The 57671-nt window shown below is 70.1% G+C and carries 38 protein-coding genes and 1 pseudogene (1 of these 39 running past the window's edge); 25 read left to right on the top strand and 14 right to left on the bottom strand.

Translation table 11 applies throughout. From position 1 onward, the window contains the following. On the top strand, nt 1-355 hold the 3' portion of the coding sequence (locus tag ACT3T5_RS16010; protein WP_444594876.1) for a hemolysin family protein. 968 nt of this gene lie to the left of the window's left edge; only the last 355 of its 1323 coding nucleotides appear in the window; the start codon falls outside the window, past its left edge; its stop codon occupies nt 353-355. A 56-nt stretch (nt 356-411) separates the two neighbouring features. Here the strand turns inward: ACT3T5_RS16010 and ACT3T5_RS16005 are convergent, their stop codons facing one another. Further along, a complete protein-coding gene (locus ACT3T5_RS16005) occupies nt 412-4248 on the bottom strand; it encodes an endo-alpha-N-acetylgalactosaminidase family protein (protein ID WP_444594875.1) in 3837 nt (1278 codons plus the stop codon). A 399-nt stretch (nt 4249-4647) separates the two neighbouring features. On the opposite strand from ACT3T5_RS16005, the gene ACT3T5_RS16000 reads away from it, so the two are divergent. The 4 genes from ACT3T5_RS16000 (at nt 4648) to manA (ending at nt 9435) form a co-directional block, all read left to right on the top strand. Continuing rightward, nucleotides 4648-5109, top strand: a complete 462-nt coding sequence (locus tag ACT3T5_RS16000; RefSeq protein WP_444578864.1) for a glutaredoxin family protein — start codon at nt 4648-4650, stop codon at nt 5107-5109. Nucleotides 5110-5218: 109 nt separating this feature from the next. After that, the gene (locus ACT3T5_RS15995; protein ID WP_444594874.1) at nt 5219-6970 is read left to right on the top strand and encodes a pyruvate dehydrogenase; all 1752 of its coding nucleotides are present in this window, start codon (nt 5219-5221) and stop codon (nt 6968-6970) included. Between the two features lie 76 nt (nt 6971-7046). Beyond that, a complete protein-coding gene (locus tag ACT3T5_RS15990) occupies nt 7047-8108 on the top strand; it encodes a hypothetical protein (protein ID WP_444594873.1) in 1062 nt (353 codons plus the stop codon). A gap of 22 nt (nt 8109-8130) precedes the next feature. Then, complete coding sequence (manA, locus tag ACT3T5_RS15985; protein ID WP_444578895.1) at nt 8131-9435, top strand: mannose-6-phosphate isomerase, class I; 1305 nt, start codon at nt 8131-8133, stop codon at nt 9433-9435. A 9-nt stretch (nt 9436-9444) separates the two neighbouring features. On the opposite strand, the gene ACT3T5_RS15980 is transcribed toward manA, so the two are convergent. Then, entirely contained in the window at nt 9445-10572 is a 1128-nt protein-coding gene (locus ACT3T5_RS15980; RefSeq protein WP_444578867.1) for a MauE/DoxX family redox-associated membrane protein, read from the bottom strand. A 151-nt stretch (nt 10573-10723) separates the two neighbouring features. Here ACT3T5_RS15980 and ACT3T5_RS15975 point away from each other — a divergent pair, with 151 nt between their 5' ends. From ACT3T5_RS15975 to ACT3T5_RS15960, 4 genes are all read left to right on the top strand, one after another. Continuing rightward, nucleotides 10724-12199, top strand: a complete 1476-nt coding sequence (locus tag ACT3T5_RS15975) for an aldehyde dehydrogenase family protein (RefSeq protein ID WP_444578868.1) — start codon at nt 10724-10726, stop codon at nt 12197-12199. 242 nt (nt 12200-12441) lie between these two features. Continuing rightward, nucleotides 12442-13749 (top strand): M48 family metallopeptidase, encoded by a 1308-nt coding sequence (locus ACT3T5_RS15970; RefSeq protein ID WP_444578869.1) that lies wholly within the window; start codon nt 12442-12444, stop codon nt 13747-13749. A 116-nt stretch (nt 13750-13865) separates the two neighbouring features. Beyond that, nucleotides 13866-15296, top strand: a complete 1431-nt coding sequence (locus tag ACT3T5_RS15965) for an MFS transporter (RefSeq protein WP_444578870.1) — start codon at nt 13866-13868, stop codon at nt 15294-15296. Nucleotides 15297-15678: 382 nt separating this feature from the next. Further along, a complete protein-coding gene (locus ACT3T5_RS15960; protein ID WP_444594872.1) occupies nt 15679-16848 on the top strand; it encodes a hypothetical protein in 1170 nt (389 codons plus the stop codon). Between the two features lie 45 nt (nt 16849-16893). On the opposite strand, the gene ACT3T5_RS15955 is transcribed toward ACT3T5_RS15960, so the two are convergent. From ACT3T5_RS15955 to ACT3T5_RS15935, 5 genes are all read right to left on the bottom strand, one after another. Further along, on the bottom strand, nt 16894-18564 hold the full coding sequence (locus ACT3T5_RS15955; RefSeq protein WP_444594871.1) for an MDR family MFS transporter: 1671 nt from the start codon (nt 18562-18564) through the stop codon (nt 16894-16896). A 40-nt stretch (nt 18565-18604) separates the two neighbouring features. After that, nucleotides 18605-19396, bottom strand: a complete 792-nt coding sequence (locus ACT3T5_RS15950) for an SGNH/GDSL hydrolase family protein (RefSeq protein ID WP_444578873.1) — start codon at nt 19394-19396, stop codon at nt 18605-18607. Nucleotides 19397-19459: 63 nt separating this feature from the next. Continuing rightward, the gene (locus ACT3T5_RS15945; protein ID WP_444594870.1) at nt 19460-20410 is read right to left on the bottom strand and encodes a hypothetical protein; all 951 of its coding nucleotides are present in this window, start codon (nt 20408-20410) and stop codon (nt 19460-19462) included. After that, nucleotides 20407-20859, bottom strand: a complete 453-nt coding sequence (locus tag ACT3T5_RS15940; RefSeq protein WP_444578875.1) for a hypothetical protein — start codon at nt 20857-20859, stop codon at nt 20407-20409. Before ACT3T5_RS15940 ends, ACT3T5_RS15945 begins: the two co-directional genes overlap by 4 nt. 10 nt (nt 20860-20869) lie before the next feature. Next, the gene (locus ACT3T5_RS15935) at nt 20870-22297 is read right to left on the bottom strand and encodes an alpha/beta hydrolase (RefSeq protein ID WP_444594869.1); all 1428 of its coding nucleotides are present in this window, start codon (nt 22295-22297) and stop codon (nt 20870-20872) included. A 163-nt stretch (nt 22298-22460) separates the two neighbouring features. Between ACT3T5_RS15935 and ACT3T5_RS15930 the strand changes: the two genes are divergently transcribed. The 3 genes from ACT3T5_RS15930 (at nt 22461) to ACT3T5_RS15920 (ending at nt 26416) form a co-directional block, all read left to right on the top strand. Beyond that, nucleotides 22461-23204: a GolD/DthD family dehydrogenase gene (locus ACT3T5_RS15930; protein ID WP_444594868.1), complete on the top strand. Its 744-nt coding sequence runs from the start codon at nt 22461-22463 to the stop codon at nt 23202-23204. Nucleotides 23205-23512: 308 nt separating this feature from the next. After that, nucleotides 23513-24595, top strand: a complete 1083-nt coding sequence (locus ACT3T5_RS15925; RefSeq protein WP_444594867.1) for a transglycosylase family protein — start codon at nt 23513-23515, stop codon at nt 24593-24595. Between the two features lie 276 nt (nt 24596-24871). Beyond that, a complete protein-coding gene (locus ACT3T5_RS15920; protein ID WP_444578879.1) occupies nt 24872-26416 on the top strand; it encodes a sugar transferase in 1545 nt (514 codons plus the stop codon). Nucleotides 26417-26704: 288 nt separating this feature from the next. On the opposite strand, the gene ACT3T5_RS15915 is transcribed toward ACT3T5_RS15920, so the two are convergent. Both ACT3T5_RS15915 and ACT3T5_RS15910 read right to left on the bottom strand, forming a co-directional pair. After that, complete coding sequence (locus tag ACT3T5_RS15915) at nt 26705-27190, bottom strand: adenylyltransferase/cytidyltransferase family protein (protein ID WP_444578880.1); 486 nt, start codon at nt 27188-27190, stop codon at nt 26705-26707. Nucleotides 27191-27356: 166 nt separating this feature from the next. Beyond that, the gene (locus ACT3T5_RS15910; protein WP_444594866.1) at nt 27357-27896 is read right to left on the bottom strand and encodes a TetR/AcrR family transcriptional regulator; all 540 of its coding nucleotides are present in this window, start codon (nt 27894-27896) and stop codon (nt 27357-27359) included. Between the two features lie 154 nt (nt 27897-28050). On the opposite strand from ACT3T5_RS15910, the gene ACT3T5_RS15905 reads away from it, so the two are divergent. The 5 genes from ACT3T5_RS15905 to ACT3T5_RS15885 all read left to right on the top strand — a co-directional run bounded on the left by ACT3T5_RS15905 (nt 28051) and on the right by ACT3T5_RS15885 (nt 35499). Then, a complete protein-coding gene (locus tag ACT3T5_RS15905; RefSeq protein ID WP_444594865.1) occupies nt 28051-29568 on the top strand; it encodes an MFS transporter in 1518 nt (505 codons plus the stop codon). 191 nt (nt 29569-29759) lie between these two features. Then, nucleotides 29760-30701, top strand: coding sequence for a methylenetetrahydrofolate reductase (locus ACT3T5_RS15900; protein WP_444578883.1), 942 nt, complete (start codon nt 29760-29762; stop codon nt 30699-30701). Further along, entirely contained in the window at nt 30698-33031 is a 2334-nt protein-coding gene (gene metE / locus ACT3T5_RS15895) for a 5-methyltetrahydropteroyltriglutamate--homocysteine S-methyltransferase (protein ID WP_444594864.1), read from the top strand. The genes ACT3T5_RS15900 and metE overlap by 4 nt, the downstream gene beginning before the upstream one ends. Nucleotides 33032-33445: 414 nt before the next feature. Then, nucleotides 33446-34297 carry a PHP domain-containing protein gene (locus ACT3T5_RS15890; protein WP_444578885.1) on the top strand — a complete coding sequence of 284 codons (852 nt, stop codon included), beginning with the start codon at nt 33446-33448 and terminating at the stop codon, nt 34295-34297. 107 nt (nt 34298-34404) lie between these two features. Beyond that, the gene (locus ACT3T5_RS15885) at nt 34405-35499 is read left to right on the top strand and encodes a hypothetical protein (RefSeq protein ID WP_444594863.1); all 1095 of its coding nucleotides are present in this window, start codon (nt 34405-34407) and stop codon (nt 35497-35499) included. A gap of 55 nt (nt 35500-35554) precedes the next feature. Here ACT3T5_RS15885 and ACT3T5_RS15880 read toward each other — a convergent pair whose 3' ends face one another. Then, nucleotides 35555-36859, bottom strand: coding sequence for an MATE family efflux transporter (locus ACT3T5_RS15880; RefSeq protein ID WP_444578896.1), 1305 nt, complete (start codon nt 36857-36859; stop codon nt 35555-35557). Between the two features lie 335 nt (nt 36860-37194). On the opposite strand from ACT3T5_RS15880, the gene ACT3T5_RS15875 reads away from it, so the two are divergent. Together ACT3T5_RS15875 and ACT3T5_RS15870 are read left to right on the top strand one after the other, a co-directional pair. After that, a complete protein-coding gene (locus ACT3T5_RS15875) occupies nt 37195-40632 on the top strand; it encodes an efflux RND transporter permease subunit (protein WP_444594862.1) in 3438 nt (1145 codons plus the stop codon). Nucleotides 40633-40844: 212 nt separating this feature from the next. Then, entirely contained in the window at nt 40845-41819 is a 975-nt protein-coding gene (locus ACT3T5_RS15870) for a glycosyltransferase family 2 protein (protein ID WP_444594861.1), read from the top strand. A 61-nt stretch (nt 41820-41880) separates the two neighbouring features. On the opposite strand, the gene ACT3T5_RS15865 is transcribed toward ACT3T5_RS15870, so the two are convergent. Together ACT3T5_RS15865 and ACT3T5_RS15860 are read right to left on the bottom strand one after the other, a co-directional pair. Then, the gene (locus tag ACT3T5_RS15865) at nt 41881-43212 is read right to left on the bottom strand and encodes a phenylacetate--CoA ligase family protein (RefSeq protein ID WP_444578889.1); all 1332 of its coding nucleotides are present in this window, start codon (nt 43210-43212) and stop codon (nt 41881-41883) included. A gap of 75 nt (nt 43213-43287) precedes the next feature. Beyond that, the gene (locus tag ACT3T5_RS15860; RefSeq protein WP_444594860.1) at nt 43288-45174 is read right to left on the bottom strand and encodes a glycosyltransferase family 2 protein; all 1887 of its coding nucleotides are present in this window, start codon (nt 45172-45174) and stop codon (nt 43288-43290) included. A 203-nt stretch (nt 45175-45377) separates the two neighbouring features. Here ACT3T5_RS15860 and ACT3T5_RS15855 point away from each other — a divergent pair, with 203 nt between their 5' ends. The 6 genes from ACT3T5_RS15855 to ACT3T5_RS15830 all read left to right on the top strand — a co-directional run bounded on the left by ACT3T5_RS15855 (nt 45378) and on the right by ACT3T5_RS15830 (nt 56269). After that, the gene (locus ACT3T5_RS15855; protein WP_444594859.1) at nt 45378-46100 is read left to right on the top strand and encodes a CDP-alcohol phosphatidyltransferase family protein; all 723 of its coding nucleotides are present in this window, start codon (nt 45378-45380) and stop codon (nt 46098-46100) included. Next, on the top strand, nt 46061-46735 hold the full coding sequence (locus ACT3T5_RS15850) for an arsenate reductase/protein-tyrosine-phosphatase family protein (protein ID WP_444578892.1): 675 nt from the start codon (nt 46061-46063) through the stop codon (nt 46733-46735). The genes ACT3T5_RS15855 and ACT3T5_RS15850 overlap by 40 nt, the downstream gene beginning before the upstream one ends. A gap of 275 nt (nt 46736-47010) precedes the next feature. Continuing rightward, entirely contained in the window at nt 47011-47634 is a 624-nt protein-coding gene (locus tag ACT3T5_RS15845) for a hypothetical protein (RefSeq protein ID WP_444578893.1), read from the top strand. 47 nt (nt 47635-47681) lie between these two features. Next, complete coding sequence (locus ACT3T5_RS15840; protein WP_444594858.1) at nt 47682-53570, top strand: PKD domain-containing protein; 5889 nt, start codon at nt 47682-47684, stop codon at nt 53568-53570. Between the two features lie 11 nt (nt 53571-53581). Next, entirely contained in the window at nt 53582-54871 is a 1290-nt protein-coding gene (locus ACT3T5_RS15835) for a hypothetical protein (protein WP_444594857.1), read from the top strand. 42 nt (nt 54872-54913) lie between these two features. Further along, complete coding sequence (locus ACT3T5_RS15830) at nt 54914-56269, top strand: polysaccharide biosynthesis tyrosine autokinase (RefSeq protein ID WP_444579716.1); 1356 nt, start codon at nt 54914-54916, stop codon at nt 56267-56269. Here the strand turns inward: ACT3T5_RS15830 and ACT3T5_RS15825 are convergent. Together ACT3T5_RS15825 and ACT3T5_RS15820 are read right to left on the bottom strand one after the other, a co-directional pair. After that, nucleotides 56254-57273: an acyltransferase family protein gene (locus ACT3T5_RS15825; RefSeq protein WP_444579714.1), complete on the bottom strand. Its 1020-nt coding sequence runs from the start codon at nt 57271-57273 to the stop codon at nt 56254-56256. The genes ACT3T5_RS15830 and ACT3T5_RS15825 overlap by 16 nt on opposite strands. Before the next feature lie 66 nt (nt 57274-57339). Then, nucleotides 57340-57671 (bottom strand): annotated as a pseudogene (locus ACT3T5_RS15820) (lipopolysaccharide biosynthesis protein); the annotation flags it as partial.

The raw sequence follows: 57671 nt of genomic DNA, 5'->3' as shown, positions 1-57671 counted from the left end.
CCTCGAGGACCTGCTGGAGGAGCTGGTCGGCGAGATCTACGACGAGTTCGACCTCGAGTCGTGGCCCGAACCCGGCGGTCTCGACCGGATCGTCGAGGGCGACGGCACGCTCGACGGCGGGCTGATCCTGCAGGAGTTCGAGGCGGCCACCGAGATCGAGCTGCCGGACACCGGCGGCTACGAGACCGTCGGCGGATTCATCATGGCGAGCCTGGGCAGGATCCCCGTGGCCGGGGACGTGGTGCACGTCGACGGCGGCCGCCTCGACGTGGTGGAGGTCGACGAGCGCCGCGTGCAGCGGGTGCGCCTGGTGCGCGACGCCCCGCCGACGGAGGCACCTGCCGAGACGGCCTGATCGACCGGGGCGCCCACTGCCGTGCTGGCGGTGGGCGCCCCGTCCCGGACCGTTGGTCAGCCCGCCGGCGTCTCCTCCAGCTCGGTGCACTCGGGGGCGGCGGCCGCGCCGTCGGCCGTCCCGAGATCCTCGACGCGGAGGTTGTCGAGCACCAGATCGTTCTGCGGGCCGCTGCCCGTGTTCTCGATCCCGATCCAGGTCGCATCACACGCCCCGGCCGTGAACTCGTGCTCGAAGCGGGCGTCGGTCCCGCGTGCCTCGGGGATCGCCTCCCGGTCGAGCACGGTGGTGCCCGGCTCCTCCCCGTCGGCCGCGAGCGAGTCGCCGCCCACGATCAGGCTGTACGAGTCCTCGAAGCCGGTCTGGTGATCGAAGGAGACCCGGTAGCGGTGCCCGGCCTCCAGCGGCAGCGATCCCGTGGTGGTGCGCAGGATCAGGCCCTCGTTCTCCTCGTGGGCCATGAGCGACCAGTCGCCGTCGAGCACGTTGTCCAGGAGCTTGCCGCCCTCGACCACGTCCCCGTCGGTGTTCGGGCCGTACCAGCCGGCCTGCGAGTACGGGGCGTGCAGCTCGGCGAGCTGGGTGCGGGCGTCGCCGCCCAGCTCGGCGGAGCCGGTCACGAACGGCCAGTAACCGGTGTCCACGTGCTCGAAGTCCTCGAACAGCACGGTCTGCTCCGTGGCGTCCGGATCCTCCGGGGCCACGAAGGGCACCACACGGGCATCGTCCACCCGCACCGGGGTCTCGCCGTCTCCGGCGGTGACCGCCAGCGTCACGGGGGAGCCATCGGTGGTGAAGGTGACGCGCACGCGCTGGAAGTACTGCTCGTGCTTGTCGTCGGACGCCGTGGCGTTGACCGCCATCGAGGAGTCGACGACGGTGGTCGCCATCCCGTCCGCGCCGGCCTGGTGGGCGGTGGGGACGACCCCGTCACCGGTGGCCGCGACCGTCACGTCGCGGGTGTCGGTGGGATCGATCTGCACCGAGGCCCAGGCGCTGTAGGTCCCGGCGGGAAGGTCCCTGGTGGGATCGGCCGGGTCGTGGAGCTGCTGCGAGATGCCCGCCGCGCCCGCGCCGACGACGGCCTGGAGGTTGCGGTTGCCGTCGGTCTCGATCTCGACCGCGCCCTCGGGCGACCAGGCGCCGAGGCGACCGGAGAAGAACCCGGGATCGGTGACCGGGCTGCCCTCGCCCCACTGCGGATCGGCCTTCTCGGGCATGTCCGAGGTCGGGTAGAGCACGTAGGCCGTGCCCGCCTCCGCCTCGAGGGTGACCTGCCCCTTCCGGACCGGCACGGTGATGCGGCCGCCGCGGCCGGTGTCCGTGAGCGGGTACATGACCAGGGAGCCCTGGTCGGCCCACTCGGGCGTCAGGGTCCAGGTGGTCCTCCCGCCCTCGGGGCTGTAGTGGTAGAGCCGGTCCCCGGTCCCGCCGGTGCCCGTCGCCGCGGCGGGCTCGGAGGAGCCGCCGTCGGCGACCGCGGCGTCTGCCCCGTCGGACCAGGGCAGCAGGTAACCGCCGTCCTCGTAGACGGTCGCGCCGCCGTGGGTGATGGTGCGATCGGTGGGGATCTCGGTGCCGCCGACGGAGTCGACGTCCGACGTGGCGACGGTGCCGTTGCCGAGCACCACCTCGCCGTCGCCCCACTGCATGATCGGCGCCTGCTGCATGTACTTGGTGGGCAGGTTCCGCTGCCACACCGTGTCGAAGAGGGCGTTCGCGTCGTGGTGCCCGGTCCAGCCCTCGAACTCCTGCACGTTCGCGTTGGACAGCAGCGGGTCCGGGTTCCAGATGTCCTTCTCGTCGTTGTCCAGGAAGCGGATCACCTGGGAGTTGATGCCCTTGTTGGTGGAGCCGCCGTAGTTCTCGTCGTTCGCCCAGTGCGACCAGGTCGAGGCGCGCGGCATCTTGTCGGCCCACTCGGTGGAGACCGACCAGCCCTGCTCCTGCAGCTCCTGCGCGAGGCGCTGCCCCTCCCAGCCGTTGGGGTAGTACACGTCCATGTACAGGAAGGACAGGTTCTCGGGCGCCTCGTCGCGGAGGTCCTGGAAACGGTCCAGCACGTTCGTGGTGCCGAGGTCCTTGGGGCCGTCGATCGCATAGGACTGGTTCATCCAGCCCCAGCCCATCTTGAGCGGCTGCTGGAGCAGGTCGTCGGAGAAGGCGTAGGCCTCGGAGTAGGACTCGGTGGCGTTGACGTGCACGCCGAAGGTCGCGTTCCAGTCCTCGCCGGCCGCGGCCAGGGTCTCGAGATCCTCGAGGCCGCCGGCGCGCTCGTTGTAGTGGCCGGCGTAGTCGGGATGGGCGGAGTCGTGGCCCTCGGCCTGGTAGCCCTTGAGCATGACCGACTGGCCCAGGCCGTCGGTGGCCAGCGCCACCCGCTTGGTGTCGTCCAGCGTGCGCAGGAACGGGTGCGTGGCCTGGGAGACGATGTTGAACGGGATCCGCTTGATGACCTCGTTCTTCACGGCGTCCCCGCCCACGACCTCCTCCTGCACGCCGCGGGCGGCGATCGCGGCGTCCTGCCAGTCCAGCGCGCCGTCCTCGTTCGCGTCGGCCGTGATCGCCACGCGCACGAACGGGTCCGCGTCGGCGCCGAGGCCGAGATCCGCGGTGGAGCCGCGCACCACGAAGGTGCCCGGCGAGACGGTGCCGTAGGAGGCGCCGTCGCCCTGGGCGAGCGCGACGATGTAGCGGGAGTTGTCGGTCTGCACGCGGCCCGCGGTCGCGCCGCCTGCCGTGTTGTCCTCGACCGCGTTGGTCTCGAACCCGGCCGCGAGCTGGTCGCCCGCGATCAGCGCCACGTGCGAGGGGTCCTCGAGCGCGGTGCCCTCGTCGAGGGAGGCGAGATCGTAGACGTGGTCGCCGCTGCGGTCGCGGTCCGCGGAGAGATCCGCGCCCACCACCTGGGCGCCGGCTTCGGTGCCGTTGGCGGAGGCGAGGTCCAGGCGCGGGATGGAGAGGCGGTGGATCGCGCCGGCGGGATCCTCGAAGTTCGTGAGCGTCCAGGTCATGGTGCTGCCCTCGACGGAGATCACCGCGTCGAAGCTCGTGCCCTCGAGCGCGGGGACCGTGAGGTGGTAGGCGGCGCTGAGGCCGTCCTCGGAGACCTCGGGAGCGGTGACCTCGACGTCATAGGGGACGTCGTCGATCACCACGGAGGCGGGGGCCTCGCCGTAGCGGCCGGCGAGGCTGCCCTCGCCGAGCGTGTAGTCCACGACCTGCGGGAAGTCGGGGTGGAGGCGCACTGTCAGGTCCGCGTCCGAGATCTCGACGGTGCCCTCCGGCGGGTCCACGACGATCGGATCCGGATCGGCCTCCTCCCCGATCACGTCGACGTTCAGCTCGGCGAGCGAGGCGACCTTCTCCGGCGGGGACGTCTCGGGATCCGATGCCTTGCCGCCCCAGGAGCTGAGCCACACCACCTTCACGCAGCTCGCCTCGACGGGCGAGTCCAGGGTGACCGTGCGCTCCGTGGCGGCGTCGGTCAGGGAACCGTCGAATCCGCCCTCGGCGACCTGGGTGTAGGCGGTGTCCGCGCAGTCGGGATCGGTCGAGGTGTAGATCTCGTAGTCGCCGATGTGGCCGGAGCCGTTGGAGTCCTGGCGGGGCTGCAGGCGCACGCGCGCCACCTCGACCGGTGATTCGGAGACCTGCACCGAGAGGTGGTGGGGGAGGTCGTCGACCCCGTCGCTCCAGGCGGTGTGCCACATGGTCGACGGATCTCCGTCCAGCACGTTCGCGGCGGGTGATCCCTCCTCGACGGAGTCCGCGTCCATCACGCTCATCGCGCTCTGCGGGAGGGCCACATAGGTGGGGTCCGCGCTCGCCGGGGCGGCGAGGGAGAACGGGGCGAGCAGCGTGACGGCGGCGCCGAGGACGAGCGTTCGCACGGGCCGACGGGGACCGCTCGGGTGCGCGGTCCGACGGGAGGGGGAGGGCAGAGAAGGGGAGGAAGAGGAGTAGGGGCGATCCTGCTGGGGACCGGGGGAGGGGGACGATCGGCGCGTCATCGGAGCCTTTCGAGGCGGTGCGGGCGAGGGCCGGACTGCTTCGACGACTCCGGGAGGTGAGCGACTCTGAGCGTTTCCGGGTGCTTCCAGTCACCACTATGCATGCTGCATCGCGCCCGCGGGCCGCTTCGCGCACCTTGAGATAAACGTTTTGCATCGGAGGTCGGCACCGCGCTGTCCGGACGGCCTGTCCGACGGTGCTCGAGGGCCGGTCCGGCAGCGGCCGGGACACCGCAGGGCAGCCCGCCTGGCCCGGCAGGCCCGGCGTATCGTGAACCCATGGACCGGCGCACACTCAGCAGCCTCGCAGTGGGATCGCTCGGCGTCGTCGTGGTCGCCGTGATGCTCGGGGTCGAGGACCTGCGGACGGGAGTGCTGACCGGGGTGGCCGGGATGGCCGCCGTCCTCGCCCTGACCTTCTGGTCCGGTCGGCGCGGTCGCCACACGCCGTGGCCCCGGGCGGCGGATCTCCTCGCGTCCGGCCAGGCGGTGGTGCTGTGGAAGCCGGGGTGCGTCTACTGCGAGCGTCTGCTGCTGCAGATCCGCTCAGACCCTCGCGTGACCTGGGTGAACGTATGGCGGGACGAGAGCGCGAACGCCCGGGTGCGGGCCGTGAACGGCGGCGACGAGCTCACGCCCACCGTGCTGCTCGGCGAGGACGTGCTGCGCAATCCCTCCGCTCGCGAGCTGCGCGCAGCCCTGAATGCGGCCGCGATCGTGGAGCGCCCCGGGCGGCGGTGACAAGGCTCCTGCCTCGAAGCCCGTCGTCGTGCCCACCTGCAGGGCTACGCTCGAGGGGACTAGCCCGTGCCGGGTGCCGCCCGGCTGACCTATCTCCAGGAGGTACCCGATGCCCCGCATGTCCTTCGCCCAGCTCCTCGTCACCCAGCTCCGTGACCTCGGTGTCGAGCGCATCTACGGGGTGGTCGGCGATTCCCTGAACCCCGTCGTCGACGCCGTGCGCACCACCGAGGGCATCGACTGGGTGCATGTGCGCAACGAGGAGGCCGGCGCCTTCGCCGCCGGCGCCGAGGCCCGGCTGACCGGGAAGCTCGCCGTGTGCGCGGGCTCGTGCGGCCCCGGCAACACCCACATGATCCAGGGCCTGTACGACGCGCATCGCGACGGCGCTCCGGTGCTCGCCATCGCCTCCCACATCCCGTCGGCCAAGATCGGCACCGGCTTCTTCCAGGAGACCCATCCCGAGATCCTGTTCCAGGAGTGCTCCCACTTCTGCGAGATGGTCAACTCCGGCACCCACGGCACCACCATGCTCCACATCGCCGTGCAGACCGCGATCGCCAAGAGCGGCGTCTCCGTGCTCGTGCTGCCCGGCGACGTCGCCGACGAGGAGGTCGACGGCGCGCTCACGAAGGACCTGGCCACCGACCTCGGCCGCGTCCAGCCCGCAGCGGCTCCCGTCGGCCGGCTCGCCGAGCTGATCGACGCCGCCGACTCCGTCACCCTGTTCACCGGGGCCGGGGTGCGCGACGCCCGCGAGGAGGTGCTCGAGCTCGCCGAGCGGGTCAAGTCACCGATCGGTCACGCCTTCGGCGGCAAGGAGTTCATGCAGTACGACAACCCGTACGACGTGGGCATGAGCGGCCTGCTCGGCTATGGCGCCTGCTACGACGCGATGCACGAGGCGGATCTGGTGATCCTGCTGGGCACCGACTTCCCCTACAGCGAGTTCCTGCCCGGGCCCGACGGGAAGAACCCCCCGAAGGTCGTGCAGATCGACGCCGAGGCCTCCCGGCTGGGCCGACGGGTGCCGCTGGACCTCGCGATCCACGGCGACGTGGCGCTCACCCTGCAGGCGGTGCTGCCGCTGCTGACCAGCACCAAGAGCCACCGTTTCCTGCACCGGATGCTCAAGGCCCACCACAAGGCCCTCACCGGCGTGGTCTCCGCGTACACGAAGAACGTGGAGCGCATGAAGCCGATCCACCCCGAGTTCGTCGCCGCGACGCTGGACTCCCTCGCCGACGACGACGCCGTGTTCACCGTGGACACCGGAATGTGCAACGTGTGGGGCGCCCGCTACATCACCCCCAACGGGAAGCGCCGCCTGTTCGGCTCCTGGCACCACGGCACCATGGCCAATGCGCTCCCGCAGGCCATCGGCGCCTCGAAGGCGTTCCCCGAGCGCCAGGTCATCTCGATGAGCGGCGACGGAGGGCTCGGCATGCTGATGGGTGAGCTGCTCACCGTGAAGCTGCACGACCTCAACATGAAGATCGTCGTGTTCAACAACTCCAGCCTCGGCATGGTCAAGCTCGAGATGCTCGTGGAGGGCCTGCCGGACTACGGCACCGATCACGAGCACGTGGACTTCGCGGCGATCGCGAAGGGCGTGGGCATCGGCTCGGTGCGCATCACCGACCCCAAGAAGCTCACGAAGCAGCTGGCCGACGCGCTCGCCACCCCGGGCCCGATGCTGATCGACGTGGTCACCGACCCCGACGCCCTGTCGATGCCGCCCAAGATCTCCGCGCAGCAGATCCGTGGTTTCGCGACGGCCTCGACGAAGATCGTGCTCGGTGGCGGCGTGGGCAAGATGCTGGACATGGCGGCGACGAACCTCCGCAACATGCCCCGGTGAGGCTGCCCCGATTGCGGGCTCGTCCTGTGGAATGCTGGGCGCTCGGGGTCGTTCGTCCACGGAAGGGTGCCGCACCATGGCTTTGATCCATCCGCGCAGCCTGGAGCGCTGGCAGGAGTGGAGGTCCACCCGGCGGCGTGCCCCGGGCGTCCATGAGGAAGGTCGCAGGGCTCTGCGGCCGCTGCGCCCGCGGACCGTCCCCAGCGGGTACGTGCTGCACACCCGGGACGGCGAGGCGGGCGCGACCGGCCGCGTGCTGCTCGGCGTCGACCTCCCCGTGGGCACCACCCCGGAGGGCCTGCTCGCCGCCCTGCCGTACATGCACGGTCCGGCCATGGTGCTGACCAGGGCCGGGACCGACCTGGACGAGGTCGCCGGACCCGAGTGGCGGCACGAGTCCGTCCTGGATCCGACCTCGGCGTTCGAGGGCGCCGGCATCACCTCCGTGATCACGCTCGGCTGGCACCTCGGCGTGGGCCATCTGGTCCATGAGTGGGCCCTGGAGGCAGGCGTCCCGGCGGCGGTCGTCCAGGACGACGTGCTCACCCCCTATGCCGCCCCACTGCCCCCGGAGACCACCGTGCTGGCCTGGTCCGAGGAGGACGGCGACTTCCATCGTGCGCAGCGAGACGACATCGACGTGCGGGTCGTGGGCTCGCAGCGCCTGTGGCAGGCCGCCCATGAGAGCGCCGTCGACCTCGACGGGCTCGAGGACCGGCCGGTGTTCCTGGGCCAGCTCGGCGCGATCGAGCTGCCCCGCCGCCTCCCGCTGGCCACCGCGGACTCGTACTGCCGCTCGGCCGGCGCGCTCTATCAGCCGGGTCTCCTGGAGACCGACCGGATCGCGCGCGGCGCCCATGCGCTCCTGCGCCGGCGAGGCATCGAGTTCCAGCCCGGCGGCATCGCGGTCAAGGATCAGAACCGGCCCCTCGTCTCGATGCTCTCCGCCGACGTCCTCGAGGCCGCCGTGCGCGGACTGCCCGCGTGGGTGCACGGCCCGAAGCTGCCAGCCTGGGTGCATGAGCACTGGGAGCGGTACGGCATGCGGCCCACCGGCGGCGACCCGACCCCCGCTCCGCCTCTGGCCGCGGACGAGCCCGCCCGGCTGATCGCCCAGATCCTCGAGGGCACTGCGTGAGCGTGGAGGGCGCTGCGTGAGCATGCTGGACCTGGAGAGTCATCTGCAGCATTACGCCTGGGGCTCGGAGACGGAGATCCCCGCGCTCCTGCGGAAGGCGCCCGACGGGAGACCGTGGGCAGAGGCCTGGTTCGGCGCGCACCCGATGGCTCCGTCGAGCATCACGGGAGGGCCGAGCACTGCGGGAGGTGGAAGCACCGCGGGGGGTGAGAGCCTCGATGCGCTGATCGCCGCCGATCCGGTGCGCATGCTGGGTGCCGACGTCGGCCGGGCGTTCCAGGGCCGTCTCCCGTACCTGCTGAAGATCATCGCCGCCGAGCGCCCGCTCTCCCTGCAGGTCCACCCCACGCGCGCCCACGCCGAGGAGTCCTTCGCGGCGGAGAACGCCGCCGGGCTTGCGCTGGACTCTCCGCGGCGCACCTACCGCGATGCGAACCACAAGCCGGAGATGCTGATCGCTCTGACGCCGTTCACCGCGCTGTGCGGGTTCCGGACCCCGCGCCGGGCCGCCGTGATCCTGGAGGGCCTGGGCACGGCGCTCACCGACCGCCTGCACAGCCTGCTGGTCGCGAACCCCACCGCGCACGGCATGCGCGCCGCCTTCCGCACCCTGGTCTCCGCCTCGATGCGGCCCTCTCCCGAGGCCGTGCACGAGGTCGTCGACGCCTGCCGGGCCCGGGCGGAGGCGAATGCCTCGCCGTCCCCGCGCATCGATCGCTTCGTCGCCCTGCTGGCCGCCCACCATCCCGGGGACCCGGGCGTGGTCGCCGCGCTGCTGCTGAATCCGGTGACCCTGCAGCCGGGGGAGGCGATGTACGTCCCGCCCGGCGCGCTGCACGCCTACCTCCATGGCACCGGTCTGGAGGTGATGGCCACGAGTGACAACGTGCTGCGGGCTGGCCTGACCCCGAAGAAGGTCGACGCCGACGAGGTGCTCCAGTGCGTCAGCGTCACCGCCGCGCCGCCGCTGCGGGTCGCGCCCGAACGGCAGAACCCGACCTCCGTCGCCTACTACGCACCGGTCGACGACTTCGAGCTGGCGATCACGCAGCTCCCGCCGGCGGACGGCGCGGGTGCAGGGCAGAGCGGTGCTGGGCAGAGCGGTGCAGGGCTGAGCGGTGCGGGGACGACCGGCGCAGGGGCGGGCGGTCACCCGATCCCGGGGACGGGGCCCCGCATCGTGCTCGCGCTCGAGGGGGAGATGACCCTGAACACGGCGTCCGGGACCCACGCGCTCCCCGCCGGGAAGGCGGTCTTCATCCCGGCGGCCGACGGACCGCTCACCGCCCACGGTGCAGGACGGTTCGCCCAGGCCAGCGTGCCCTGACCCGGAGTGTCAGCCTTCGGGGATCGGGAGCTCCCCGTCGGCCTGCGCGCTCTGCAGCTGCTCCTGGATCTCCTGGACGAACGCGATGACGTCGCTGCCGCCGGTCACCGGTCCGCCGGCGAGCATGCCGTCGGCCCCGAGGAGCACCGCGCTGGGGGCGCCGCGGCTCCCGAGCGCCTCCCGGGCGCTGAACACCGGATCGTGCAGGGCGTGATCGCCCACCCGGGCGAGAGTGCGCTCGCGCAGCTTCTCCAGGGGCCGGGAGAACACCGTCTTCACCTGCATGAACGGGGAGAGCGTGGTGATCCATCCCGGGACCTCGTCGAGCACCCGCTCGCAGGGGCCGCAGCCCTCGCTCACGAACACCAGCAGGGCGGCCTGCTGCGCGCTCAGAACGCGCAGGGTGACCAGGGAGCCGTCGGGCCGCTGCAGCACGCCGGCGGGGACGGCGTCGCGCTCGTAGTCGAGCAGCTCGCCCTCGTCGTCGATCTCGGACTCGTCATGGACGGGAGTGCCCACGCCTGCACGTGCGCTGGCACTGGCGCCGGCACCGGCGGCGGGGGCCCGCTCGCCGGCAGGACCACGGGCGCCGGCGGCCGGGGAACCCTCCTCGGCCTCGGGCGTCGTCCCCCCGAGCGACAGCACGGTCAGCACCACGGCCAGCAGGAGCACGACGCCGAGGTTCACGAGCGAGAGCGGCTGCTGCACGAGCACCGCGGTCATGGACCCGGAGGCCGCGGAAAGGATCGTCAGCAGTGCGAGCGCCGAGAGCAGCACGTTGCGGCCCAGCGTGACGCGGGAGACGGTCGGGGAGGCGAGCGTGCCGAAGCAGGAGCACTCCACGGTCTCGTCCCAGGTCAGCGCCCGCGCGATGATCACCAGATAGGTGAGCATCAGCGCGGCGACCAGGAGCGAGACCATCACCTGCAGAGGGACCGCGGGCACCCAGAGGATCAGGGCCAGCACGATCTCCGCGACGGGCAGCACCGAGGCGATCGACCCGTGGAACGGGCGCAGCGGGATCCGCAGCGACGTCATCGCGTCCTCGGTGCCCTGACGTGCCCCGAGCTTCGCCAACCCGGAGATCAGTAGCGTCAGGGAGAGCAGGATCGGTGCCGCGATCAGCACAGTCGTCATCGATGTCCTCCTTCGTCGGCCCGCGCGTCGGCCCGAGGTCCACCTCCAGTATCGGGCATCGCGCCGCATCGTCCGGGACCCGGATTCCGCGCGGAGCGGACGCAGGGACCGCTCACGGCCGGCGCCCGGGCGAGGGTTCTACGCTGGGACCATGGCGACCGACGCGCACCCCTCGACCTCCGACGCTCCCCATGCCGGCTCCACGGACTCCACGGAGTCCGCAGACCCGGCATCCGCTGTTCGGTGCGAACGGATCCTCGAGGACGTCGCAGCCCTGCGAACCTCGTTCGACGCCGGCAGCACGCGCAGCATCCGGGCGCGCCTGAACCAGCTCGCGGCGCTGCAGAAGGGTCTGCGCGCCGAGCGGGGCCGGCTCACCAAGGCGCTCGCGCAGGATCTGGGTAAGTCCCGCCTGGAGAGCGCGATCACCGAGCTGGGTGTGGTCAGCGAGGAGATCTCGTACGTCTCCAAGCACCTCAGGAGCTGGCTGCGGCCCGAGAAGTTCTCGATGGGTCTGCTGCTCGCCCCCGCCTCCGGGGAGCTGCACCGCGAACCGCTGGGCACCACCTTGATCATCGCCCCGTGGAACTACCCGGTGAACCTCACCCTCGCGCCCGTCGTCGCGGCGATCGCCGGCGGGAACACGGTGCTGCTGAAGCCCAGCGAGGTGGCCCCGGCGACCTCCTCCGCGATCGCGTACCTGGTCGCGGCCCACCTCGATCCGGACTGGGTGCGGGTGGTCGAGGGCGGTGTGGAGGAGACCACGCTCCTCCTCGAGCAGCGCTTCGACCTGATCTTCTACACCGGCAACGCCACCGTGGGCCGCATCGTGGCCCGAGCCGCCGCCGAGCACCTCACGCCCACCGTGCTCGAGCTGGGCGGGAAGTCCCCGGTGTTCGTGGACGACGGGGCGGACCTCGCCGTCGCGGCGCGACGCATCGTGTGGGGCAAGTTCACCAACGCCGGCCAGACCTGCATCGCCCCGGACTATCTGATGGCCACCCCGCGCACCATCGAGCGCCTCGTGCCGCAGCTGCGCAAGGCGGTGCGGGCGATGTACGGAACCCGTCCGGAGCGGGCCCGCGACTACGGCCGCATGGTCAACCGCAAACACTTCGACCGGGTGCACGCCCTCATCGACGACGACCGGGCGATCATCGGCGGCACCGGCACGGCGGACCGCCGCAACCGCTACCTGCCGCCCACGATCCTCACCGGCGTGGACTGGGACGATCCGGTGATGGACGAGGAGATCTTCGGCCCCGTGCTGCCGATCCTCGCCGTCTCCGGGGCCGACGAGGCGATCGCCCGGATCCGCGAGCGCGAGAAGCCGCTGACCGCCTACGTCTTCACCTCCCGCCGGACGACCGAGGAGCGCTTCGCGACCGAGACGTCCTCGGGATCCCTCGCGATCGGCCTGACCCTCGCCCACATCGGCACCCCGACCCTGCCCTTCGGCGGCGTGGGGGAGTCCGGCATGGGCGCCTACCACGGGCGAGCGGGGCTGGAGACGTTCACCCACGCCAAGCCGGTCGCCCGCAAGCCGCTCACCCCGGACACCCTGAAGCTCGTCTACCCGCCGTACAAGGGCGCGAAGAAGGCCCTGCTGGGCCGGCTGTTCCGCTGAGCCGACCGGGTCGCGAAGCGGCCTGTTCCACTCGGCTCAGGGGATCCAGGGCGCAGGGATCCGCCGCACGGTGGAGCAGGGTCCGCCCTGCGGTGGACCCACCCCCGCCCTTCGGCTCGATCTGCTCGGCCCTGCGGCCATGATCAGCCCGAACGGGGGCCACGAGCTGGCGCCGCCCAGGCTCGAGTTCTACCGTCGGTCGCAGCGACCCACCACGGGCCGGCCGACGGAAGGACCCCACCATGACGATCCCGCCCCCAGGAGCTCCGCAGCACCCCGGTGCCGAGGAGCACGGTGCGCCCCGCAGCGAGGCGCCCGACCCGTTCCACCCGGGCGATCCCACCCTCGTCAACGGCTCCACCATCCACGGGTTCCGCGGACAGAGAGCGATCCGCCACCCCTGGGAGATGCGTCTGCTGGTGCTCGGCGTGGTGCTGACGATCCTCGGGTATCTCCTGTGGGCCGCACTGCTGGTCACCACCGGCTACCTGTACTTCGCCGAGGGCCAGCGGACGGTCAACGAGCTCTGGAAGTACGTCAACATCGTGCCGTTCATCGCGCAGCTCGTGGCGATCCTTCCCCTTGCGCCGCTGATCTTCTGGTGGGTGCGCGCCACGATGTACGCGCAGCTGCGCACGAACGCGGTGCGGATGAGCCCCACCCAGTTCCCCGAGGGCTACCGCATGGTGGTCGAGGCCGCCCAGCAGTACGGGATGCGCCGCGTTCCCGACGCCTACGTGCAGCTGGGCAACGGCACGATCAACGCCTTCGCCTCCGGTCACGGCTTCCGTCGCTTCGTGGTGGTCTACTCCGACCTGTTCGAGATCGGGGGGAGCGTGCGCGACCCCGAGGCGCTGCGCTTCGTGATCGGCCACGAGGTGGGCCATCTCGCGGCCGGTCATGTCTCCTACTTCCGCCTGGTGTTCACCACGATCATCAACATGATCCCGATCCTGGGCCCCGCGCTCTCCCGCTCCCAGGAGTACACGGCGGACAACTTCGGCTACTCCTACGCCCCGGCCGGCTCTCCCGGCGTGGTGGCCGTGCTCTCCGGCGGCAAGTACTTGAACGCCGAGGTCAACGTCCACGAGCTCGCCGATCGAGCCGCCACCGACCCCAGCTTCTTCGTGCACTGGGTGAACCTGCTGTCCTCCCACCCCGTGACGACCTGGCGCGCCCACTCCCTGCGCGACCGCTCCAAGCCCGGCTCGCTGTGGATCCGTCCCTCCGGCACCGCGTTCCAGTCCCCGCTGCCCCCGGGGCACGTGTGGTCCTCGCGCTTCCCGACCCCGGGCGACGCCCTCGCGATGCTGGACGACGCCGATCGCCGCCGCCCCGCCGGCAGCGCCGGCCAGTTCGGCCGCTTCCCGGGGGCCGACTACTCGGCGCGCCCCGCCGCCCGTGACCTTCAGCTGGCCGCGCCCCAGCTCTCCGGTCGCACCGGCTACGTGATCCCGGCCGGGCCGTACCGCGACGATGCCCGTGAGGTGCCACGCCCGGCAGCGGCGGATTCCCAGGACTGGATGGGCGGGCAGCCGCCGCAGGACTGATCCGCCCGCCGCAGCCGCCCACGTGCCGGGTCCCCGAGCCCAGCCCGTGGGCGGCGCGCTGTCCCTCTGCTCACCTCGGCCTCCTCAAATCTGCAGTGGATGCATAAGGTGGCCAGGTGATCCCTGACCCCAGTGCGCCGACTCCTCCGGTGCGCCGCAAACCCCTGCTCGCCGTCCTCCTCGCTCCTCTGTTCATGGCGCTGATCGCCGTGAGCGTCATCAACGTCGCACTCACCGCCATCGGCGAGGGTCTCGACGCCGATTCCGGCGGGCTGCAGTGGGTGATCTCCGGCTACGCGCTCGCCTTCGGCATGCTGCTGGTGCCCGCCGGTCGTGCGGGAGACGCCACCGGCCGGCGCCGCATGTTCATCATCGGCGTCGGGATCTTCACGCTCGGCTCCCTGCTCAGCGGTCTCGCCCCGAACGTCGAGATGCTCAACCTCGCCCGCATCCTGCAGGGCATCGGCTCGGGCCTGCTGAACCCGCAGACCGTCGCCCTGATCCAGCAGCACTTCCGCGGTCAGGACCGTGCCCGCGCCTTCGCGCTGCTGGCCACCACCGTCGCCGTCGCGACGGCGATCGGTCCTGTGATCGGCGGTCTGCTGATCCAGATTCTCGGCCCCGAGCAGGGCTGGCGCTGGATGTTCCTCATGAACATCCCGATCGGTCTGGTCGCGATCCTGGGCGCCTTCAGATACATCCCCGACGACAAGGCACGCGGTCGCAGCCGGCCCGACCTCGACCCCATCGGCACGGTCCTGCTGTGCCTGGCGATCCTGGGCGTGATGCTGCCCTTCCTCGAGCGCGGGGCGGGCGCTCTGGTGTGGCTGTCGTTCCCGGTGGGGCTGCTGATGCTGGGGCTGTGGTGGTTCTGGGAGCAGCGCTACAAGCGCGCGGGCAAGCCCCCGATGGTGGACACCGCGATCTTCTCCAACCAGGCGTTCCGCAACGGCATCCTCGTGGTCTCGGTGTACTTCCTCGGTGCCACCAGCGTGTGGATCATCGTGCCGCTCTACCTGCAGATGCACCTGGGGCACACCGCGTTCGAAGCCTCGCTGATGGGCCTGCCCTCCTCGATCGCGGCGGCGATCTCCTCGCAGATCGCCGGGCGCTATGTGCTCACCTTCGGCCGACGGATGGTCATCGTGGGCTTCGCCGTCGCCTTCTGCGGCCTGCTCGGCACCGGCCTGCTGGCCGGGTTCGTGGAGAACGGGGTCGTGCCCTTCTGGTGGCTCGCCGCACCGCTGACGCTCATGGGTCTCAGCCAGGGCATGACCATCTCCCCGAACCAGACCCTCACCCTGAACTCCGTGGACCCGAGGTTCGGCGGGGTCGCCGGCGGTATCCTGCAGCTGGGTCAGCGCATCGGTGCCGCCATCGGCACCGCGATGATCCCGGGCATCATCTTCTCCCTCACCGAGGGCGGGCACGACTGGTTCGAGGCCTTCATCATCGCGATCGCGATCATCATGGCGCTCACGCTGGCCGCGATGGCCGTGAGCTTCGCGGACCGGGCGCGCGAGAAGGCGAATCCCGGAGCGCTGTAGATCTGGGGCGCGGCCAGCCAGGAGTGCTGCCGGCCCGGGACGTAGTACCAGGGATCCGACGGGGGAGAGCACTATGGGGCCGCGACGACGCGACCGCACGCCGGGCGGCAGCCAGAGCACTGGCCGCCGTCGAGGCCGGGATCGAGGTCAGGGACATTCGCTGGAGCTCGGCTGGGGCGAGGACACCGACCCCTCGGCGCCGCCGACCACCGCGAAGACTGCTCCTGCCACGGCACCGCGAACCGCCGCCGCACCGCACACCACAGCGGGGCAGAGCGGCGAGATGCGGCAGGAGGAGCGAGGGGACGGTGGGCCGCACCGGGCCTCCGCCTGGAGCCGGCTGTCCAGGCGCAGGCGCGGTCTGATCGCTGGAGCATCCGTCGTGCTGCTCCTCGCAGCGCTGGTCGTCGGCCTGCCGCGCCTGCTCACCGCGACCGTCGACCCGGAGTCCGTGGCGACGGACTTCCTGCAGGCGATCGTCGACGGTGACCTCGAGGAGGTGCGCGAGCACGTCGAGCACGCGCCCGACGCGAGCGGCGCGGCCCTCACCGCGGAGATCCTCGGCGCCGCGACGGATCGCCTGGACTCCTTCACCATCGACAAGGTGGACGTGGGCGCCGGGACTGCGACCGTGACCGCGACGCTGGCCAGCGGCTCCGAGCACACCACCACGCGGCTCACCCTCACCTCGCACGCGGACAGCGCCTTCGCCCCGGTCGGCTGGGAGCTGGCGCCGGTGCACCTGCCGGAGTTCCTGATCGACATCCCGCTGGGCGCGCAGGAGATCCGGATCAACGGCGTGGCACTGCCGCTCGAGGACCTGATGCTCGAGGAGGGGAACCACTTCGACCCGAAGATCGCCGTGCAGCTGCTGCCCGGCACCTACGAGATCACGCTCGCCGCGCCGGGGCCCTGGCAGGACGACCCGGCGGTGACCCTCGAGGCGCCGCCCGTGCTGGGAACCTGGCGCAAGCCGGTCGGCGAGCTGCAGCCCGTTCTCAACGAGGCGGGGCACCAGGAGGTGCGGAAGCGGGTCGATGAGCTGCCTCAGGAATGCCCGGGCACCGCATCTGACGTCGCCGAGGACTGCCCGTTCACCGTGTCGGACGGACTGGCGTCCGACGCTGCGGAGTCCAGCGATGCGGAGTCCGGCACGTCGGAGGCTGACCCCGCTGGACCTGGCGACAAGATCTCGGAGGCTCCGGGCATCTGGGTGCTGGACGAGCCGATGCAGATCGACGTCAGCAGCCCAGGCGGCTTCCTATGGTCCGTGACTGCGACCGGGACGGCGACGTTCTCGCCTGACGGCGCCGCCCGGAGCCGAGGTGACGACGCGCCTGGCATCCAGGAGCCGGTCCAGTTCAGCGGCATGGCGTACTCCCGACCCTCCGGAGAGCTGCGGCTGGCGCCGGACTCCCCGAACGGATTCTCCTATACCTACTGTGACGATCCGGAGTCCGGGGACGTCGTCGGGATCGTGCTCCTGGACGGAGAGGTCACCTCACGCGACCTCGTGGAGCTCTGCGAGCCGGGCATCGTCGCCGGGGTGTGATGCCGCTGAGTTCTCGCTGGGCGAGCGGCTCGCGGGGCACGAGCCTCAGTCGACGACAGAACGGTCCGTGATGTCGTGATCCTCCGGACCCGGCATCCCGCTCACCGACCTCGTCCCGCCCTCAGGAGCGACGTCGTCCGGGCCGGAGGATGCGCCGCCCGCCACGACTGGTGCGTCGCCGGCGTCAGCCGGGTTCCGTCGGATGAACAGGGCGATCGCCACGGTCACGAGGCCCAGCACCGCGGAGATCGTGAACGCCACGGAGGTGCCGTCGGCGATCCCCTCGAGATGGTCGCCGCCTGCCGCGACGGTGCCGCTGGAGATGCGCGCCATGATCGAGACCATCAGGGCGGCGCCCGCGGCCCCGGCCACCTGCTGCACGGTGCCCACGATCGCCGAGCCGTGCGGGTACAGCCGCCGTGGCAACGAGCCCATCGCCGTGGTCATGAGCGGGGTGAACACGAACGCGAGCCCGAAGGACATGATCACGTGGCCCACCACGATCAGCCAGGCCTGATCGGGCACGCGGGACATGATCCCGATGCCGATCACGACGGACACCAGGCCCGGCACCAGCAGCGGCCGCGGCCCGACCTTGTCGAAGAGGCGGCCGACGAACGGCGCGAGCAGACCCATCGCGAGCCCGCCCGGAAGCATCATCAGGCCCACCTGGAGGGTGGTCAGCTCCAGCACGCGCTGCAGGAAGATCGGCAGCAGCACCACGACCCCGAACATCGAGCCCATCATCACGATCATCAGCGCGACGGCGACGCTGAAGTTGCGGGTTGCGAAGGTGCGCAGGTCCAGCAGGGCCCGCTCCACCCGCTGCAGCAGCACCTGCCGCCACCCGAACAGCGCCAGCGAGACCACGCCGACCACGAGGCAGACGATCGCCGCGGTGGGTGCCCCGCCGGAGGCGGCGTCGGCCGCACCGGAGCCGCCGTGCCCGCCGCCGGAGATGCCGGTCAGGCCGTACACGAGGGTGCCGAAGCCGACGCCGGACAGCAGCACGGAGAGCAGGTCCACCCTCTGCGAGGTCGCCTCGTTGACGTTCTCGATGCGGCGCAGCCCGAACCCGAGCGCGATCAGCGCGAACGGCAGCACCAGCAGGAACAGCGCGCGCCACGGCGCGAAGGACAGGATGAGGCCCGAGATCGTGGGACCGAGCGCCGGGGCGACGGAGATGACGATCGAGATGTTGCCCATGACCATGCCGTGCTTCGAGGGCGGCACCAGGTTCATCACCGTGGTCATCAGCAGCGGCATCATGATCGCGGTGCCCGAGGCCTGCACGATGCGGCCCAGCAGCAGCGGCAGGAACGCCGGCGAGACGGCGCAGATCAGCGTGCCGATCGTGAACGTGGTCATCGCGATCCCGAACACCTGGCGGGTGGAGAACCGCCCCATCAGGTAGCCGGTCGTGGGGATGACCACGGCCATCGTGAGCATGAACCCGGTGGTCAGCCACTGCGCGGTGGTCTCGGCCAGGTCCAGGTCATCCATGATCGGCGGCAGCGCCACGGACAGGATCGTCTCGTTGAGGATCACCACGAACGCGCTGATCAGCAGCAGGATGATGACGCTGCGGTTGCGGGGGTCGATGGCGTCCGACGCGGCGGGGCGGGTGGGCGCGGGGCCGACGGGAGAGCCGGTCGACGAGGAGTTCTCGGGGGCGGACGATCCGGTGTGCTCGGACGCGTCGTCGAAGGTGTGCACTGGAGAAGAGTAGGCGCCGGGTACGACAGGAGACCAGGGGTTAATCGGCGCGCAGCAGCTCCTCGAGGGCACGCGCGATCGCCGTCATGCCGGCTCGATCGGGGTGGAACGAGGCGCCGGTCCTCAGCGGGTCCGTGTGGAAGGGCTGCACCCACGGTTCGCTCGCGCCGAGAGCGTGGCCGGTGCTCAGCGCGGAGGCGCGGAGGAGGTCGGCGCCCGTGGACTCGGCGGCGTCCGCGAACGCCCGTGCGATGGCTCCCTGGATCGCGAGCAGATCGGTGATCTCGGCAGACGTGAACGATGCGGTCCCGCTGGCCGCGGTGCCCTCGTCGAGCACGGTCAGGTAGTCGACGAGGACGACCCGGGCGTCCGGGGCCCTGCGCCGGGTCTCCTCGACGATCCGCACCAGGCCCTCGGCGGCCGCGGTGACCGCGGCGTCGGTCGGAGCGGGGATCCCGTGCGGGAACTGCGCCCCGAGCAGGTCGAGCAGGGGCGAGGCAGGATCGTGACGCCGCCACGCGGTGTGGAGCATCGCGCCCGCGAACTGGAGGTCGTTGCCGCCTGCGGTCACGGTGACGACGTCGGCGTCGGCGGGGACGCCCTCGAGCTGCGGGGCGAGCTCCCGGCCCTCCATGGTCACCTGCGGGGTGTCCACGATGTTCGCCGTCGTCGCTCCCGAGACCGTCCGGTCCACGAGCCGCGCGCCGAGGAGCTCTGCGAGCTGGTGCGCGTAGTTGCCGGCGGAGCGCTGGGCCTCGTGGTCCACGATCGGGTCGATCCCGGGGCCGGCGGCGAACGAGCTCCCGAGGGCGGCGAGGAGGAGGGATGTCATGCGGTCATCGTGTCACTGCCCCGGCCGAGGATCGCAGGATCGCGGGATCGCGGGATCGTGGGTTCACAGGGCGCGCGGGGTGCGCGGAGCACGCGGGGTGCGCGGAGCCCGTCGGCCCCGACCCAGCTGCCGCCACCGCTCCAGCGGCAGGAACGCCGCCCAGCAGATCACGGTGGGCAGGAAGTGGATGCCCAGCAGCACGAGCGTGGCGAGATGGAAGCTCATGTACAGGGCGATCGCGATGTACAGCGCCCGGCCGCGCAGGAAGAGCACCACGGGGGAGAGGGATTCCAGAGCGAGGCCGCCCCACTGCGCCGGCACGAACACCCAGGGGGTGTGCTCCACCAGCCAGTGCGCGAGCAGACTGCCGCGGCGCAGCGACGCCCAGGTGAGGATGGCGCTGTTCCCCCAGGCCGCGAGCGATCCCGTGTAGCGGATCTTGGGCACGATGGAGAAGAAGTAGGTGGCGACCACCGCGAGCTGGATGCAGCGCAGCGCCCAGCCGGCCGCCTCGCTGCGCGCCTCGTCCAGGGGCGCGCCGCCCGCAGCGGGGTCCGTGTAGTCGGCAGGGCCGACGGGGTCGGCATGGCCGGCAGAGTCGACAGGGCCGGCGGGGCGAGGGGCCGACGGGGTCGCGACCGTGGGCAGCACCGCCACCGCGACCATCAGCGCCATGTGGTCGTGGGCGACGTAGCCATAGCCCTGGCTGTAGAACATCCATGCCCAGAAGGCGATCGCCACCACGGTGCCGGAGATCCGCGGCTTCCAGCCGGCCACCGCCGCCACGCAGGCGACGAGGATCACCGCCCGCAGCAGCTGCGCGACCAGCGGGGTCACGGCCGGGACGTGGAGGATGCGGGCCAGCAGCAGCGGCGTGTAGAAGTCGCTGTTCCCGGCGAGGGCGATCACATCGCCGGACAGGGTGAGTATGTCCAGCACCACGAAGGCGTACACGAGCACGCGCAGCACCTGGACCCGGGCGACGGGCAGGGTGGGCAGCAGGATCGATCTCATGCGGCCGTCCACCTCGTGACCTCCACGAACTGCACCTCGCCGTGGGCGGTGCCGTCGCGCAGCGGGGTGATCCGCTGGCACAGCACGAGCGCCGTCAACGGCTCCTCGTCCGCATGACGGCGGTCGTACTCCGCCGCGAGCGGGGCGAGCAGCTCGGGGTCCGCCACGATCGCGCTCTGGGTGTTCTCGACATCGGCCCGGGCGATCCCCACCGAACGGGGGCCGAAGGGGATGTCGAAGGGCTCCTCGCCCGCGCGCTCCCCCTGGAGGCAGGTGTTGACCACCTGCCCGTTCGGATCGGTGCCCGAGGAGAACTGGTCGAGCACGCCGAAGGGGAAGAGGTCGTTGGATCGCGTGAGCTGGCCGGTGACCAGGACGGCGAGGCAGGCCAGGATCGCGAGGACGCGCCAGATCGCCCCGAGGGGGCTGACGGAGCGCGGTGGTGTCACACCGAGAATCCTAGGGGCGTTCGGCCAGCAGCGATGCCAGTTCGTGCAGCATGGTCGGCTGCCACCACGCCCAGTCGTGGCCGCCGCTGTGCACGGCCGAGCTGGCATCGATGCCGTCGGCCCGCAGCGTCTCCACCAGGTCGTGGGCCTGCTGCGCCATCGTCTCCTCGAAGCGGCCGGCATGCAGTCGCAGCCGCACCGGGTGCTCCCCGCCGGCGCGGCCCAGCGGCCCGGCCAGCGCCCCTGGTGCGTAGCGCCATAGGGAGGTCGACTGCGCGATCGCCGCGCCGATCCGCTGCGGGGCCCGCGCCAGGGCGAACAGGGCGGTGAGGGCACCGAAGCTCGAGCCGGCGACGATCGTGCGCGCGGCGTCCTCGACCACGGCGACCCGGGTCCGGCCGTCCCCGAGGCCGTGCTCCTGCAGGCGGGGCACGAGCGTCTCGGCGATCCAGCGGGCCTGCCCGCCCGGCACTCCGAGCACCTCCTCGCGCCGCGGACCGGATTCCACGAACACCGCCGCCAGCGGGGGCAGTGCCCCGCTGGCCACCCCGCGGCGCAGGCCCGCCGGCGTGCCCAGCTGGTCCACGTGCTGCAGCCCGTCGGTCACCACCAGCAGCGGCAGCGGGGCCGACGGATCGAGGTCCTCGCAGCCCGGATCGCCGGGACGCGAGGCCCACCAGCGGGTCAGCGGCTCCTGCGCCGTGGTGTCCAAGGTGTGCAGGAGCGGCGAGGGCTCGCCGTCCCGTGTCGTTCCCAGGGCGAACGGGCCGTCGTCCGGGACGGAGACCACCGCGCGCAGCGCACCTCCGCGCCCCGCCCGGTGCCGACGGGGATTGGAGAGGTCGGAGACCACGGCGGCACCGGGGCTCTTGAGGCCGGCCTCCCACCACGGCGGCTCCCCGTCCTCGAGATGCTCGACGTAGCCGTAGGTCGCCCGCCAGTCCGCGGGGACCTCGAAGGTCCCCTCCCACCAGCCGTCCCCCGTGGGCAGCAGATCGCAGGCCTCCCGGGGCTCGGGCCGCCACCAGCCGTTGGCCTGCAGGGCGACCGCCCGGGCCGCGCGGGCCGCATGCCGGAAGCGCACCAGCGCGGTGTCGCCGTCGCGCGCGAGCACCCGGGGCCCCTCGCCGCCGACGGGGGAGCGGCGCTCCTCGAGCCGGGCCGGTCCAGCTCCCGGCTGGTCGCCGTTCCCTGTGCCTGTGCCTGTGCCTGTGCCTGTTCCCGTTCTTGAACCTGCCCCTGCCTCTGTTCCCGTCCTTGACCCTGTTCCCGATCCTGGCGGGGTGGCGACGACGTCGTCGCGGCGCACGATCGACACCGGCTGCTCGCGTCCCTCGGCGCGGGGCAGGGGCTGCCACGCTGCGGACGGGAAGAGGGCATCCGCTGCTGGCTCGCGTGCGGGCTCACTCTCTGCATCGGCAGCGGGGTGCGAGGTCATGTGCGGCTCCACGGGGTGAGGACTACGGTGTCGGGAGACACTGGGAGGACCAGGCAATCACATCGCGGGCCCGCCGTCACCGGGAACGCGCATCATCGGCCCTCTCCGCGGCCGAGCGCGCGTCCCTGCCCCGAGCCGGCCGGCGGAGGACAGGAGAACCTTCATGACCACCGACTTCACCGATCAGATCGCCGTGATCACCGGCGCCGCCGCCGGGATCGGCCAGGCCATCGCCACCCACCTCGCCGAGCGCGGCGCCCGCATCGTGGGCGTCGACATCGCCCCCGCGCTCGCCGACGCGATCGCCGCGCTGCCCGGTGAAGAGCACCTGGCCGTGACCGCGAACATCGCCGACGCCGCCGCCGCGCAGGACGCGATCACCCGCGTCGTCGCCGAGGTCGGGACACCCCAGATCCTCGTGAACTCCGCCGGTATCGGCCGCTTCGCCCCCGGCGAGGACCTGTCCGAGAAGGACTGGCAGGCCACCCTCGCGGTCAACCTCTCCGGCAGCTTCTTCATGACCCAGGCCGCCGGCCGCGCCATGCTCGAGGCCGGCTACGGGCGCATCGTGAACATCGCCTCGCAGGCCGCCGGGATCGGCCTGGTCGAGCACGCCGCCTACTCCGCCTCCAAGGCCGGGGTGCTGGGGTTCACCCGCGTGCTGGCCGTGGAGTGGGCCAGCCGCGGCGTGACCCTCAACGCCGTCTCCCCCACGATCGCCGACACCGCCCTGGCGCGGGAGATCTGGGTGGGGGAGAAGGGTGATGCGGCGCGCGCCCAGATCCCCGCCGGGCGGTTCGTGGCCCCGGAGGAGATCGCCGCCCTCGTGGCCTTCCTCGCGAGCCCGGACTCCGCGATGATCACCGGGGAGGACATGCGGATCGACGGTGGCCGCTCGGTGATCTGACCCGTACGCGCGGGGGCAGGCGCGCGGTGCAGGCAGGCCCCCGCGACTGTGCGGGCGCGGCCCTTTGTACTCAGTAATTCCCGCGGTGTCATTCTGGATTCCGGGAGTTTCGGTAAAAGAACCCTAAAATTAGCGGTCGGGATTGGTCTGCAAGCCTTTTCCGGGAGGTGCGCCCGGGGCACGGTGGCAGGAGCCCGGAACGGGCGCGCGGGCTCATGGCCTGCGTGCACGCTGATCGGACGGCGCTGGATGGCCCGTCGGAAGCGTCCGTTCCGTGCGCTTCCTCATCCTTTCCCCAGGAGTCCCCGATGTCCGCATCACGCCGAATCCCTTCTCATCGTGCCGATGGTTCCGCTGTCTACTTCCGCGGTGTGCGCGTGGCGCCGAAGGTGGCCGCAGCGACCGGGGGCGCCGTCGTCGCCGCCGGCCTGAGCGTGGCCGGAGGCGGGGTCGCCGTCGCCGACAACTCCGTGTGGGACAAGGTCGCCCAGTGCGAGTCCGGCGGCAACTGGGCGATCAACACCGGCAACGGCTACTACGGTGGCCTGCAGTTCTCCAGCTCCACCTGGAAGGCCTTCGGCGGCGGCCAGTACGCCTCGACCGCCAACAAGGCCTCGAAGTCCGAGCAGATCGCCATCGCCCAGCGCACCCTGCAGCAGCAGGGCCCCGGCGCCTGGCCCGTCTGCGGCAAGCGCGCAGGCCTCACCAAGGCCAACGGCGGCGCTGACTCCAACGCCCAGCCCGGCGGATCCACGGGTGGCGGCTCCTCCCGCGACGATGATCGCGAGAGCCCCTCCACCTCCGGGCTCGCGGTCGACGGCAAGTTCGGCCCCGCCACCACCCGCGCCGTGGAGTCGTGGATCGGTGTGAGCCCCAACGGTCACCTCTCCACGAGCGACATCAAGGTCCTGCAGAAGAAGGTCGGCGCCACCGCTGACGGCAAGATCGGCGCGAAGACCACCGCCAAGCTGCGCGCCGCGATCGGCCTCACGAGCAACGGCGCCTGGGACTTCCGCACCAACTACTCCACCACCAAGGCGCTCCAGTCGTTCCTCAACAGCGGCGCCCCCGCCAAGAGCGCCCCGGCCCCGAGCGCGCCGTCGACCGACGGCTCCTCGAGCTCCGCGAACCTCGTGGTGGACGGCAAGTTCGGTCCCGCCAGCACCCGCGCCCTCCAGGCCTGGGTGGGTGTGGCGCAGGACGGCTCGCTCTCCTCCAGCGACATCAAGGCCCTGCAGTCGAAGGTCGGTGCTACGGCCGACGGCAAGATCGGCTCCGAGACCACGGGCAAGCTGCGCGCCGCGATCGGCCTGAAGAGCAACGGTGTGTGGGACTTCCGCACGTCCTACGGGACCGTCAAGGCGCTGCAGCAGCACCTCAACACGCACTGATCGACCTCTGACGCCGCGAAGCCGGCGCGAACCACGCATGACGTGGTTCGCGCCGGCTTTTTCCATGCCCTGATGGCGGGGCGAGGCGCGCTGGTCGACGTGCGCCGACCGACACCCTTCACATCGGTCATAACGGATGTATAGTGACGTAACGGGCGAAAGCCGCGAAACGGACATTGGACGAACTCTCGGGTCGCAACGGTGCGATGCGAGGAGTCGACATCCAGGCTGATCTCGCGCGAGGCGTCCGCACGACGTCTCCCCGAAAGGCTTCTCATGTCGGTTCAGCAGGCCATCACGGCTGTCGACGCTCCTCATGCGGTGAGCGTGCCGGTCATCGAACGGGTGGCTGCGCCGCTGGCCACGCCCCTGACTGCGCCGTCCCGGCGGCGTCGGCGACGGGCCCGGCGGGGGGATCTCCTCATCACCGGGTCGCTCCTCCTCGCCGATGCCATGGTCATCGCTCTGGCATGCCTGATCGCGTTCGTGATCCGCCAGAACCTGGAGTTCCTCGACAGCGCCCCCGGACTGTCCGGGACGGTCGTGCACAACAGCATCGTCATCGGTGCGGGATGGATGCTCGCGATCGTGGTGTTCGGGGGCGTCAATCCCCGCCTCATCGCCAGCGGCGCCGAGATCTACCGCAATGTGCTCACCGCCTGCGTGGGAGCGGTCGGCATCCTCGGCGCGATCCTCTTCCTCGCCGACATCCCGCTGTCACGACCCTTCTTCGTCACGCTCTTCCTCGTCGGCCCGCCGCTGCTGCTGCTCGTGCGCTTCGCGGCGCGACGCGCGGTCAACGGCGCGCGCGTCCGCGGGCGGCTGCGGCTCCAGGTGCTCGTCGTCGGATCCGCAGGGCACGTGAGCGGCATCGCTCGCACGCTGGCACGGGAGACCTGGCTCGGCTACGACGTGCTCGGGGCGGTCACACCGATGTACGAGGATGCCCAGGATGAGGAGGCCGGCGTCCCGGTCCTGGGGGATGAGTCCCGACTGCTCCCGCTGGTGCGGAGCAAGGAGCCGGACGTCGTCCTGTTCACCGCGGGCTCGTCCGCCAGCGCGGAGGAGTTCCGTCGGATCGCGTGGGAGCTGGAGGACCAGGACGTCGCCGTGATCGTCGTCCCCGGTGTCAGCGAGATCTCCGGCGATCGCATCAGGATGCGCCCAGTCGCCGGCCTGCCCCTGGTCCATATGGATCTCCCGCGCGCACGCAATGCCCTGAAGTGGACGAAGCGAGCCTTCGACATCGTGGCCAGCGCGACGCTCCTCATTCTGCTCACTCCCGTGTTCGCGGTCCTCGCGCTGAGCGTGTGGTGGAGCGATCGCGGGGGAGTGATCTTCCGTCAGGACCGAGTGGGACGCTCGGGAACGGCGTTCGAGTTCCTCAAGTTCCGCTCCATGGTGATCGACGCCGAGGCGCGCCGTGCGGAGCTCGAGCAGCTCGCCCGCGACAAGGGCAACGCCGTGCTGTTCAAGATGGCCGACGACCCCCGGATCACCCGGGTGGGCAAGGTGCTGCGGCGCTACTCGCTCGACGAGCTGCCCCAGCTGTGGAACGTGCTGCGCGGCGACATGAGCCTGGTGGGTCCGCGCCCCGCGCTGCCGCAGGAGGTCACCGGGTATGACGAGGATGCCCGTCGTCGGCTGGCCGTCCGACCCGGCATCACCGGTCTGTGGCAGGTCTCCGGTCGCAGCGATCTGTCCTGGGAGGACACGGTGCGCCTGGACCTCTTCTACGTGGACAACTGGTCCTTCACCCAGGACCTCCTGATCCTCGGCCGCACCGTGCGCGCGGTCCTCGCCTCGCGTGGGGCGTACTGAGGGGTCTGACGGAGTCGACGGGCCGGGCCGGATGTCGGGCGCCCGCAGAGCGGCGGATCACGACGCGCCCCCGAGAGGATGAGGCACCGACCCCCTCTCGGGGGTGTCCACTTCTCCGGGTCCTCGGTGAACGGCAGGTGGTCGGGTCCGACGCAGCGACGTGGCGCCGGAGCCGCGACCTGGCACCGCACGAGATGTGTCACCGCACGAAGGACAAGGAGAGGTCGGCCCTCGGGATGGAGGACCGACCCGTCGGGCGATCGTGGGGAGCGGCCTGCGCCGCGGACGTCAGAGGGCGATGGCCGGCAGTGGCAGAACGGTGGAGCTCTTCTGTGCGGCGGCGGGCTGCGGTGCCGCAGCGGAGGTGATCGCCGAGAGTGCTCGTCGCAGCGTGGTGCTGGAGGTGTGCGCCGTGTAGGGGAAGTAGACGATCTCCACCCCGACCGCGGCGAACTGCTGCTCCAGTCGCAGGCCCTTCTCGGTCCCGCGCCAGTCGTCGCCCTTGAAGAAGTGGGTGAACCCGACCTCGTTCCAGGCGTCGAGCTTCGACGGGGTCGTCTCGATGTGCACGTTGTCGACGTAGCGGATCTGGCGGACGATCTCCGCCCGTTCTGCAGTCGGGATCACGGGCTCGATGCCCTTGACCTCGCGCAGCATCTCGTCGCTCACGACACCGGCGACCAGCAGGTCGCACTGCTCCTTGGCGTGGCGAAGCAGGTTCAGGTGCCCCACATGGAAGAGATCGAAGGCTCCTGCCGCATAACCGATCCGCATCCCTGAACTCCTTCGAGCGTCCTGAGCTCGCCCGTGCATGGGTGGCTCTGTCGCTCCAGCATAGCGGGCAAAGGGGTAGAAAGGGAAAAAACGGACATGGAAAGTCGTGAGGTCCAGCAAGTGGTGCGAGGTGCGCCGAGGCCTGACGGTCTGGCGCTGCGCGGAGTCAGGCCGGAGCGGCGTCGAGCAGGCGGTCGACGATCGGCAGCAGGTGCTCGACGGAGAACTGGTCCTCGCGGTCCGGGTGGATGCCCCCGCTGAGTGCGGCATCGAAATAGAGCCCGTCGCCGAGCAGGAGGATCGCGTGGGCTGTCGCCTCCTCGCCCACCTCCTCGCGGATCAGGGCGAGCCACTGCCGGCGAGCGCGGGACATCGCGGCCCTCGCCTCGGCGTGGGATTCCTGGGCGAGCTGCGCGACGGCTACGAGGGTGCGGTCCAGAGGGCCGTCGGTCCAGACCGACGTGCGCACGTAGTAGCGGGAGGGGCCGTCCTGTGCGGCACTCATCTCCCGCAGGTCTTCGTCGATGAGGTCGTCGAGGCGGGCGATCAGGCCTGCCGCCAGGGCTTCTTTCGACGTGAAGTGGTAGAGCAGGCCGCCCTTGGAGACGCCGGCCCTCGCGGCGACGGCCGCCAGCGTGGTGGCGCGCTGGCCGTGCTCCAGGAGGATGGCCTGGTAGGCGTCGAGCACTGCGTCGCGAGCTGTCATGGGGTCGACCCTACTGGTGATCTGACCCTCTCCCTCTAGAACTGTACCGTCTGGACGGTTTAGTCTGCTCTGGTCGCCGTCCCGACCGGACCCGGCCCGGCCCGGGCTCCTCGCGACATCAAGATCCCCTTCGCACCAGAACCCGGAGTCCCCTGTGCTTCCCGCCGTCGACGTCACCACCCCCGGACGCGCCACGCGCTCGACCTGGATCGCGCTGGCAGTGCTCATGCTGCCCGTGCTGCTGGTCTCCGTGGACAACACCGTGCTCGCCTTCGCGCTCCCGGTCATCTCCGAGGCACTGGCGCCCAGCGGTCAGCAGCTGTTGTGGATCGTGGACATCTACTCGCTCGTGCTCGCCGGACTGCTGGTGCCGATGGGTGCCCTCGGGGACCGCTTCGGCCGACGTCGGCTCCTGCTGATCGGCAGCGCCGGCTTCGCGGCCGTCTCCGCACTGGCCGCACTCTCCCCGGACGCTCCCACTCTGATCGCCGCCCGCGCACTGATGGGGGTGTTCGGCGCCGTGCTCATGCCGGCCACGCTCTCCCTGATCCGCAACCTGTTCGAGGACCCGTCCCAGCGCCGCACCGCGATCGCGATCTGGGCCGCCGCGTTCTCCGGCGGCGCGGCCCTCGGCCCGATCGTCGGGGGGTTCCTCCTCGAGCACTTCGCCTGGGGCTCCGTGTTCCTGCTGGCCGTGCCCGTGATGCTGCCGCTGCTGATCCTCGGCCCGATCCTCCTGCCCGAGTCCCGGGACCCCGCTCCGGGCCCGCTCGACCCGCTCAGCGTGCTGCTCGTGCTGGCGACCATGACGCCCCTCGTGTTCGCCATCAAGACCGCCGCGAGCAGCGGAGTGAGCCTGCTCGTGGTCGGCTGCCTGCTGGTGGCCGTGGTGGCAGGCGTCGCCTTCGTGCGCCGCCAGCTCGCCCGGCCCGTCCCGATGCTCGACGTCTCGCTGTTCACCCGGCCGGCGTTCACCGGCGCGGTCCTCGCGAACCTGCTCAGCGTGTTCTCGCTGGTCGGATTCCTCTACTTCCTGTCCCAGCACCTCCAGCTCGTCAGCGGCCGCTCCCCGATGGAGGCCGGCCTGGTCCTGGTCCCCGGGCTGGTGGTCACGATCGTCGCTGGGCTCGTGGTGGTGCGGATCGTGCGCCATGTGCCCGCGCACATCGTCATCAGCTGCGCGCTCGCGCTCAACGCGATCGCCTTCACCCTGGTCGCGCTCACCGGGAGCGGGGGGAACGACCTCGTGCTCCTGGCGGCCTTCTGCCTGCTCGGCGCAGGGATCGGGGCGGCCGAGACCCTCAGCAACGACCTGATCCTCGCCGCCGTCCCCGCCCAGAAGGCCGGCGCCGCCTCCGCGATCTCCGAGACCGCCTACGAGACCGGAGCTGTGCTCGGCACCGCCGTGCTGGGCAGTCTGCTCAACGCCGCCTACCGCCACCAGGTCGAGCTGCCCGCGGGGCTCACCGACGCACACCAGGAGGCGGCCTCCGAGACGCTCGGCGGAGCAGCATCCGTCGCGGGCACCCTGCCCGAGGCCGTGGCCGGCCCGCTGCTGGAGTCCGCGCGCACCGCCTTCGACTCCGGTGTCCAGCTGACCAGCGGCATCGGTGCGATCCTCATGGTGCTCGCCGCGATCCTCGCCCACCGCACGCTGCGTCAGGCGGGCTGAGAGCCCGGCGGCCCCGGCGCCGGCCCCGGCACCGGTACCGGCCCCGGTTTCGGGTGCCGAGGCCCCCTCGGCACGTCCGGGCGTGACCCCGCGTGAACCCCGGTGGCTCGGGAGCCGCGGAGTCGTCGCGCTGGTTCACACGTGCACACTTTCCTTCCCTGCCGCTCCTGGACGACCGTAGTTTTCCCTGCATGTCCGCGACCACCACGCTGCCCGAGCTCGAGCGCACCTCCCCGGTGCGTCACCGCCCCGCGCTCAGCTACGAGCTGTTCCCGGCCCGGTCGGATGTCTCCTTCGAGCGCCTGCGCGACACCATCGGCCATCTCGAGGCCACCGCCCCCGACTACGTCTCCGTGACCAGCCGCGCAGGCCACGGCAACCTCGCCCGCGTCCTCGAGCTCACCGAGCACGTGCTCGCCGAGACCAGCCTGCGCCCCCTGGTGCACCTGGCCTCGATCGACTCCACCCGGGCTCAGCTGACCACGATCATCCACGCGCTGCTGGACCGCGGGGTGCGCGGCATCCTCGCCCTGCGCGGGGACCAGCCCGAGGGCCACCGCCTCGAGGACGACGAGATCCCGTTCGCCCGCCCCCTGATCGAGCTGATCCGGGACATCGAGCGTGAGCGCACCGCCACTCTCGCCGGCGGACGCGTGAGCATCGGCGTCGCCGCATATCCCTACCGTCACCCGGAATCGCCCACCACCAGCCACGACACCGAGGTGCTCGTGGCCAAGGAGAAGGCGGGCGCGGATTTCGCGATCACCCAGGTGTTCTTCGAGGCCGACGCCTACTGCCAGCTGCTGGACCGGGCGCAGGTCGCCGGCATCCGCCTCCCGGTCGTGCCCGGCTTCGTCCCCGCCACCAATCCCCGACGTCTCGAGCGGCTCGCCGAGATCAGCGGCGTCGAGGCGCCCCGCGAGCTCCTGCATCGCCTGGAGATCGCGGCCGACGACGTCGAGCGCCGCCGCATCGGCGTCGGCTTCACCGTCGACCTCGCCCGTCGGGTGCTCGATGCCGGCGCCCCCGGACTGCACCTGTTCACCTTCAACTCGCACGCCGACGCGCTCGACGTGCTCGATCACCTCGATCTGGACCGCTGGTCCACCACGTCGCAAGGAGACCCCCGATGACCACGCAGACCACGCCCCTGCCCGCCGCGACGCCCGTCGGCTACCCCCGCATCGGCCCCGGCCGCGAGCTGAAGAAGGCCGAGGAGGCCTACTGGGCCGGCCGCATCGACCACGCCGAGTTCGCCCGCCGCACCCGCGAGCTGCGCCGCGCCACCCGTGCCCGCCTCGCCGAGCTGGGCTTGGATGCCGCCGACGCCGCCCCGGAGTCGTTCTCCCTGTACGACCAGGTGCTCGACGCCGCGCTCGCCGTCGGAATCATCCCGGACCGCTTCGCCTCCGTGGTCGGCCCCGACGGGACGGTCGACGACGACGGGCTCTTCGCCCTCGCGCGCGGCACCGCCGAGCAGCCGCCGCTGGAGATGACGAAGTGGTTCGACACCAACTATCACTACCTGGTGCCCGAGATCGGCCCGGACACCGACCTCCACCTCGCCTCGCAGCGCCTCGTGGAGCTGTTCACGGAGTCCCTCGAGGACGGCGCCGGCACCCGCCCGGTGCTGGTGGGCCCGCTGACCCTGCTGCTCCTGGCCAAGGCGCAGGACGGCGCCCCTGAGGGGTTCGACCCGCTGGACCGGTTGGACGACGTCGTGGCCGTGTACGCCCAGCTCCTGGAGCGCCTGCACACCGCGGGCGCCGGCTGGGTCCAGCTCGACGAGCCGGCGCTCGCCGCGGATCAGCGCCTGACCAGCGACCAGCTCGCCGATGCTCTGCAGCGGTCCGTCGGCCGCCTCGCCGAGACGGTGCCGCGACCGCAGCTGCTGGTCACCACGCCCTACGGCGGGATCGACGATCTGCTGCCCGTGCTGCTCGCCACCGGGGCCGAGGCCGTGCACATCGACCTCACCCGGGGCGGCCTGCCCACCGTCGACCAGCTCGCGAGCATCGGCGACGTGCAGCTGGTCGCGGGCCTCGTCGAGGGCCGTTCCGTGTGGCGCACCGAGCTGCCCACGGCCGCGGCGCGCCTGGCCGAGCTGCGCACGCGCGTCACCGCCGCCGGCGGGTCGGCCGACGCGATCTCCGTGTCCACGTCCGTCTCGCTCCAGCACGTCCCCCACACCCTGGAGCTGGAGACCACGCTGCCCGCAGAACTGTTGGCCACCCTCGCCTTCGCAGACGAGAAGATCACCGAGATCGTCGCCCTCGCCGCGGGGGACGTGCGCCCCGGGGACATCGACGGCCCCCGCTCGGTGCCACGCACCTTCGACGGGGTGCGCGTGGACGCCGTGCGCGAGCGTGCCGCGGCGACCACCTCAGCGGACACCGACCGCGCGGAGTATGCGGTGCGCGCTGAGGCACAGCGGCAGGCACTGGGCCTGCCGGATCTCCCCACCACCACGATCGGCTCGTTCCCGCAGGTCGGTGAGGTGCGTGCTGCCCGCGCCGCCCACCGCAAGGGCACGCTCGACGACGCCGGCTACGAACAGGCCATGCAGGACGAGATCGCCCGCGTGATCACGCTCCAGGAGGAGCTGGGCCTGGACGTCCTGGTGCACGGCGAGCCCGAGCGCAACGACATGGTCCAGTACTTCGCCGAGAACCTCGAGGGCTTCGCGACCACCGAGCACGGCTGGGTGCAGTCCTACGGCTCCCGCTGCACCCGCCCTTCGATCCTCTTCGGCGACGTGCACCGCCCCGCCCCCATCACGGTGGGCTGGGCGACCTACGCCCAGTCCCTCACCCCGCGCCCCGTCAAGGGCATGCTCACCGGCCCCGTCACCATCCTGGCCTGGTCCTTCGTGCGCGACGATCAGCCCCTCGGAGACACCGCCGACCAGGTGGGCCTCGCCCTGCGCGACGAGGTCACCGATCTCGAGGCCGCCGGGATCGGCATCGTCCAGGTCGATGAGCCCGCGCTGCGCGAGCTGCTCCCGCTGCGGGTTGCCCAGCACGAGGACTACCTCGACTGGTCCGTGCGCTCCTTCCGCCTGGCGACCTCCGGGGTGCAGGCGGCCACGCAGATCCACACCCACCTCTGCTACAGCGAGTTCAACGTGGTGGTCGGGGCGATCGACGCCCTGAACGCGGACGTCACCTCGATCGAATCGGCCCGCTCCCGCGGAGAGATCCTCGAGGCCATCGACCCGGGGGCCTTCCCCCGCGGCATCGGCCCGGGCGTGTGGGACATCCACTCCCCGCGCGTGCCCAGCGCCGAGGAGATCGCCGATCAGCTGCGCCGTGCCCGCGCCGTGGTGGGTCCCGAGCGGCTGTGGGTGAACCCCGACTGCGGCCTGAAGACCCGCGGCTATGCCGAGACCGAGGCCAGCCTGCGCCACCTCGTCCAGGCCACCCGCGAAGTGCGCGCCGAGGCGGAGGTCCCCGCCGGCACCTGACCACGCCGCCTCCGGCGCCTGACCACACCCCCTCCGGCGCCCGACCACGCCGCCTCCGACGCCTACCGACAGCGCCAGTGTGCCCAGCGGTGTCAGCAGCGTCAGCAGGGTCAGCAGCGTTAGCGGAGTCAGCGGATCCATCAGGGTCAGCGGATTCAGCGGATTCAGCGGGGTCAGCGGGGCAAAGTTGGGGTTATCGATGGCCGATTCCCCCAACTTTGCCCCGCTGGCCCCACCGTGCCCCGCTGGCCTCGCTGTGCTCCTCCGGTTTCCTGTGCTCCGTTGGCTTCGCCGTGCTCCTCCGGCTTCCTGTGCTCCGCTGGCCTCGCCTCTCCCTGATCCTGCCGCTTGTCCTACGTGGCATACGGCGGGACTCGAACCCGGCCCGGCTGCGCGTCGTGGCAGGCTGTTCCCATGACCCTCCCCGCAGACAGCCACGTGCACAGCGAGTTCTCCTGGGACACCGGCGGCCCCGATTCCGCCGCTCGGGGCACGATGGAGGCGACCTGTGCCCGTGCGGTGCGGATCGGCCTGCCGGCGCTGTTCTTCACCGAGCACCTCGACCTCGAGGACGCCTGGTTCAGCGATCCAGAGGACTTCGGTGATCATGAGTCGCACCTGCTGGGGGATGACGGGATCGTCGCCATCCCGCGCTTCGACGTCGACGGCTACTTCGAGAGCATCGAGAGGTGTCGCGCGGCGTTCCCGGAGCTGCGCATCGGCACCGGCCTGGAGTTCGGCCAGCCCCACCTGCGCACCGAGGCCGCCCGCCGCCAGCTCGACCTCAGCCGCTTCGACCGGATCATCGGCTCCCTGCATACCCTCGAGTTCGAGGCCGGTCGCGCCGAGCCCAACACCCTGTTCCGCCGCCTGCCGGCCGATGAGGTGATCCGCCGCTACCTCGCGGAGGTCCCCGCGCTGGTGGCCGGCGACGAACCCTTCGAGGTCGTCACCCACCTCGACTACGCCCTGCGGTACTGGCCCGAGGAGCAGGAGGGGCCGGTCGACCCCAGGGCCTTCGAGGAGGAGTTCCGTGCCGCGATGCGCGCGATCGCCCAGAGCGGCCGCGCCCTGGAGATGAACACGCGCCGGCTGTGGCCGTGGATGGCGCAGTGGTGGAGCGAGGAGGGCGGCCGATCGATCAGCTTCGGCAGCGACTCCCACGCCCCGCACTCCCTCGCACACGGGTTCCCCGAGGCCATGGCCCTGGTCGAGAGCTTCGGGTTCCGCGCCGGGGCCGATTCTCGCGAACTCTGGAGGCGCTGACCGAGGCTGAGCGGCGATGACCGAGGCCGAGCGGCGATGACCGAGGCTGAGCGGCGCTGTACTCTGCGGTCAGCCTCGCACTGTGCGAGGCACGGGGGTGGGATGCGATGAGAGTCGGCCGAGTCGACGAGGTCGGTGACGTCCGGGTATCGGCGGAGTCCGGCCGGAGGCGCCGCCCGCTGATCATGGTCGCCGTCGCGGGGGCGCTGGTCCTCGCACTGCTCATCACCTTTCTCGTCGTGCGGCATCATCGGGCCTCCCCGGATCGGCTCGTCGAGCAGTATCTGAGTGCTCTCGAGGACGGCGACGCGGCAACGCTGCGCACGCTCGTGGGGCCTGCCCGGGGCGGGGACACGACGCTCCTGCTCGACGCCGAGGAGGCGGCGCCGGTGGACGGCACCGTCGGCGACGTGGAGATCGTCGAGCGGTCAGAGAGCGGAGACGGGTACGACTACGAGGTGGAGGCCGTGCAGGACGGCGGGACCCTCACCGGGACGCTCTCGGTCCAGCCGGTCGCGCACTCGGAACGCGGCGAAGCGCGCTGGAGCCTGACAGAGGCGACGCTGGGCAGGCTCTCCGTGGCCGTGCCCGAGGAGGCCGAGAGCGTCCGCCTCAACGGCGTCGAGTTCGCCGCGGAGGACCTGTCGAGCGGAGACTCTCTCATCAGACTCTCCGCGCTCCCGGGCACGTACACGATCGAGGCGGTGTCGCCCGGTGACTACCTTCAGACGGTGCCGGAGACGGTGACACTCCCCCCGACGCTCGGAGACCACTCGGCCGCCGACGTGCAGGGGGACCCGCGGCTCGAGTTCTCCCCGGAGGCCCAGCTCGCGGTGCAGAAGGAGATGGACGCCCTCGTCGCGAAATGCGGTGACGTCGATGACGAGGGGCTTTCGCAGTGCGACATGCGCCTGCCGGATCCTGACGCCGAGTTCGGCAGCGGCCGCTGGGAGTTCCACGAACAGCCGGTCGCGGAGCTGACTTACAGCGGGCACCTCGGCGGTATCGCCGCGGCGGAGGGCTACGAGGAGGGCGGTGGGCCCACCGCCACGGTCACCTATCGCACCGACTCAGGAGATGAGAATCCCGGCGAGGAGCAGACGATGGACGTCGAGTACGTGGTCGCCGGCGATGTGCGCATCGACGAAAACGGAGAGCTGGCCACGCAGCTCTTCATGGAGGCGCGACCCGCCGGATCCTGAGGCACTGTTCTGCCTTCTGCCTTCTGCCTTCTGCCTTCTGCCTTCTGCCCTGCCTCTACCGCCCCAGCCGCATCCACGCATCCCCGCGCACCCGCAGCCCCAGGGTCACGGCGCGGGCGATCAGGAAGATCAGCGTGCAGGCCACCCACAGCGCGGCCAGGGCCCACGGCCCCTGCCAGCCCGAGTAGTACACAAGCGCCGCGAACGGCAGGGTGACCAGTGCGTTGATCACGCCGACCTTCGCCAGGTACGGGGCGTCGCCGGCGCCCATCAGCACCCCGTCCAGCACGAACACATAGCCGGCCACGGGCTGGGCGACCATGAGCACCCACAGGGCCGCACGCAGGTTCTCCTGCACCGCGACGTCGGGGGTGAACAGCCCCGGGATGACGTAGCTGGCGGCGAGCAGCAGGGCGCCGGTGAGGACCCCGCCGCCCACGCCCCACACCATCAGCCGACGGGTCACCGCGCGCACGGAGACGGGGTCGTCCGCCCCGAGGAACCTCCCGGTGAGAGCCTGGCCGGCGATCGCGAGGGCGTCCAGGGCGAGGGCGAGCAGGTTGAAGACCGTCAGGGCGATCTGGTGAGCGCCCAGCTGCACGTCACCGAGCTTCGTCGCGACGAGGGTCCCGGCCAGCAGCACCACCCGCAGGGAGATGGTGCGCACGAACATCGGCACCGACTCGCGCCCCGCGGAGGCCACCTGCCCCAGGTGAGGGCGCAACGGCACCTCGCTGCGGCGGGCCGCCCGGGCCACCAGGATCAGCAGCACGATGGCCATGCCCCACTGGGCGATGACCGTGCCGATCGCGCTGCCGGCGATCCCGAGGTCGAGCCCGAAGATCAGCAGCCAGTTCAACGGGATGTTCACGACGGCGCCGGAGACCGCGACCACGAGCGGCACCCGGGCGTTCTGCAGCCCGCGCAGCAGTCCGGTCGCCGATTGCACCACAAGCATCGCCGGCACCCCGAGGGCGCTGAGCCGCAGGTAGGTGGTGGCCTCGGCGAGCACCTCGGGGGAGGGGCCGAACAGGGCGAGGATCCACTCGCCCCCGAGCAGCAGCACCAGCACGGCGCCCGCCCCGATCATCAGCGCCAGCCAGCAGGCGTCGACGCCGCGGGCGATCGCCTCGCGGCGTCGGCCGGCCCCGAAGGCCCGCGCGACCGAGGCGGTGGTGGAGTAGGCGAGGAACACCGACAGCCCGATCACCGTGGTGAGGATCGCCGACGCCAGCCCGAGCCCGGCCAGGGACATGGTGCTGACCCGGGCGATGAAGGCGGAGTCCGCCAGGAGGAACAGCGGCTCGGCGATCAGTGCGCCGAGGCTGGGGACGGCGAGGCGGAGGATGTCGCGGTCCACGATGCGGCGCGCGGCCCGGGGGGAGGCGGGGGTGCTGGGGGTCGGAGCGGGGACGGGATCGGGCACGGCCCCATTGTCCGTCACCCCGAATGCCGCTCTCCCGTGTCCCGCGCCACATCGCCCGCGTGCTCCGTGCCACGTCGGCCGACGGTTCTCTGCCGCGTCGCACCTGGCTGTCGGGCACCTCCCAGGCGGTGGAGCCAATCTCCTACGGAGGTCGTATATCTCGATACAGGTCCGTATGGAACAGTTCGTGACAGGGTCCGACGACGAGCCCTCGGACGCGGGATATCGCCGTGTCGACCACCCCGCCGCAGCATCTCCCGAGGAGCAGGATGAACCGCCTGGCCCGACTCAGCCTGAACAACAGGTCCTTCATCGCACTGGTGTGCATCGCCGTGTCGATCATCGGCGCCTTCGCGATGACCACGATGCGCCAGGAGCTCATCCCCTCGGTCTCGCTGCCGCAGATCCAGGTCGTCACCAGCGCCCCCGGCTCCTCGTCGGAGCAGGTGCAGGAACGCATCACCCGGCCCGTCGAGCAGTCCCTCAGCGGGCTCGAGAACGTCGAGAGCACCTCCTCGTCCTCCCAGGCCGGCGTCTCCATGGTCACGGTGGAGCTCACCTACGGCACCGACACCGCGCGCGCCTCCAACCAGGTCGACGCCGCACTGACCGGTATCGAGGACCAGCTCCCCGACGACGCAGACCCGCAGGTCATCGCCGGCGGCACGAGCGATCTGCCGGCCGTCGTGCTCTCGATCTCCTCCGACCTGGACCCCTCCGAGCTGGGCGCCCGCCTGGACTCCGCCGTGAAGCCCGAGCTCGAGCGCGTCGACGGCGTCTCCTCGGTGGCCGTCATCGGCGCCCCCGAGGAGATCGTGCGGATCACCCCGGACGCCGACGCTCTGAAGGAGCACGGCCTCACCGAGGACGACATCTCCACCGCGCTGGACGCCAACGGGCTGTCGCTGCCCGGTGGGTCCGTCACCGACGGCGACCGCACCATGGACGTGGTGCTCGGCCAGTCGATCGACAGCATCGAGAGCCTCGAGGGCATCATGCTGATGCCGGCCGACGGCGCCTCCGGCGGAGAGGCCGACCAGGCACAGGGCCAGCCCGGCCAGGAGGCCCCGCAGGCCCCGCAGCCCGTCGCCCTCTCCGAGGTCGCCACGGTCGAGGAGACCACCCAGGACCCCACCTCGATCTCCCGCACCGACGGCCGCGAGTCCCTCGTGGTCATGGTGACCGCCACCGCCGACGGCAACGTCGTGGACATCTCCGACGGTGTCGAGGGCGTCCTGGCGGACACCCTGCCCAGCGTGGGCGGAAACGCCGACAGCGCGATCGTCTTCGACCAGGCGCCCTTCATCCAGGACTCGATCCTCGCGCTCGCCGAGGAGGGCCTGCTGGGCCTGGTCTTCGCCGTCGGCGTGATCCTGCTGTTCCTGCGCCGCGTGCGGCCCACGATCGTCACCGCGATCTCGATCCCGACCTCGCTGCTGATCGCCTTCATCGGCATGCTGGTCACCGGCTACACGCTGAACATGCTCACCCTCGCGGCGCTCACGATCTCGATCGGCCGCGTGGTCGACGACTCGATCGTGGTCATCGAGAACATCATGCGCCACCTCGCCTACGGCAAGACGAGGATGCGCGCCATCCTCGACGCCGTGGGCGAGGTCGCCGGCGCGATCACCGCGTCGACCCTGGCCACCGTGGTCGTGTTCCTGCCGATCGCGATCGTCTCCGGCATGGCGGGAGAGCTGTTCCGCCCCTTCGCCCTCACCGTCGGCATCGCGATGCTCAGCTCGCTGCTGGTCGCGCTCACGATCGTCCCGGTGCTCGCGTACTGGTTCCTGCGCGCCCCCAAGAGCCAGGGGGTCGTGGACCCCGATGACGCGGAGCAGGTGGCCCGGATCCGTGAGGAGGCCGAGGCGACGGAGGAGCGCAGCTGGCTGCACCGGATCTACGCGCCGCTGCTGCACCTGGTCACCGATTCGCTGCCGCGCCGCCTGATCACCGTGGGCGCCGCGATCCTCGTCCTGGTGGGCACCGCCTTCCTGTACCCGCTGGTGAACGTCAACTTCCTCGGCGACACCGGGCAGAACATCGCCTCGCTCACCCAGTCGCTGCCGGCCGGCACCAGCCTCCAGCAGTCCGCCGACAAGGCGGAGGAGAGCGAGAAGGCCCTCATGGATCTCGACGGTGTCGAGACCGTGCAGACCACCATCGGCGGCAGCCAGTTCGGCATGGGCGCCGGTGGAGCACCGAACGAGGTCAGCTTCTCGATCACCACCGACCCCGACGCCGACCAGACCGCCCTCCAGGACGACATGGTCGCGGCGCTCGAGGCGATCCCGGACGCCGGCACCATCGAGGCGGCCGACGTCGCCTCGCCGACGGGGTCCAACTCGATCGACATCCTCATCACCGGCCCCACCGCCGAGGACCGCAAGGCCGCGAACGACGCGATCCTCGCGGAGCTCGACCCGGTGCCGGACGGCGCCACCGAGGTCACCAGCGACCTGGAGGCCGATCAGCCCACCGCGGTCGTCACTGTCGACCGCGAGAAGGCGGCGAAGCTCGGGCTCACCGAGGAGGCCGTGATCGGCATGGTCGCCGGGCAGATGTACCCCGGCGCGATCGGCACGGTCACCCTGGGGGACTCCGAGCTCGACATCTACGTCGAGAAGGGCGAGGGCATCGACACCTTCGACCAGCTCAAGGGCATCGAGCTCGCCGGCGGCATCCCGCTGAGCGACGTCGCCTCCATCGACGAGGTGGACTCGCGCCCCTCGATCGCCACCCAGGACGGCCTGGAGACGGTCACCGTCTCCATCGCGCCGGACGGTGACGACGTGAAGCCCGCGACCGACGCCGCGAACGCCGCGATCGAGGACGCGGACCTGCCCGAGGGCGTCGAGGCGACCGTGGGCGGCACCGCCGCGGACATCGACGAGACCTTCGGCCAGCTCGGCATCGCCATGCTCGCCGCGATCCTGCTCGTGTACGTGCTGCTGGTGTGGATCTTCAAGTCCCTCATCCAGCCGCTGATCCTGCTGGTGTCGATCCCGTTCGCGGCGACCGGCGCGCTGGGCCTGCTGATCATCACGGGCGTGCCGCTGGGCCTGCCCTCCATGATCGGTCTGCTCATGCTGGTGGGCATCGTGGTCACCAACGCGATCGTGCTGATCGACCTGGTGAACCAGTACCGACGTCACGGGATGGGTCTCGACGAGGCCATCCACGCCGGCGCCGCCAAGCGTCTGCGGCCGATCCTCATGACCGCCGCCGCGACGATCTTCGCGCTGCTGCCGATGGCCCTGGGCATCACCGGCAACGGCGGGTTCATCGCCCAGCCGCTGGCTGTGGTGGTCATCGGTGGCCTGGTCTCCTCGACGCTGCTGACCCTGCTCATCGTGCCGGTGCTCTACCGCATCGCCGAGGGCCCGGGGGAGCGGCGCCGGCTGCGCCACGAGGCCCGTGACGCCGAGCTGCGCGACGCCCGGGAGAAGGCCGCCGCGCAGAAGCGCGAGGCGAACCGCGCCGAGCAGGAGCGCCAGCAGCGCGCGGCGGAGGAGCAGAGCCAGCGCTCGGCGGCACCGGGCGTCACGGCGCGCAACCACTCGCCGTCGGCTTCGTCGCCGTCGTCCGCCTCAGGGTCGACCCGCGGGGCGGGCGAGCAGGCCGGCCACCGGCGAAACCGGGGATCGCTCAAGGAGCGTGGAGGCATCGTCGGCATCATCCGGCGCCGCTTCGGCCGAGGCTGAATCCACCGTCGCCCACCCGAATATCTCGACGACCACGTCCTCTTCCGAGAGGGCGTGGTCGTCCGCATTGGGATGGTGCATGCCTCGAGCAGAGGGCGGCGACGCCGGCACGATTGTCCGAAATGCCGGGGTCGGTCTAAGCTTCGCGGAGTGATGGGCAGGGGCCGCGTCGGGCGTCGACGGGGCATCTCCCTGCGACGGAGGAGGCCTCGGTGCGATCTGTGGAGAGCGTCGTGGTCGGGATGGCCACCTTCCGGCGCCCCGATCTCCTGGCGGCGCTCCTGCCGCGGGTGGTCGAGCAGATCGAGCACGCCGCCACGGTCCTCGATCCGGCGCCCCAGTTCAGGGTCCTCGTGGTGGACAACGACCCCGACGCCAGCGGGAGAAACGCTGCAGCCGCAGTCGGGGATCCACGGATCACCTACGTCGTGGAGCGGCAGCCGGGGATCAGCAGCGCCCGGAACCGGCTCCTCGACGAGGCCGCAGGCAGCGATGTGCTGGTCCTGCTCGACGACGACGAGACCCCGCACGACGGCTGGCTCGTCCACCACCTGAGCACCTATCGCGAGCATGATGCCGATGCCGTCTGCGGTCCGGTGCACGCCGTCTTCGAGGGCGGGGAGGACCCGTGGATCGCCGCGAGCGGGTACTACCTCGGGCAGCGCCGCACCGGCGTGGCGACGGGCACCGTGATCCGGCGCGCCGCGACGAACAACCTCCTGCTGGACATGGCCCGGGTGCAAGCGCTCGGGCTGCGCTTCGACCCCCGCTTCGGCCTGACCGGGGGTGAGGACTCCCTGTTCACCGGGCAGCTGACCGCCGCCGGCGGGAAGATCGTCGTGTGCGCCGAGTCCGTCGTGGACGATCTCGTCCCTGCGGCGAGGAACACCCGCCGCTTCAACCTGTCGCGACGGTACGCGCAGGCCTCATCCCACGTGCGGGTCGACCGCGAGCTGGCGGGTTCGCTGCGCGGCCGCTTCGGAGTCACGGCGCGCTGGGCCGTGATCGGGGCGGGACAGATCCTCAAAGGCCTGATCCTTGCCGGATTCGGTGGCGCCACCCGCGATCTGGGCCGACGGGCGCCCGGCGAGAGCAAGGTGGCCAGCGGGCTGGGCGTCCTCGCGGGATGCCTGGGAATCCGGTCCAGGTCCTACGGACGTCCACGTCGGCGGCCACGCGGACGATAGCTCCTGAGAGATCAGTCCCGCTGCGTACAGCCGACGTCGACCTTCTGAACAGCAGTGACGGTCAGGAGGCAGGTACGTCGCTGAGGATGTACTTCGTTTTACCTCCGGTGTACGGCAGGGAATTGACGTACTCGATCCGCACAGGAACCTCGTGGTGGATGCGGCTCCGCAGGTCCTGGACCGTGGACTCGATGAGCGAGCGAGCATCTGTGCCGTCGCCGGGAACCACGCGGATGGTGATCGAATGGTCCGCCAGCTGGTGGATCTGGAAGAGCCGGACTGCCTCGGGATGCGCTCCGAACATACCCGTGATGCGGTGAGCGAGGACGGCTCCGCTGGGCAGTCGAATCATGTCGATCGTGCGTCCTTGCGGCTGTTCCATGAGCGGGAGGGAGCGGCCGCAGGCGCAGGGTTGTGCTCGCAGGATCCCGCGATCGCCGGTGCGGTATCGGATCAGCGGGAACACGCGGTTGCGAAGATCAGTGATGACCAGATCTCCCAGCTCCCCGGGGGCCGCAGGGTCACCGTTCTCATCCACGACCTCGATGCGCCGTACGTCCGAGAAGATATGCAACCCATCGCGCTGCTCGCACTCTCCTGCCATCCACCCGAACTCCGAGCCGCGGTACTCGTCGAAGACCGGGGCGCCGAGTACGGATTCGAGACGTAAGCGTGCTGAGGTTGTCAGCGGAGCGGCAGTGGTGGCGACCGCAAGAGGTGCGGGCACGGTGAGACCCTTCCGCTCCAGGAAGTCGGCGAACTCGAGCAGAGCGCCCACGTATCCCTCGAGCAGTCGGGGCCGGATGCGGTTCAGTGAACTGTGGAAAGCGGTCATCGACTGGGTGGTGAGCTCGCTGGCGTCGAGATAGACCTGCCGGGTCGGCCACCAGGAGACAGTGTTCTTCACCGTAGCTCGACGACCGAAGTTCCATCGCCCGATCCGTGCGAGATCGTCGTACGGCTGCACCCCCCACCAGGAGTACATGCGCCAGCTCAACGCCAGGGAGGGCACGCGGGCGTCGTGCATCGTGCGGAGCGGTTCGCCGGTGCTGCCTCCGGTGCGCGCATCTCGCACGTTCCGGCCCACGGCGTCGGGGGTCGGGAACTCCGCGGCGCGTTCCTTGACCGTCGCTCGATCGAGGATCGGCAGCTTTGCCCATTCGCCCGGCTCGGCGAGCGTCTCCGGATCCACTCCCAGGGCGCCATAGGTGTTGCGATAGTACGAGGAGGTGCTCATCGCAGTCCGGACAATGCCGAGAGCCAACTGGTCCTGCAGGGTTGCCAATGCAGCGGGGGACATTCTCTCGTTGGCGAGCAGCTCGCTGTGGAAGCGGCCTGCAGCCGATTTCACCGTGGAGGCCTTTGCCGCGAAGGTCGCTGCCTTGAGGGTCATGGAGGGGTCCGTTCTGATGTGGAGTGGACGAGCTGAGGGAGGAGTTGAGGGCTGGGCGGGATGCACGATCTGGCGTCAGGTGCGCGAGTACTCCTCGTACAGATGGCCCTGGGCGCCGGCGACCATTCCTCGTCCCCGGTGGAAGATGCGGGAGCCTTGGGCGTCGTGATGCAGGTTGCGGGACGCGCGGCCGTACCGGTGCCTCGCCTGTCCTGCCGCGATGCGCGCGGCTCCTCCGAGGAGGAATCGGCTCCGCAGGGCGAGGCGGCGGGTCGGGCTCGGCGTGAGACGGAGACTCACCTGCACATGGCCATTGCCGGCGCTGAAGGCGCGCTGAGCCGCCCACTCCCGAGTGAGCCGATGGGAGACGACCGTGTCCTCGACTTCGGACTCGTTGCACCACACGATCGAGCCGCCACGCTGAACGAGCTGTCGAGTGAACATCGTGTCCTCGCCGCCGCTGAGTCCGAGCGACTCATCGAATCGGAGGCCGAGCACTCCGATCTGTTGCACGTCCAGGAGCAGGTTCGCTGTGGAGGCTGTCGGGAGGTGGGTGCCGGTGCGGCGTTGCCGACGATAGAAGGTTCCCGAGGCGATCATCCAAGGGTCGGTGTTGTCGGCGAAGACGGATACGAGTCGTCCGCAGACTGCGGACGCATGATGGTCGCGCCATACCTCCACCAAGGACGAAAGCCACCCGGGTCGGGGGATCTCGTCGTCGTCGAGGAATGCGAGGAGGTCGCTGTTGCGGCACTCGTCCAGCGCCCGGTTCCTGACGGCGGAAATGCCTGGAGTCGTCTCGTGGGCGTATCGGACGTCCAGGGGTGCCGTCTCGGCGCTCTCCCGTGCGGAGCCCGCCGGATCGTTGTCGACCACGAGCACGTCGACGGTGGCGTCCACGGTCTCCGCGATGCGGTCCGGCAGCGCCGCGAGCAGGGCGGCCAACTGCTCCGGGCGCTTGTACGAAGGGATCGCGACCGTGATCCGCACGGGACCGGTGAGGTCTCGGGCGGGTGCTGGGAGAAGGGGCTTCGTGGACGGGACGGTCTCCGGGGGGCGAGGGGTGCGGGCCAGCTGCGCCAGGCCGTCGAGGAATCCACGGACGGCGGCAAGGAGACCGCGTGGTTCGGTGAACGCCTGCTTCCGGCCGCCGCGCATCCAGATCAGGGCGGACTGGCGAGGGGAGGCGAGCACCCACCGGGCCCAGTCCCTCCCTCGCACGTGCCGCCTCCCGAACAGCATCCGATTGCGGATGTTGTACCGGTAGTAGGTCGGCGACTTGGTCCGTGCGCTCCCTGCGTCCTGCGTGCCGCCTTCATCGTGCACGACGAGAAGGTCGGGGCGTATCTCTAGCTGCATCCCCTGCTCTGCGGCTCGGCGGGAGATGTCGACGTCCTCCCAGTAGAGGAAGAAATCCTCGCTGAACCCGCCCAGCGCCTCGAAGGCCTGGGCGCTGAACGCGAGGCACGCGCCGCTGAGCCAGTTCGCCCACTCGGGGTCCTGATCGCCCTCCGACCAGCCGGACCGCATCTGCCCGGTGCGCCGGTTCACCCGCGCCCCGCGGAAATGGGGGCGTCCGTCTCCGGAGTCCATGAATGGGGAGACCAGCGCGAGCGGATCGTCCGTGACATTACGGCCGAGCTCTCGGAGCACGTCCGCCGAGGCGACCGCATCGGGGTTCAGGGTGATGAGTGCGGTGTGCCCGTGGGCGCGGGCCGCAGCGACTCCACGGTTCACTCCGGCGCCGAATCCATCGTTCGGCGAGGCGACGAACGCCCATCCGCGGTCTCGGCACAGATCCTGGGCCTGGGCCCGAGCGTTGTCGGTCGAGTAGTTGTCGACGACCACGACCAGGGCGTTCTCGTCCGCATCTACATCGGCACCGATGTTCGCCGCGACCAGTGCAGGATCGCCATAGTTGACGATGATCACCGCATACGCGGTGGTGCTCAGCTCAGACATGTTCGCGTCACCTCTCTCGCCGGTAACGATCCCGGCCCGTCCGTCCGAAGGGGAGTCCTCGTCGTGGGGACTCGTTGGCCCTTCGGGCGCTCATGACGAGAACCCATGTCCGTTTCGCCCCAGATGCGTATCATGTCACGATATCCCCCGGATTTCCCGGGCGGTGAGCTGTCGGCGTGAGCGCACGGCAGGGAGGAGCCACCGTGACCATCGCGGCGTACCGCAGTCTCGAGAGCGCCCAGAAGGGTCATGCCCGTGGCGCCCCTGCTTACTCCGTCTATGTCAATCGCAAGCTGGGTCGCGCACTCGCTGCGGTAGGGCATCGACTGGGACTCACGCCCAATCAGGTCTCGGCCATCAGCGCCTTGCACTCGTTCGCAGCGATCGTCCTGATCGCCTTGGCGCCGGTCAGCCCTGTGATGGGAATCGTGGTCGCGCTGCTGCTGGTCCTCGGGTACGCCTGGGACTCGGCAGATGGTCAGGTTGCGCGGCTCCGAGGTGGCGGGAGCCCGCAAGGGGAGTGGCTGGACCACTTCATCGACACCCTGAAGATCTCCTCGCTGCATCTCGCAGTGCTCGTCGGCCTCTACCGCAGCCTGCCCGAGGGGTGGGCATGGGCCCTGGTGATCCCCCTGGCCTTCGCTGTCGTCGCCTCCACGACCTTCGCGGCGATGTTGTTGAACGACCTGCTCAAGGGCAAGCATGCGGTCGCATCCACTCATGAGCGCGGCGGGGGGACCCTGCGTCGCTCGCTCCTCGTGCTCCCTACCGACTTCGGGCTCGTCTGCCTGGTGTTCGTGCTCTGGGGGTGGGCGCCTGCATTCCTGCTGGGGTACGGCGCACTGGCGCTCGTCTCCATCGCCTTCCTGGCGCTCGCGGCCGTGAAATGGTTCCGCGAGATGGGCGAACTCGGGACTGTGCGGTGAACACCTCCGGATCGGAACTGATCCTGCTCGTCTGTTCAGCCAATATCTGTCGATCCCCACTGGCGGAGCTCCTTCTGCGCCACGGACTGGGCGATAGTCCAGGCGTTCGGATCGAAAGTGCAGGAGTCCATGCCCGGACGGGGTCCGCGATGTGTGCTCTCGCCGCCGAGCAGCTGGAGGCCGGCGGTCGGACGGACGGTGCGGCATCCCATCGCTCGCGGCCGCTCACCACGGGCCTGCTGGATGAGGCGACCCTGATCCTGGCGATGGCCAGGGATGTGCGCTCGGACGTCGTCGGCATGGCGCCCCAGGTGCGAGACCGTGTCTACACGATGCGAGAGGCCGCCTACCTCGGGGCGGGTTTCGTGCCTCAGCCCTCCGCTCGGCGCGTCGGGGCCGTGTCCTTGTACGCCATGCATCTTGACGGTGCGCGAACCGCCAGGGGTCCGGTGCCCGCGCGGCGCTCGGGATGGTGGCGGGTGCGCGGTGCTGACGGGCGCGACATCGTCGATGGGCACATTCATGGTCCGCGAGAGCATCGCCGGACTTTGCAAGATGTCGCCGAGGCGTCGGCGGTGATCCTCGGGCAGTTGGGTGTGCGCGCGGTAGGTAGAGGTGTGACAGCCCACCCGTAAGTCCGAAATGCCCGTTGCGCGAAGTATGTCCGAAGATCTACGATGTCGACTGAGCCGCACCTTCGCGGTATGACCGCACTGTGGCGGTCCGTGGATCTGCGGGAGACTGGGGGCTGGGGATGCTCAGCACGTTCTGCCTTCGGCCCTCCGGGGTCCGGCGCCGGCGGGTGGCTGCCGCTCTCGCGACGCCCGCACTCGTGGTCGCCTTGACGCTCGCCGGATGCACCCCGGCCCCACCAGAGGGCGATGAGCCGCCTTCGCAGCCTGAGGGCGGGATGTCTGCGCCCCAGGAGGAGACTCCGGCCGCCGACGAGTCTCCGACGGACTCGCCGACCACCGATGGTGGGACTCCCGGCACGGACTCCCCGACAGAGGCTGGGGACCCATCGGGCCAGGGCGATCCCACGACGGACGACGAGCCCGCAGACCCGACGGATCCCACCTCGAGCACCTGGCAGGCGCCCGAGGATCCGACGGAGGAGGGCCCGACCGCGGCGCCCGAGCTCCCGGAGGTCGACGGTTCTCTCGATGACGCCATCGCGCTCCCGACGGATGTCGTGGTCTCCCTGTCCTCGATCGAGACCACCTCGATCAAGGCCTCCACCCCCGGTGAGTATTCGGGGAGCGCCGTCGTCGTCAGCGTGACGATTGCCAACGGCACGAAGGCTCCACTGCCGGTCAGCTCCGCCGTCGTCTCTCTGATCGCTGACGACGGCGAGATGGGCATCCCCACCTGGGCAGCCCCGCATGATCCCTTGCATGGCGAGGTGCCGGCCGGATCCACGGCAGTGGGCACCTACGTCTTCATGCTCGACCCGGCGGACGAACGATCCGTCACGGTGAGCGTCAACTACTCCGCCGGCGAACCCGTCGCCGTGTTCACAGGTGGCACCCCGTGAGCATCCCTCGCAGCTCCACCTCCAGGACCACCCGACAGGGGACCACGATGAGCACTTCGCCCAGGCGCGACATCATGCGGCGGGGCTTCGGCCTCCTGACCGCGCTGACACTGGTCATCGGAGGGCTCACGGCAGCGTTCGCCCTCACCCCCGACCTCGCAGCAGACGCCGTCGAGCTGCCGTCCCCACCGCCCCTTCTCCAGCGGGACGACAACGTCGTCACCGCGGACCCGATCCCGACCGTCCAGATCGACAATGGCTACGTCTGGGCGCAGGCGACGATCGGCTCGACCGTCTTCGCCGTCGGGGACTTCGACAACGCGCGAGCTCCGCTGGCGGTGCCCGGCACGCAGCTGACCGCCCGCTCGAACGTCCTCGCCTATGACATCAACACCGGGGAGCTGCTGCCGTTCGCGCCCCAGGTCAACGGAGTCATCAAGGCCGTCGCGGCGTCGCCCGACGGCAGCCGGATCTACATCGGCGGCTCGTTCAGCTCGGTCAACGGACAGGTCCGCTACAACATCGCCGCGCTCGACGCCACGACCGGACAGCTGATCACGAGCTTCAAGCCTTCAGTCGGGGGCAGCGGGGTCTATGCCCTCGTCGCCAAGGGTGCGACGGTGTACGCCGGCGGTCTGTTCACACAGGCCAATGGGACGCCGCGGACGAACGCGGCGGCCTTCAGCATCGGCAATGGTGCTCTCATGCCGTGGGCGCCCCAGTCGGATCGGCAGATTGACGCCATGGTCGCTGACCCCGGTGGTCAGAAGATCATCGTCGCCGGGCGCTTTGCCAGCGTGAACGGGAACACGGCGATGCGCGGTGCCGCCGCTGTCAATGAACTGACCGGCGCTGTGGATGCGAACTGGGCGCTCACGCAGACCGTGAAGAACGGGTCCAGCTCAGGTGGAGATGCCGGTAAGGCAGGTATTTTCGCGCTCGCTGCGGACGCCAGCGGCGTCTATGGAACGGGATGGGTGTTCGCTGGCGTGACCACTGGCAATCTGGAGGGTACTTTCGCCGCGGAGGCTGAGACCGGGGCCGTGCGTTGGATCGCGGACTGTCTCGGCGATCACTACGGCGTCTACTCGACCGGGGAGACCGTCTACACCACCAGTCACACGCATGCCTGCTCGACCATGGGGCTGCACCCGGAGCAGAGCACGCGCCAATACCGATATGCCGAGGCGTACACGACCGAAGCGCGGGGACTGCTGGGTCGTAACCCCCATGCAGGGGGCACCTACCAGAACTGGGAGGGCACGCCGGGGCCGTCGGCCTATGCCTGGTACCCGGACTTCCTGGTCGGGACCACCTCCGGGCTGGGGCAGGCTGGCCTGTCCATCACGGGCGTCGGAGACACCATCTCGATCGCCGGTGAGTTCGTCAGCGTCAATAATGCGCAGTTCGAAGGGATCGTCCGGTTCGCGAAGAACCCTCCCGCGGGGGCGAAGAACGGGCCACGGCTCTCCGGCTCCTCCTGGAAGCCGACCGGCAACTCCGTGGTCTCGGACCGGGCGCGGGTCTCCTTCACGGCCAACTGGGATCGCGACGACATGGACCTCACCTACGAGCTGAGGCGATCCGGCACGAGCACTCCGGTCGCCACGCTGAAGGCGCCGTCGACCTGGTGGAACCAGCCGAGCATGACCCTCGAGGACACCACCGCGACCCCGGGTGCGCAGTACACCTACACGGTCGTGGCGCGCGATGGGGATGGCAATGCGGCGACCAGCGCCCCGGTCACGGTGACGGCTGCGGCTGGTGTCGCCTCGGGCTACGTATCGGCTGTGCTCGACGACTCGCCTCAGCTGTACTACCCCCTCGGCGACAGCCGTCAGGACTGGGCCGGCTCGAACCCGCCGGTGTTCGGCGGCGGAGTTGCCGCTGGTCAACCAGGCATCGACAACTCGTCCACTGGTTATTCGACCTTCAGCGGCAACTCCGACGGGCGCGTCGTCTCGAACTCCAAGGCCACGGTGTCGACGGCATTCTCCACCGAGCTTTGGGTACGGACCACCAGCACCCGAGGTGGAAAACTGATCGGATACGGCGATGCGGCCTCCGGCAGCTCTGGCAGCTACGACCGGCATGTCTATATGCGCGACGATGGCCGGATCGTGTTCGGCGTCTACCCCGGGAGGGCGGAGACGGTGCAGAGCTCTGCCTCGTACAACGACGGTCAGTGGCATCACGTGGTCGCCTCCCAGGGCGCAGACGGCATCACGCTCTATGTCGACGGGACGGTGGTCGACGCCAACACCTCGGTGACCTCCGCCCAGGCGTATCAGGGATACTGGCGGATCGGCGGGGACAACCTCAGCGGGTGGCCGAACACGCCGAGCTCGAACTATTTCAACGGCGATCTCGACGAGGTCGCGGTCTACAGCTATGCACTCGACGCCAACCAGGTGAATACCCACTTCGGTGTCGGTAAGGGGTTCGAGGCGCCGACGGCGGACTTCGACGCCACGGCGAGTGAGCTCGGCGTGAGCGTCGATGCTGGTGCGTCCACGGCGGTCTCCGGCGCGACGATCGTCCAGTACACCTGGGACTTCGGGGACGGGACTGCCGCAGGCAGCGGCGAGACAGCCACCCATGACTACACGGCGGCCGGATCGTACGACGTGACCCTCACCGTGCTCGACAGCAACGGGCTGTCGTCGACGACGACCGAACAGATCGATGTGACCGGGCCGAACTCCGTGCCGATCGCCGTTGCTGAGACGACGGCCAACGGCCTGACGGTCACCGCTGATGGATCAGGCTCCACCGATCCCGATGGCGAGATCGCCGGATACGCCTGGGACTGGGGTGATGGCGAGACCTCGACCGGGCAGATCGTCTCCCACGCCTATGCCGAGGCCGGGGACTACACCGTGACCCTCACGGTGACCGACGATCAGGCCGGAACTTCGGAGATCACGAAGCAGGTCAGTGTCGTGCATGCCGATCCGACGGCACAGTTCGACGTCTCGAGCTCCGCACGCACGGTCGCGGTGGACGCCGGCGGCTCCGCCGCGACGGACGGCGCGAGCCTCGCCTACAAGTGGGACTGGGGCGATGGGACGGCGACATCGGACGGGGAGAACGCCACCCACGTCTACGCGGACGACGGGAACTACGAGATCACACTGAGCGTGACCGACAGCCTCGGCTCCACTCACAGCACGACGCAGTCGATCTCGGTGACCGAGGAGGTCTTCGCGGGGTCGGATGCGTTCGAGCGGACGGTGTCCACGGGGTGGGGTGCGGCCGATGTGGGTGGTGCGTGGACCTCGACGGGATGGAACTCTGCGACGGTGTCGGTTGGTGACGGTGCTGGGAAGCTGGCGCTGTCGCCGGGCGCCGGGAGGGATCTGGTGCTGGGTGGGACGTCGTTCTCCGAGAGTGCTTCGGAGATGACCTATTCGGTTGCTGCCGGCCCGTCGACGGGTTCGCTGTATGTGGGTCTGAAGTCGCGGTATGACGATGGGCATGCGTATCGCTCGGCGGTCTGGCACCGGGCTGATGGCACGATGTGGCTGCTGGTTCAGCGTGATGATGCGGTTATTGCGACGCTGCCGTTGACCGGCCAGCAATGGGCTGCGGGCGATACGTTCCATCTGCGCACCGAGGTGGTCGGGGAGTCGTCCCCGACGATCCGGGTGAAGGTGTGGGCTGATGGTCTGGCTGAGCCGAGCGGTTGGCAGCTGGAGACCACAGATTCCAGTGCTTCGGCGTTGACAGGTCCGGGGTCCTCGGCCGTGTATCTGTACCGGTCGGGTTCGGCTACAGGCCAGAATGTGATCAGCGTCGACGACTACCGGCTTCAGGACCGCGGGGAGAACGGCGTTCCCCCGGCGAACAGTGCACCGACAGCGAGCTTCGTCTCCACACCGTCCGGGCTGTCGCTCGCAGTGGACGGCTCGACCTCCTCAGACCCGGACGGGACTATCGAGTCCTTCGAATGGGACTTCGGAGACGGCGCCACGGCTACCGGAGCGACCGCTACGCATGAGTACGCCGGGGCAGGGGCGTACACCGTCACGTTGACGGTGACCGATGACGACGGTGCAACCCATTCGGCAACAAAGTCAGTCACTGTGACCGAGCAGGTTTTCGCGGGATCGGATGCGTTCGAGCGAACGGTTTCCAACGGTTGGGGTGCGGCGGATGTGGGCGGTGCCTGGACATCGACGGGCTGGAATTCTGGGACGGTGTCGGTTGACGACGGGGCCGGGAGGTTGGCGTTGTCGCCAGGTGCCGGGAGGGATCTGGTACTGGGCGGGACGTCGTTGTCCGAGAGCGGTTCGGCGATGACTTATTCGGTTGCTGCCGGACCTTCGACAGGCTCGTTGTATGTGGGGTTGAAGTCCCGGTATGACGATGGGTCTGCGTATCGTTCGGCGGTCTGGCATCGCGCCGACGGGACGATGTGGTTGTTGGTTCAGCGAGACGATGCGGTTCTTGCGACTCTTCCTTTGTCGGGTCAGCAATGGGCTGCCGGGGATGTGTTCCATCTGCGGACCGAGGTGGTCGGGGGCTCGTCTCCGACGATCAGGGTGAAGGTGTGGGCCGAGGGATCTGCTGAGCCGAGCGGATGGCAGCTGGAGACCACGGACACCAGTGCTTTGGCACTGGCGGGGCCGGGTTCTTCGGCCGTGTATCTGTACCGGTCGGGTTCGGCTACAGGCCAGAATGTGATCAGCGTCGACGACTACCGGCTTCAGGATGGTGGCGGGCAAGCACCTGTTGCCCGGAAGGCGGCCATCGCTCCGCCCGCGGAGCTGACTCCCGAGACGGAACCGGTCATCGAGAAGCAGGTCGTTCCCGACGCCGATCAATCTACGACGAAGGATGCCGTACCGGATAAAGACAGCGAGTCGGCACCCGATCGGAGCTCCGACGCAGGGCCGGAACCCAGCCCTGCTGGTGATACGCCAGCCAAGGCCGGGGAAGGTGCGGCATCGGACGACGAGCCTGCCGAGGAACCGGCGACGAAGTCGGAGAATGCCTCGGAGGCCGAACCTGTCCCGGCCGAGGAGAGCAGTTCCGAGGACGGAGCCCAGGAGGGCGAGTCCGAGGAGGCTCAGGACGCAGGAGACTCGCCCGAGGCTGACGACGAAGCGGGCGGCACCGATGCGGAGGGCACCGCTGACGGCGACCAGGACTCGAAGGAGAAGGCCGCCGACGACGAGGACCCGGCAACGAGCGGCGGGGCTGATGCGGACGATGCCGATAACGCGGCTGAGGAGGCTGACGCGACTGACCCGGACGAGGCTTCGGCAACGGCTGACGAGGATCCTACGGAGGATTCGACGATGCCCACCGGGACCCCGGTCGTGCAGGACGATTTCGATCGGAGCTCGGATACAGGATGGGGCGATGCGGAGCAGGGCGGTACGTGGAGCCTCGCCGAGGCACTCGCCCCGTCGGCTGGAGTCGCAGACGGCGCGGCCGCCCTGGATCTCCCAGCCGGAGAATCGGGAGACGCGCTGCTCGACGAAACGTCGTTCTCCCAGAGCACTGTCGACCTGACCTTCCGCGTCGATGCTGCGGAGGGTGCCGTGGACGGCGAGGTCGGTGTGGTCACCCGAGCGACAGAGGACTCGCAGTACTCGGTGCGTGCAGTGATCCTGCCGGACGGCACGATGCAGCTGAACGTCCTGAACGGGGAGAAGGTAGTGACGACGCAGAAGCTGGACGGCATGGCCTTCTCGCCGGATGCGTCGTACACGTTGCGCGTGTCGGTGACGGGATCGTCGCCGACGACGATCTCGGCGAAGCTGTGGGAGGTCGGGGCGGATGAACCCGAGGACTGGCAGCTGACCACCGCGGATGACACCTCCTCCCTGCAAGGGGAGGGTGCCCTCGGCCTCGTGGCGGAGAACGTGGGTGGAGTGGATCAGCTCGGCGTCCGGTTTGAGGAGTTTGTGGTGGTCTCTGGCGACTAGGATCTTCAAGTATGACCACCGTTGCGCCAACTGCGCTGCTCGCCCTGGGCGCACTCGCCTCGGTGGTCGTCGCCGCCTTCCTCCTGCGAGCCATGCCTCGTGCTGCATTCGTCGCGTGGACTTTGGTGCTGTTCTTCGTCCCCATCTGGGTCGGTGCGAACGCCGGGGTGTTCTGGTCGGCCATCACGGCTCTCACCATCCTGCTCCTCGCCGCGCACTGGACACGTGTCCCTCTGCGCCCTGCCGACGGCTGGATGGCGGTCTTCACCGCACTTCTCATCGGGCTCTTCTTGCTGCGGGGGGTCACCTATCCCTCGATGCTCACCGCAGTGCTCGAATGGGTCATCCCCTATGCGTGGGGCCGGATCGCCTGCTCCCGCATCAGCACTATGTGGATCACCCGCACCATCGCGCTGACGGCGACAGTCGCTGCGGGGCTGGCCCTGCTCGAGTTTGCCACCTCGTTCAACCCGTTCGTGCTCATCCCGGGGCCGGACCCGCTGCACTCGGCGTGGGACGACCTGCAGCCGCGGGGCGGGTTCCTGCGCGCCGAAGGGGCGTTCGGGCACTCGATCGCGCTGGGGGCGGCTCTGGCGATGTCCTCGGCCTTCGTGGTCGCGGCACGGTGGCGTCTGATCCCTGCGGTCATGTCCATCGCTCTTATCGTCTCGGCCACGGTCGTGACGTTCAGCCGCGCCGGGCTGATCACTCTCCTGATCACCCTGGTGCTCTCGATCTTTCTGCTCCCAGGGGTCTCCGCCCGACTCCGTGCCACGGTGGCGGCCGTGGGCGCGATCGGCGCCCTGGTGATCTTCCCGTTGGTCGACAGCGTCCTCGGCGCTGCCGGCGAGGAAGCCGCCGGCAGCGCTGGCTATCGGACGGATCTCCTCGTGCTGATCCAGCAGGTGAGGCCCTTCGGCTCGTCCGGGGATTGGACCTCTTTGGTGGCCGGCGACTTCTACCTCGGGTATTTCGCCCGATCCATCGACAACGCCTTGATGCTGATGCTGCTGAGATACGGCGCCGTCCCGACCCTCCTGCTGCTTGCGACCATCGCCTGCGTCGCGCTCCTGGCGGTACGGCGGGCCGGGCGCAGCCCTGCGGCTCTCGCCGTCGTCGGTCAGCTCCCGAGCCTCGTCGTCGTCGCACTCATCACGCAGTACGGCACGTTCCTGTGGTTCTGCGTGGGGCTGGCCATCGGCTGGGGGCCGGTGCGCCGCGCAGCGGATGACGCGGTGGAGTCAAGGTCTCGGACAGAAGTGGGGCACGGCAACAAACGAACTCGAATTCACCATGGCTAGGGGAGTCATGCGTGGGATCATCAGCAATGAAGAGGTGTGCGAATGTACGAACCGAGAGTGAACCTGCGATTCCTGATCGCCGCGGCCCGGAAGTTCTGGTGGCTCGTGGTGCTCACGGCCGTCATCGGCGCCGTAGGGATGTTCGGGTACTCCTCGTCGCAGACCCCGTTGTACAAGGCGACCTCCTCGCTCCATTTCGCTCTGAACCAGGGAATATCGGCGACGGACCTCAACCAGGGCTCCGCGTACACGCAGAGCCAGATGCTCTCCTTCGCCCAGCTGGTGCAGGGGTCCAGCGTCCTGGAGCCGGTGATCGAGGAACTCGAGTTGGAGACGACGCCCCAGGAACTCGGCAAGGAGCTCGAGGTCTCGATCCCGCAGGACACGGTGACGTTGCGGATCACCGCGACGACGCCGGATCCCGAGCAGTCGGCTGAGCTCGCCACCGCGGTCGGCGAGCACCTCATCGAGGAGGTGCAGGGCGTTGCGCCGAAGAATCCGGACGGCACCTCGACGATCACCGCGGTGATCTACGACGACGCGGTTCCGCCGACCTATCAGTCATCGCCGGACAAGAAGAAGGACGCCCTGCTCGGTGGTCTGCTCGGAGGCGTCGTGGGTGCTGCCGCGGCGCTGCTCATCGCTCTGCTCGATACCCGGATCCGCAACGAGGAGACGCTTGCCGAGGCTTCTCGGCATCCGGTGCTCGGTGTCGTCTCGAAGTCGCCGCTGCTCTCGGGGCGCACGATCGCGATGGCCCAGCAGCCGCTCAGCCACACGGCGGAGGAGTTCCTCCGTATCCGCTCTGCACTCACCTACGCGAGCGTGAACGCGAGGGTCAAGGTGCTGCTGGTGACCGCATGCATGCCCGGGGAAGGCAAGTCGACCGTCTCGGTCAACCTGGCTATGGCCCTCGCTGGCAAGCAGGACTCGGTGCTGCTCATCGACGCGGACCTGCGCCGTCCGCGCGCTCACGAGTACGCAGGGATCGACGGTTCCGTCGGCCTCACGAACGTCCTGCTCCAGGAGGTCGACGTCGATATCGCCAAGCATCGGATCCGCGGGACCGGCCTGGACATCCTCCCTGCGGGGAAGATCCCGCCCAATCCCGCGGAGATGCTCACCTCGCAGCGGATGGCGGACCTCATCGCCTCGATGTCGGACGACTACAGCTACATCGTCATCGACACGCCTCCGGTCCTCAGCGTCGCCGATGCCAACCTGCTAGCACCGGTGGTCGACGGGGTCGTGCTCGCCGTCGACGCGTCGAAGACTCGTCGGGCGAACCTGGTGCGCAGCATGAAGACCCTCGAGAGTGGCGGTGCACGGATTCTCGGGACCGTGCTGAACCGCGCCCGCACCGGCAGCCACCGTGAGGAGTACTACTCCGAGACCTGAGGGCGTCGCTCCTCAGCCGCACTGTCCCGACGCGCGGGGCTTTCGGGTCTCGTCGTCACGACGCCGACGGCCGCACTGGCAGCACCGGTGATCCAGTGCGGCGCTCGGAAGAGCCAGGCCACCGGGGGTATCGACTTGTACACGGCGAGCACACCGCCGAGCAGGAGTGCGGCCGCGAGGTTGAGCGAAGCCAGCAGCAGGAAGCTACCCTCGGCGAGCGAGGATCGCGAGAGTATCGCCATGATCGGGAAATGGCTGACGTAGAAGACGATCGAGGACCGGCCGAGGAACTGCAGGCCTCGGGTGAGCGGGCCGTCGATACGAGGCCGGGCAAAGGCCGCGACGAGTGCGAGCGCTCCCGCGATGCTCAGTGGCGCGCCCCATACCGAGTAGTGCAGTGATTCCGTCCAGATGATCGACGCGACACCGAACGTGAGTGCCGGGACGCCGAGAAGGATCGCTGCTCGAGGGCGGGCGAGCCTGTCGACCAGTCCGGGAGAGCTCGCGATCCAGCTGCCGGCGAAGAAGAAGACGGCGAAGTACCCCATGCGCTGTTCCATTGATCCCTGCTCCAAGAGCACTCCGGCCGCGGCGCCGAGGGCTATGGGGACCCAGGGAGGGAGGCGCTTCAGGAGCGGCGCCGCCGCGTAGTAGACGCCGATGAAGAACAGGAACCACAGATACGACGTCGCGTACCAGGCGTGCCAATGCCACCACGGCACCCCGGGCTGCTCGAGGAAGACGATCTTGGCGATGATGACCCAGACCAGGTAGGGCCACAGCACCATGGCGAGCTTGCCCGCGTAATACACCGGAAGGGGCTTCTGCAGAGATCTGGTCAGGAGCATGCCCGACAGCAGCATCAGCGTGGGCATCCGGTACGGGAAGAAGAAGGCGTTCGTCGAGCGGATGACATCTGGCATCGGCGTTCCGAAGAACTCGGGGACCGCGTTCGCATGCCAGACGAGCAGGAGGAGGATCGCCGATCCTCGGACCGTATCCATCCATCCAAGGCGCCGCCCTGTTGCGAGCAGACGGTCCTGCCGCTGCATAGTGACACTTGGCATCGTCTACGCGCTCTTCCGCTTCTTCACGAGGACGCCGACCTCGATGAGGTCCTTTGCATCTCGTCGAATGCTCGGGATCAGGCAGAGCAGACCGATCGTGCCGAGGACGATGGCGCCTGTCAGAAGGATCGACAGGAGCGCAGGCATCGAGGGCAGCGCAGCCATGATGGCGAGTGTCGTACCGGCGGACAGGCCGGCCACAACGATGATGCGCAGCGCCCCGGTGTACAGAGCTCGGGTGGGCACCGTGGTGACACGTGAGAGCCACAGCAGGGAGATCGGCCAGGCGAGCCATGGGGCGAGAGCCAGGCCGGCTGCGACGCCGACAACCCCCC

Origin of the sequence: Brachybacterium sp. AOP3-A1-3, from assembly GCF_052378285.1 — a bacterium.
Classification (GTDB): domain Bacteria; phylum Actinomycetota; class Actinomycetes; order Actinomycetales; family Dermabacteraceae; genus Brachybacterium.
Note: the sequence above shows the minus strand (reverse complement) of the source record. Positions and strands in the feature narration are given on the sequence as shown.

What these genes read in the sequence shown, in the direction of transcription:
- ACT3T5_RS16000 (WP_444578864.1), top strand. Translation starts at nt 4,648, where the DNA reads ATGGACCGGCGCACACTCAGCAGCCTCGCAGTGGGATCGCTCGGCGTC.
- ACT3T5_RS15995 (WP_444594874.1), top strand. Translation starts at nt 5,219, where the DNA reads ATGCCCCGCATGTCCTTCGCCCAGCTCCTCGTCACCCAGCTCCGTGAC.
- ACT3T5_RS15990 (WP_444594873.1), top strand. Translation starts at nt 7,047, where the DNA reads ATGGCTTTGATCCATCCGCGCAGCCTGGAGCGCTGGCAGGAGTGGAGG.
- manA (WP_444578895.1), top strand. Translation starts at nt 8,131, where the DNA reads ATGCTGGACCTGGAGAGTCATCTGCAGCATTACGCCTGGGGCTCGGAG.
- ACT3T5_RS15980 (WP_444578867.1), bottom strand. Translation starts at nt 10,572, where the DNA reads ATGACGACTGTGCTGATCGCGGCACCGATCCTGCTCTCCCTGACGCTA.
- ACT3T5_RS15975 (WP_444578868.1), top strand. Translation starts at nt 10,724, where the DNA reads ATGGCGACCGACGCGCACCCCTCGACCTCCGACGCTCCCCATGCCGGC.
- ACT3T5_RS15970 (WP_444578869.1), top strand. Translation starts at nt 12,442, where the DNA reads ATGACGATCCCGCCCCCAGGAGCTCCGCAGCACCCCGGTGCCGAGGAG.
- ACT3T5_RS15950 (WP_444578873.1), bottom strand. Translation starts at nt 19,396, where the DNA reads ATGACATCCCTCCTCCTCGCCGCCCTCGGGAGCTCGTTCGCCGCCGGC.
- ACT3T5_RS15945 (WP_444594870.1), bottom strand. Translation starts at nt 20,410, where the DNA reads ATGAGATCGATCCTGCTGCCCACCCTGCCCGTCGCCCGGGTCCAGGTG.
- ACT3T5_RS15935 (WP_444594869.1), bottom strand. Translation starts at nt 22,297, where the DNA reads ATGACCTCGCACCCCGCTGCCGATGCAGAGAGTGAGCCCGCACGCGAG.
- ACT3T5_RS15930 (WP_444594868.1), top strand. Translation starts at nt 22,461, where the DNA reads ATGACCACCGACTTCACCGATCAGATCGCCGTGATCACCGGCGCCGCC.
- ACT3T5_RS15925 (WP_444594867.1), top strand. Translation starts at nt 23,513, where the DNA reads ATGTCCGCATCACGCCGAATCCCTTCTCATCGTGCCGATGGTTCCGCT.
- ACT3T5_RS15920 (WP_444578879.1), top strand. Translation starts at nt 24,872, where the DNA reads ATGTCGGTTCAGCAGGCCATCACGGCTGTCGACGCTCCTCATGCGGTG.
- ACT3T5_RS15915 (WP_444578880.1), bottom strand. Translation starts at nt 27,190, where the DNA reads ATGCGGATCGGTTATGCGGCAGGAGCCTTCGATCTCTTCCATGTGGGG.
- ACT3T5_RS15910 (WP_444594866.1), bottom strand. Translation starts at nt 27,896, where the DNA reads ATGACAGCTCGCGACGCAGTGCTCGACGCCTACCAGGCCATCCTCCTG.
- ACT3T5_RS15900 (WP_444578883.1), top strand. Translation starts at nt 29,760, where the DNA reads ATGTCCGCGACCACCACGCTGCCCGAGCTCGAGCGCACCTCCCCGGTG.
- metE (WP_444594864.1), top strand. Translation starts at nt 30,698, where the DNA reads ATGACCACGCAGACCACGCCCCTGCCCGCCGCGACGCCCGTCGGCTAC.
- ACT3T5_RS15890 (WP_444578885.1), top strand. Translation starts at nt 33,446, where the DNA reads ATGACCCTCCCCGCAGACAGCCACGTGCACAGCGAGTTCTCCTGGGAC.
- ACT3T5_RS15885 (WP_444594863.1), top strand. Translation starts at nt 34,405, where the DNA reads ATGAGAGTCGGCCGAGTCGACGAGGTCGGTGACGTCCGGGTATCGGCG.
- ACT3T5_RS15875 (WP_444594862.1), top strand. Translation starts at nt 37,195, where the DNA reads ATGAACCGCCTGGCCCGACTCAGCCTGAACAACAGGTCCTTCATCGCA.
- ACT3T5_RS15865 (WP_444578889.1), bottom strand. Translation starts at nt 43,212, where the DNA reads ATGACCCTCAAGGCAGCGACCTTCGCGGCAAAGGCCTCCACGGTGAAA.
- ACT3T5_RS15860 (WP_444594860.1), bottom strand. Translation starts at nt 45,174, where the DNA reads ATGTCTGAGCTGAGCACCACCGCGTATGCGGTGATCATCGTCAACTAT.
- ACT3T5_RS15850 (WP_444578892.1), top strand. Translation starts at nt 46,061, where the DNA reads ATGGTTCCGCGAGATGGGCGAACTCGGGACTGTGCGGTGAACACCTCC.
- ACT3T5_RS15845 (WP_444578893.1), top strand. Translation starts at nt 47,011, where the DNA reads ATGTCTGCGCCCCAGGAGGAGACTCCGGCCGCCGACGAGTCTCCGACG.
- ACT3T5_RS15840 (WP_444594858.1), top strand. Translation starts at nt 47,682, where the DNA reads ATGAGCACTTCGCCCAGGCGCGACATCATGCGGCGGGGCTTCGGCCTC.
- ACT3T5_RS15835 (WP_444594857.1), top strand. Translation starts at nt 53,582, where the DNA reads ATGACCACCGTTGCGCCAACTGCGCTGCTCGCCCTGGGCGCACTCGCC.
- ACT3T5_RS15830 (WP_444579716.1), top strand. Translation starts at nt 54,914, where the DNA reads ATGTACGAACCGAGAGTGAACCTGCGATTCCTGATCGCCGCGGCCCGG.
- ACT3T5_RS15825 (WP_444579714.1), bottom strand. Translation starts at nt 57,273, where the DNA reads ATGGATACGGTCCGAGGATCGGCGATCCTCCTCCTGCTCGTCTGGCAT.